Below are 55,856 nucleotides of genomic sequence, written 5' to 3'. Positions count from 1 at the left end.
GAGTATGGCAATGATTGAGCTTCGCCGCCTGCGCGCCTTCGTCGTGCTGGCCGAGGAAGGCCACGTCACCCGTGCCGCCGAGCGCCTGGGCATGCAACAGCCGCCGCTCACGCGCCTGTTGCGCGGGCTGGAGGAGGAGCTGGGTGTTTTGCTGATGCGCCGCCTGCCGCGCGGCGTGCGTCCGACGGAGGCCGGCCTGGCATTGCTGGAAGAGGCCCGCGCCGTGCTGGCCCGGGCCGAAGGCGTGGCCGACGTGGTCCGCCGCGCCGCGGCCGGGGAGCAAGGGCGGCTGGCGGTGGGCTTTACCAGCTCCGCCGCCCTGCACCCGTTTGTGCCCGCCGTGCTGCGCCGGTTTCGCGAGAGCGTGCCGGGTGTTGCCGTGACGCTGGAGGAAGCCGGCACCAGCGAGCTGGTGGACGCGATCCTGCACGAGCGGCTGGACGCCGCGTTCGTGCGCTCGCCGGTGGGCGGCACCGCCGGGCTGGTGCTCGATGCCGTGCTGGAGGAGCCGATGCTGGCGGCGTTGCCGGCCGGGCATCCGCTGGCGGCGCAGGCTGGCGCGCTGCCGCTGTCGGCGCTGGCGCGCGAGCCTTTCATCCTCTATCGCCGCCCCGCCGGGCCCGGCTTGTATGACGCGATCCTGACCGCTTGCCGTGCCGCGGGCTTCAGCCCGCTGGTGGCACAGGAAGCGCCGCGCCTGCCGGCCACGCTGAGCCTGGTGGCAGCAGGCCTTGGCGTGTCCGTGGTGCCCGCGTCCATGCACCGCCTGGGTGGCGAGGACATCGTCTATCGCCCGCTAGGCGATAGCCCGGTGCTGAGCGCGCCCCTGCACCTCGCGATGCGCCAAGGCGCGCTGCCGGCCGCCGTGATGCGCTTTCGCGCCATGGTGCGCGAGATGGTGGCGGCTGCGCCAATCGCGCCAACGCGCGCGATTGGCAATTGAAGGCACGCATCGTTGCCAGTGCGTGCTTCCTCGGGACTAGTGGCTGATCATCCAGGGCCGCGTGCCGGGAAAGGACTTGGCCGCACCCGGCTTGCCGGCCAGGCCGGCGCTGCCGCCCGAACAGCCACAGCCTGGCCCATGGCGATGTCCCTGGGAACTCAAAGGCGCGTGGGCGCTGCGCTCGTTGCCCGCATGCGCGACGCGGCGGGCCGAGGGCATCAGGGCCAGCATGGTCGCGGTGACCTGGCGCCGGGCTGCGTGGCCGCAGCCGGGGCATGGCTGCGGCGCGTCGCGCTCGTCGATGCGGCGCACCGCGGTGAAGCTGCCGCACGCCTCGCAGGCGTATTCATACATGGGCATACAGGTCTCTCCGCTTGGTGGAAGGTGGCAAGCGCGGCCCCCCTTGGGGAAGGAGGAGGAAGGCGGGAGCCCGCGCTCGCCGGGACTTCACATCTCTGGCTGGCGCTCAGATTGGCATTCAGGCCACATCCTGCGAAAGCAGGACGTCGGCACCTCCCTTGATGTGCACGGTGGGTCCGTTGGCCTGCGGCCGGATATCGAAGTCGAAGATCTGCGTCGGTATCCAGAGCGTGGCGCAGGAGTTGGGGATGTCCACGACGCCGCTGATATGCCCCTGCACCGGCGCCGTGCCCAGGATGGCGTAGGCCTGCGCGCGCGAGTAGCCGAACTTGGTCAGGTATTCGATCGCGTTCAGGCAGGCCTGCCGGTAGGCGACGTTGACATCCAGGTAGTGCTGCTTGCCTTGTTCATCCACCGAGATGCCTTCGAAGATCAGGTAGTCGTTGTAGGTCGGCGTGATCGGGCTGGGCTTGAAGATGGGGTTCTTGATGCCGTACTTCGCCATGCCGTCCTTGATCACGTTGACCCGCATGTGCACCCACCCCGCCATCTCGATGGCGCCGCAGAAGGTAATCTCGCCATCGCCCTGGCTGAAGTGCAGATCGCCGACCGACAGCCCCGCCCCATCCACATACACCGGGAAGTACACCTTGGAGCCACGCGACAGGTCCTTGATGTCGCAGTTGCCGCCATGCTCGCGCGGCGGCACGGTACGCGCGCCCTCGGCTGCCGCCCGCCTGCCGGCGTCCCCGACGAGCTTGCCCATATGGGCGGTCGCGGCAAACGGCGGGTTGGCCAGCGGCGGCACCCGATTGGGGTCGGTCTTGATCAGCCCTGTCTCGCGTTCGTTCCAGGTATGGAGCAGCTTGGGATCGGGCAGGCAGCCGATCAGCCCGGGATGGATCAGCCCGGCGAACTCCACGCCGGGCACATGGCGCGACGTGGTGTAGACACCGTGGAAGTCCCAGATGGATTTCTGCGCCAGCGGGAAATGGTCCGTCAGGAACCCGCCGCCGTTCTGCTTCGAGAAGAAGCCGTTGAAGCCCCACTGGCTTTCGGGCTTGGCGCCTACGTCCAGCAGGTCGACCACCAGCAGGTCGCCCGGCTTGACGCCGCGTACACCCACCGGCCCGGAGAGAAAGTGGACGATGGACAGGTCGATGTCCCGCACGTCATCCGCCGACTCGTTGTTCTTGATGAAGCCGCCGGTCCAGTCATAGGTCTCCAGGATGAACTCGTCGCCGGGATTGACCCAGCAGGCCATGGGAATGTCCGGGTGCCAGCGGTTGTGGACCTGTTCGTTCTCGTACGCCGATTGCGCGAGATCGACCTTGATCAGGGTATCTGCCATGTGCCTGTCTCCTTGGTGTGTGTCCGGTCAGTCGCCGGATTGCGGCCGTGAAACAATGCAGCCGTCCTGGCTGCATGCCTGGATCCGTGTTGGTCGCGCGCGGCTGCCCGCCGCCGCGCCGGGGTCGACCTTTGCGGTCTGTCTTTGGGGTCTGTCCTTGCGGTCTATCTGAACGATTCGCTCAGCAGCAGATAGCCTGGCAGCCAGCCGGTGGCGATACCTGCCAGGACAGTGGCAACGCCGGTGAATTTCAGGATCGGACGCTGCATCGCCAGCAACAGGAAGTACAGGAACCACAGCACGCCCCAGCCGACCCAGCACCAGGCGAACCAGGTATCCCAGACGGAGTTGGCATGGCGCAGCGCATCAATGGCGACGGGAATCACCGTGATCGACACGAACAGGCTGAACCAGCCCAGGCCACGCCCGTCCGCGCCGTTGAAGCGGTTGAGCGCAACCCACAGGTAGGTGAAGGTGAACAACAGCGTCAGCGCGCCGGCCTTGATGGATGCGCTGTCCGCCTCGCCGCCGAAGATCAGGCGCAGCGACACCAGCATCGTCACCCCGCCGGCAAAGATGTTGACGACCCAGATCTCGCGGTCGCCAATCTTGCCCAGCAGCCACAAGCCGTTCAGGCACAGCACGGCACCTACGTAAAGCAACGTCAGGCCTAGCATGGCGTATCTCCTCCGTGACGGATTCTGGTTGTTCTTTTTCTGTTGGCGCCGGCTGACTCGCGGCGGCCGCGTGGCGACGGGTCAACTATAAGCAGGCCCGCGAAGATGCGAATCCTTCACGACGAGGATTCCGCGCGTCATGTGGCTGGGTGAGGCGGCCTCACCCAATTGAATGAGGCAACCGATAAGGCAGTGGATACGGCAGCGGCGCGATGGCCGGGCGAGGGACGTTCAGGCCGGCGGGCAATGCTGCGCGTGCAGGCGCACCAGTTCCATCTGGCCATGAGTGTTGGTCTTCTGGAAGATCTGCTTGAGGTGGCTGCGCACCGTGTTTTCGGACACGTGCAGTACCTGCGCCAGGCTGGCGATGGAGTGGCCGGCGAAGACCAGCGCGTTGACCCGCGCCTGGGCCTCGCTCAGCTTGAACTGGCGCGCGAACAGGCAATCGTGGTGCGCATGCTCCGCACCCTGCCGGCGCGCGCTGACCACCACCAGCGCGCGCTCCTCGCCCAGCCCGTTGCGCATGGATGCGCCGGCGGGCTGCAACGTGAGCGTCGTGGGCAAGGCAAAGCCGGGCGCGGACACCGCCAGCACCTGCGTGGGCGCCTGCGTGGCCTGGCCCGGGTGGGCGTCGCGCGTGTCACCGGCCTTGGAGGGAAGTCCTTGGGAAGCCCCGGCCAGCGTGCCCAGCATCTCGTGCAAGGTGCGGTGGTCGGTCGGCATCACCGCGGCAAGATAGTCGCCATCCTGGTACAGGCCGCTGCCCTGCCCGCACAGCGCCTGCGCGCTGCGGTTGCAGTAGACGATGCGGCCATCCCGCTCCACCAGGAAGGTGGCGTTAGGATGGCCGTCGATGACGCGCATCAGCGCCTGGCTCAGGTCCGCGGCGCTGTGGCGGTGCCAGCGGTTTTCCAGCGACAGCGCCATATGCGCCAGCAGGCCGCGGAACTCCGCCTTCTCCTTGCTGGCAAAGCGCCGCTGGTCTTCGCGCCGGTACAACTCAAGGTAGTAGACGACATCCGCCTCGCGCGCCACCACCCCGCACAAGCGATGCAGATAGCGATGGGGCCGCAGCAACGCCTGGTAGTAGTCCGTGCGGACCAGGTCGCCGCTGCCCAGCATGTCGTCGCCGCTGATCACCTGCAGGGGCTGGTAGGCCGTGCTGGAGAGGAACCACGGGTTGCGCGCGGAGTACTGCGCGAAGGTGCGAAAGAACGCCGGGTCGTCCGGGGCGCCGTGCAGCACCGCGCCCTGGCCGCCGGCCAGGTGCCGCCGCGCCAGCACGGCCATGCCCGCGGCAAACTGATCGCGCACCAGCGCAACCACGCCGCGCCAGCCATCATCATCGCGCGCGGCGTGGATACGGTAGATCAGCTCCCCGGCATGGGGATCGGCGCTATCGGCGCTATCGACGCTATCGGCCTTATAGGCGCTATCGGCATTCTGGGCGGGCAACCGCGCTTTCTCCATGGCATCGGGCACAGCGAATTCGGGCAACGGCGAGCGCCATACGGCGCTGCCCGCGGCCTCTTCGATATGAGGACTGCCGGCCAGTGTTTGCGCTGGCACCCTAAATGTCAAGGCGCTGCGCCATGCTGCCGCGCAGCATCCATACGGCATGCCGCAGCGCGTTCCGGCCCCTTCCCGCGCAGCGCGCATGTCATTGCGCGAGGGGCGGATTCAGACAATAATCGGAGCGCCCGCTGCCAGCCATCGGTCCCGACCCGGATCGCACACACCCCTCCCGGAGCCGCATCGCACCCGACGCCGCCACGCCATGCGCATCAAACGAGAATATCAATCCTGGGTCGCGAACGAAACGCTGGAGGATTACGCGCTGCGCTATGCGGCACGCTCTTACCGGCGCTGGTCGCCGTTCACGCTGGCCAACACGGCTATCGGCGGCGTGTCCTTCCTGGCGCTGGAAGCCATCGGCGCCAGCGTCACGCTCAGCTTTGGCTTCCAGAACGCGTTCCCGGCCATCCTGCTGGTGTGCGCACTGATCTTCCTGATCGGGCTGCCGGTGGCGTACCACGCCAGCGTGGCCAACGTGGACATCGACCTGCTCACGCGCGGCGCGGGTTTCGGCTATGCCGGGTCCACCATCACCTCGCTGATCTACGCATCCTTCACCTTTATCTTCTTCGCGCTGGAGTCGGCCATCCTGGCCCAGGCGCTCGCCATTGCCACCGGCCTGAACCTGACCGTGGGCTACCTGGTCTGCTCGCTGGTGATCGTGCCGATGGTGTTCTTCGGCGTCACGCTGATCAACAAGCTGCAGATGTGGACACAGCCGCTGTGGGCGGTGCTGCTGGTGCTGCCCTTTGCCTACATCCTGCGCCACGATCCCGGCGTGCTGGCGCAATGGGCGGCATTCACCGGGCGCGACGCGGCCTCGCCTGCATTCAATGTGCTCGCGTTTGGCGCCGCCACTGGCGTGCTGTTCTCGCTGATGGGCCAGATTGGCGAGCAGGTGGACTACCTGCGCTTCCTGCCCGACCGCACGCCGCGCAACCGCTGGAGCTGGTGGAGCGCACTGCTGCTGGCGGGCCCGGGCTGGATCGTGATCGGCGGCCTCAAGGTGCTGGCGGGCAGCCTGCTGGCGGTGCTCGCGCTGCAAGCAGGCGTGCCCGCCAGTCACGCGATGGAACCGATCCACATGTACGTGTGGGCATACGGGCAGGTATTCGACCGGCCCGAGGTGGTGCTCGCGGTGGCGATGCTGTTCGTGCTCGTGTCGCAGATCAAGATCAACGTGACCAATGCCTATGCGGGCTCACTGGCCTGGTCCAATGTGTTCGTGCGGCTGGCGCACTACCATCCGGGCCGCGTGGTCTGGCTGGTGTTCAACGTGCTGATCGCGCTGTTGCTCACCCTGCTGGGCATCTTCAGCACGCTGGAGGCCGTGCTGAGCGTGTATTCCAACCTGGTGATCGCCTGGCTCGGCGCCCTGGTGGCCGACCTTGTCGTGCTCAAGCCGCTGGGCATCAGCCCGCGCCGCATCGAGTTCCGCCGGGCCTACCTGCATGCGTTCAACCCGGTGGGCTGCGGCGCCATGCTGATTGCCTCGCTCACCGGCATCGGCGCTTATTCCGGCTTCTTTGGCGCGCTGGCGCAAGCCTATTGCGCCTTTATCGCGCTGGGCGCTTCGTTCGCCAGCGCCATCCTGATCGCCTGTGCAACACGCGGCCGGTACTACATCGCGCGGGAAGACCCGGCCCCCCTCGACAAGCACACCGACGAGCCGATCCGCTGCTGCATCTGCGAGCGCGACTACGAAGCACCGGACATGGCGCACTGCCCCTTCTATGCGGGGCCGATCTGCTCGCTGTGCTGCGGCCTGGACAACCATTGCCACGATGCCTGCAAGACGCCCGGCACCGCCGCGCAAATGCCGGCGGCGCCGTGGCAAGGCAGTTTCCTGCGGATACTGCCGCCGCATTTCCTGCGGCGGCTGGCGCGTTTCCTGGGCCTGTTCGTGATTGCCGCGGCGGCCATGGGCGCCGTGTTCCTGCTCGCCTACCGGCTGATCGGCGAAGGCCATGCCGCGCACGCCGACGGGATCGGCGGCCTGCTGCTGCGCGTGTACTCGGCCACCCTGCCGCTGCTGGCTTTCGGCGCGTGGTGGATCGTGCTGTCACACGAAAGCCGCGAGCTGGCACAGGCGGAACTGATGGAGTCGCTGCGCCATCTCGAGTCCGCGCGCAAGCACCTGGTGGACGCGGAAAAGATGGCCTCTCTCGGCGGACTGGTCGCGGGCGTGGCGCACGAGATCAACACGCCGGTGGGCATCGCCGTGAGCGCCGCCTCCTACCTGCAGGACCGCACCAGCGCCACGCAGGCACTGGTGGCGAGCAACGGGCTGGCACCCGAGGCGCTGCAACGCTACCTGTCGGACGCCGCGCAATCCGCCCGTTTGCTGTTGTCCAACGCCAATCGCGCAGCGGAGCTGGTGCAGAGCTTCAAGCAGATGGCGGTCGACCAGACCAGCGAAAAACGGCGCACCTTCGACCTGGGCGACTATATCCGCGAGACCGTGGTCAGCCTCGACCCGCGCCTGCGCGACACGCACGTGCAATTGCTGATCGACTGCCCGGCGGGCATCACCATGAACGGCTACCCCGGCGCAATCGCGCAGATCCTCACCAACCTGGTCATGAACTCGCTGGTGCACGCATTCGGCAGCGGCGACACTGGCCCTGTGCGCGGCACCATCCGCATCGCAGCCCGGCTCGCGGCCGGTGACGAAGTCGTGATCCGCTACGCCGACGACGGCAGCGGCATTCCCGATGCCCTGCATGAGAAGATCTTCGAGCCCTTCTTTACCTCGCGCCGCGGCAAGGGTGGCAGCGGCCTGGGCCTGCATCTGGTCTACAACCTGGTGACTCAGCGCCTGGGCGGCACCATCGCCGTGGGCCATGCGGGGCATGCCAATGGCGGCGGCACCGTCTTCACCCTGCGCATGCCGCGCATCACGCCCTCGGCGAAGGCCACCATTCCGATCGTATCCGCCAGGACTTTGCCATGAACCCCTCTTTGTCCATGCCCGCGTGGCAGGTCCTGCTGGTCGACGACGACCCCGACGTGCACGAGATCACGCGCCTGGTGCTGACGGACCTGACCTTCTCCGGGCGCAAGATCCAGTTCCACAGCGTATATTCCGGCCAAGCCTGCAGAGCCCACCTCGCCGCTCACCCCGATACCGCGCTCGTGCTGCTCGATGTCGTGATGGAAACCGACGATGCCGGCCTGGCCACGGTGCGCTATATCCGCGAGCAACTGCGCAACCCCGACCTCCAGATCGTGCTGCGCACCGGGCATCCCGGCATGGCGCCGGAGCGCGAGGTGGTGACCGGCTACGAGATCAATGGCTACTTCCTCAAGACGGAGATGACCGCGCAAAAGCTGACCTCCGTCGTCATCGGCGGCCTGCGTGCCTACCAGTACGTAAAGGCCTTGCAGCAATCCCATGGCCTGCCCCAGCCGGTACCGCGGGCGCCCGAGCTACCCACCTCCGAGGCAGGTAGCGACGCGCAGGTCGAAGCTGCCATAGAACAAGCGCTGTACAGCGGGCAGTACCGGCTGCAAGCCGTCTCCCAGTTCGACCTGGGCTGCGCCGCCATCGCGGCCATCGCACTGCTGCCGGCGTGGCCGGGCCCCACCGGCTGGATGCCGCATGCCGAGATCGCCAACCACGTGCGCAGCCCAAGCCTCATTGGCGCGATCAACGCCGCGCTGCTGCGCCGCGCCTGTGAACTCGCGCTAGCCTGGCACACGGATCCGCAAGCCGCCCTATCCAGCCCGGCCCGCGTCAGCGTGCCCATCCTGCTGCCGCTCATGGCCGGCGCCGAGGAGTCCGAGCTGCTGGCATTGCCGGAACTGCTGCGCCAATACCTGCGCGAGACCGCCCAGGCCGGCAACGTGCTCGACCTGCAGTTGCCAGGCAGCCTGCTGGGCACCGCCACGGAAGCCGCCCGCCTGGCCTGCGCCCGCATCCAGGAGCAAGGCGCGTCCGTCACGCTGGCCGACGTTGGCGACACGCCCATCTCGCTGGCCAACCTGCAGCGTTTGCTGCCCGACCGGCTGCAGATTCCCCAGGGCTACGTGCGTAACGTGGCAACCGATGCCAAGCGCGCCGCCATCGCGCGCGCCGTGATCGCGCTGGCGCACACGCTCGGCATGCAGGTGCTGGCCAATGGCCTGGCCAGCTCGGAAGAACTGCAGTTCTTCAAATGGGAGGGTTGCGACATTGGGCAGGGGGACGTGCTGGGCGGCGTCTGGGAGGCCACGGGTCGCGGCTCGCCAGGCGCCTAGCGTGCCGCCGCACCCGGCTCGGTGATGGCGCTGTAGACCAGCGTGCGCAGCTGGCGGCGCACCGGGTAGGCGGACGACGGCAGGAGCTGGGTCAGGAACAGTCCGATCAGGTCCTCCTGCGGATCGACCCAGAAGAAGGTGCTGGCCGCGCCGCCCCAGAAGAAGTCGCCGGCGCTGCCGGGAATCAACGTGGTCGCCGGCGTCACCGTGGTGGCGAAACCGAGCCCGAAGCCAACGCCATCATAGGTGGCTTCGCTGAACATGGAGCGCGACATGCGCGGCAGGTCCACGCCGCCCGGCAAATGGTTGGCGGTCATCAGCGCCAGGGTCTTCGGCCCCAGCAGGCGCACCCCATCCAGCTCACCGCCTTGCAACAGCATGCGTGCGAAGCGCATGTAGTCAGCCGCGGTGGACACCAGGCCGCCACCGCCGGAGATGAAGCTTGGCGGCTTCAGGTAGGGGCTGGTGAGGGGATCGTCCTGCAGGACCGGCGCGCGCGCGGACACCACCTTAGAGCCGAGCGAGCCGACGGCGTAGCAGGCGCAAAAGCGCGAGGCCTTGTCTTGCGGCACGTGGAAGGCGGTGTCAACCATGCCCAGCGGATCGAATATGCGTTCCTTCAGGAAGGTCTCGAAAGGAATTCCGCTGATCTTGCCGACAAGGTAGCCCAGCACGTCGGTGGCAACCGAGTAGTTCCAGGCCTCGCCCGGCGAGAACTCGAGCGGCAGCCTGGCCAGCTTCCCGATCATGTCGTCCAGCGTGCCGCCGGTGGCGAGCTCGCCCAGCATCTGCTTGCGGTAAGCGGCGTCGACGTTGGTGTTTTGCTGGAAACCATAGGTCAGGCCGGACGTGTGGCGCAGCAGGTCGACCACCAGCATCGGGCGCGCGGCCGGGCGCGTCTGGAAGCTCTCCATGAACCCCCCGGCGTAGACGCCCAGGTTTTCCCATGCCGGGATGTACTTGCTGACCGGATCGTCCAGGGCAATCTTGCATTCCTCGACCAGCATCATGACCGCCACCGAGGTGACGGGCTTGCTCATCGAGTAGATGCGGAAGATCGAATCCTCGGCCAACGGAACCTGTCGCTCGCGGTCGGCCAGGCCCAGCACAGAGTTCAGCACCAACTCGCCGCGCCGCCACACCTGGGTGAGGGTGCCGGGCAACTTGCCGGTCGCGATATAGGCGTCATCGATGAACCGCTCGACCCGCCCAAGCCGCTCGCGGGACATCCCCTGCGTTTGCCTGCCTTGCATATCCGTGTCTCCTCATTGATGCCGTAGGTGAAATGCCGGCTCGCTGGCTGGAAATGCCGCTCGCTCGCACTTCGCCATCATGACATCGGCGCCTCCCTACGCCAAGCGGGCCGCGCGGGCAGCGGCAACATGCAATGAAACCGGAGAAGCGGTGAATGCCACGGCGTGGGCCGGCGTCTGCCGCACGGGTCGCATCGACTCACCGAACGATGCGATGCGATGCGATACGCTAAGCGGCCGCCACCCTTACTCCAGGGTCACATTGGCCTTCTTGACCAGGGCCGCATAGCGCGCCGCTTCGCTCTGGAAGAACCTGGCGGCGGCCTCCGGCGTGCTGGGACTGATCACATTGCCCTGCTTCTTCATCGCTTCCAGCACGTCCGGGCTGGTGAATGCCTTGGCGAACGACATGTTGAGGCGCTTGACCTCGGCAGGCGGCAGCCCCGCCGGGCCTACCACCGCAAACCAGCCCTCGACGGCGTAGTTGGGCAAGCCTTGTTCCGCGATGGTGGGAAGATCCGGTGCGGCCGGCGAGCGCGTTGCGCCGCACAGGCCGATCGCGCGCAGGGTGCCGCTCCTCAGGTGCGGCGCCACGGCATTCAACGCCACCACGCCCATCTCCACCTGGCCCGCGATCAGGTCGGTCATCATCGGTCCGGTGCCTTTGTAGGGCACATGGCGAGCCTTGGCATGCGCCTCATCGAGGAACATCTCGGCGGCGAGCTGGATGATGGTGCCGTTGCCCGACGAGGCATAGTTGAGCGAATCGGGCTTGGCCTTGAGCAAGGCAATGAGTTCCTGCACGTTCTTTGCGGGAACCTTGGGGTTGACCACCAGGACCAGCGGCGTGGAGCCTATCACGCTGATGGGCGTGAAGTCCTTGATCGCGTCGAACGGCATCTTCTTGTACACGCTCGGGTTGATCACGTGGTTGTTGGAGAACAGGCCCAGCGTGGTGCCGTCGGGTGGCGCCTTGGCCACCGCCGCAGCGCCAGTGATGCCGCCGGCGCCGGGAAGATTCTCGATCACCACCGGCTGGCCCAGGCTCTTGCCCAGCGCAGGCCCGGCAGCGCGTGCGATCGCGTCCACGCCCGAGCCTGCGCTGATCGGCAGGATCAGGCGCACCGGCCGGCCCGAGCCCTGGGCCAGCGCGGTGCCGGCCGGCAAGGCAAGCGTAAGTGCGATCGCCGAAGCGGCCATGCCGAGTGCTGCCCGGCGCGAAAGGGGGAATGCCATGTCTGTCTCCGTATGTTTATCTTTCTGGTCCGCGTGGCCGTCCGAAACCACGCGGCAATGCGGGAAGCGTCAGTCCGGGGCATGCACGCCCAGGCCGGACAGGATTTCGTCGTTGTGCTCGCCGATGCCCGGCAGCGGCATGCGCACGCCGGGCCGGCGTCCACCCATCAGCAGCGGCAGCAGTACCACATCGGTGGTGCCGCCGTCCTCGGTCTGCATCGGCACCAGGCCACCGCTTGCTCTCAGGTGCGGGTCATCGAGCAGTTGCTCCGGACGCATGATGGGCGCGTAAGGAATGCCCGCGGCTTCGAGCTTCGGCGCAAGCGCTTCCACGCGATGGTCCTTGAGAATCTCGCCAAGCCGCTCCAGCAAGGCCGGGCGTACCGCCACCCGCATCGCGTTAGTGGCCAGCGCCGGGTCGGCGGCCAGGTCGGGACGTTGCAGCACATCGCACAAGGTGTTGAACTGCTTGTCGCTGACGGCCCCGATGAACAGCTGCTCGCCTTCGGCCAGCGTGAACACGTCGTAGACGCTCCAGGCGGACACGCGCGACGGCATCGGCGGCGGCGGCTCGCGGGTCATCGAGAACTGCTGCATATGCTGGGACGACAGGAACACGCAATTCTCGAACAGCGCGCTCTGCACTTCCTGCCCCTTACCGGTGCGGTCGCGCTCCCGCAAGGCCGCCATCACGCCGATGGCGCCGAACATGCCGCCCATGATGTCGTTGACCGAGGTGCCGGCGCGCAGCGGGCGGCCCTTGGGCCCGGTCATGTAGGACAGGCCGCCCATCATCTGCACGACTTCGTCGAGCGCCAGGCGGTTTTCATAGGGACCGGGCAGGAAGCCCTTGTGCGAGACGTAGATCAGTCCGGGAAACCTGGCGGACAGCGTAGCGTAATCCAGCCCGCATTTCGCCATCAGCCCCGGGCGGAAGTTCTCCAGCAACACGTCGCACTGGCCAACCAGCTCCGCTGCCGTGGCCTGCCCTTGCGGGGTGGTGATATCGATGACCACGCTCTTCTTGTTGCGGTTGAACGAGCGGAAGAAGCCAATGCCGAGGCCGGGCAGGTTGCGGGTCTTGTCGCCACCGGGCGGCTCGACCTTGATGACTTCGGCGCCCAGGTCCGCGAGGATCATGCCGCAGGTCGGGCCCATCACCATATGGGTGAACTCCACCACGCGGACGCCGGCGAGCGGCAGGCAGGCGTGTTCAGCGGGCATGGTTCTCTCTCAGGCGGAAAGCCGCATCGGCAACCGACGCGGGAAATGTCTTGGGCAGGCCGGCGCGCCACAACGTGCCGTGCAGGGTTTCATTGGTCAGCCAGCCGGCCACGCGCTCGCGCAGCGCCAGCAGCCGGCCGATATCGATGCCGGTATCGAAGCCCATGCTGCCCAGCAGGTAGGCCAGGTCTTCAGTGGCGACATTGCCGCTGGCGCCGGGCGCGTGCGGGCAGCCGCCGATGCCGGCGAGACAGGCATCGAAGCGGGTCACCCCGGCTTCCAGCGCGGCATGGACGTTGGCCAGGCCAAGCCCGCGCGTGTCGTGGAAATGGCCGCACCAGAAGCGGTCGCCGGCCAGTGCCGTGGCGCGTTCGAACAGGCGGCGAACCATGCCGGGATCGGCGTAGCCCACCGTGTCGGCCAGGCTCACGCGATCGGCGCCCGCGTCCAGCAGGGCCTGCATCAGCCGCAGCACCTCCTCTGGATCCACATGGCCCTGGATCGTGCAGCCAAAGGCCGTGCCCACGCCACCTTCGATCAGCGTGCGGGAGCCGGCCGCGTCACGCTCGGCGCGGATCCTGGCGACCTCGGCCACGACTTCGTCGGGCGTCTTGCGCAGGTTGGCCAGGCTATGGGCATGGCTGGCGGACAGCGGCACCAGCATCAGGTCCGCGCCGCTGGCGATGGCGTTCTGCGCGCCCCGCAGGTTCGGCACCAGGACCGAGACGAACAGCCCCGGCAGCGATCTGGCAAAGTCCACAAGTTCCGCGGTATCGGCAAGTTGCGGCAGCAGCTTCGCCGGGACGAACGAGCCGACTTCGATCTCCCGCTGGCCCGCCGCGTAGGCCGCCTGGATCCACTCGCGCTTGGCGGAAGTCGGCAGGATGGTGGCGATGCTTTGCAGCCCGTCACGCAGCCCGACCTCGCGGATCACGGCCTGGCGCGGTGCCGATGGAATGTGCGTTGTCATTGGATCAGTGTCTCCTCGGAGGTTCGTGCTTTGATCTGGCCTATGCACTCTATGTTGTTCCGGCCCACGCCAGAAGCGGTAATCAAGAAGCACTAACATTCCGAATTGGAACATCTAAGCGGATCACGCCGATGCATCCCCAGGCCAGCGGCCCGCCGACTGCGGCGCCCCCGGTGCCGCCGCTTGCGTCCAGCCCGAGGAATTTCCGGTTGTGACAAAAAACGTTAAGATGACCGCGCTTGATTTCCAGATTGGAAATCCTCAAATCCTCCGTTGAAGGCTTTCGATGCGTGATCTAGACCTCACCTCCCTGCGCCTGTTTGCTGCGGTTTGCGAGACCCGCAACATGGCGCGCGCCGGCGAGCAGCAGCACATCGTGGCTTCGGCCATCAGCAAGCGGCTGGCGCAGCTGGAAGACACGGTGGGCGTCACGCTGTTCGAGCGGCGCCGGCGCGGCGTGATCCCGACCGCGGCGGGTGAGATCCTGCTGGAGCACGCTCGCGCCATGCTGGCCGCGGCCGATCGCGTGGAGCGCGACATGGCCGACTACGGGACCGGCATCAAGGGCCAAGTCCGCTTGCTGGCCACGGTATCGTGCATGGCCGAGTCGCTGCCCGACGATATCGCGAGCTTCCTGCAGGTGGCTGAGCATCGGGACATCCGCGTCACCGTCGAGGAAAGCCTCAGCCGCGACCTCGTCCGCTCATTGCGTGAGGGATCCGCACCGTTGGGTATCTGCTGGGATGCCGCAGATCTGGAAGGATTCCAGACCCGCCCCTATCGCAGCGATGCCCTGGCGGCCATCGTGCATCCCGAGCATCCGCTCGCTAGCCAGCCGGATTGCACGTTTGAGCAAACGCTGGAATTCGACCACATCGGGCTGCCCGGGCAGACGGCTGTGCACACCATGCTCGCGCGCGCCGCGGCCATCATCGGCAAGCCGATGGCGTACCGCGTGGTGGTTTCCTCGTTCGATGCGTCCCTGCGCTGCGTGCGCGCGCATCTGGGTCTTGCCATCGTGCCGCGCGAGGTGGTCGAGCCCATTTACGCCAGCGTTGGCGTACGGGTGATCCCGCTCACCGATAGCTGGGCGCAGCGCCGCTTTGCGATCTGCATGCGCGACGAGGCAAGCCTTTCGCCGGCGGCAAGGCTGCTGGTGGACTACCTGGAACAAAAGGCGGCAGGCTGAAGGCACGCCTGCGCGCGTCGCCCTGCGCAGTCGGCGCAGACCCGTTTCACGATGACAAGGCGTACAACAAACCGAGGGCCAGCAGGCATCCGGTCAGTTTCAGGTAGTACCCGCCACCGTGATGAGGTTGGCCTGTGCGTAGTGCATTGCGGCTGTGCGGCATCATGTTGCTCACCGGATCGGACAGCCCACAGGTTAAGAACTCGCCCATGCAAATGGCGTAGAAAGCTATCGCCCAGGCATAAACAGCCCGTAAATGTCCATCTGCTGCCGCATGATTCCCCACCTACAATGAATTGTCGGGCCGGGCCAGCTCGGACCTTCGCCTTGTTGCGGGCAGCCGCAGGCCACGGATGACGGTCCGGCAAAGGAGCATGATCGATGCGCTCGCCAGGGATATCCGGCCCGCGCCTGAGGCGCATTGCCGCCAGGGTTGCGGCTGGCATCATCGGCTTGATCGTCATCGGCCGCCTCACCGGCATGCTGGTTGACTGGCTGTGGTTTTCTTCCATTGGCTATGTCAACGTCTTCTGGACGGTCCTTGTCACCAAGGCGCTTCTGTTCGCCGCTGTCTTCGCTGCGTCGGCGGGCGCGATCTGGGTATCGGGATTGCTGGCGCACCGCTATGCGAGCCCGCCTGGCTCCTGGAAGGCGGAGGTCTTGAGCGAGCTGGTGGGCGAAGTCGCGCCGCACCTGCCCTGGCATGCCGCCATCGCCGGTGCCGCCGTCCTCCTGGGCCTGCTGCTCGCCACCAGCGAAATCCCGGACTGGGAGCTCGTGCTTCGCTACTTCAACCAGGTGCCCTTTGGCAAGGCCGATCCGATCTTTGGCAAGGACATCGGCTTCTATCTCTTCTCGCTGCCCGCCTATCTTGCGCTGAGGAACTGGCTGCTACTGCTGTTGTGCTGCGGCGCGGCGGCGACGGCCGCGGTGTACGGGATGCGCGGCGACATCGCCTGCATGCGCTCGCCGCGCGGGCTTTCACCTGCGGCCGCCGCCCACGGCTCGGCCCTGCTGGGCTTGTTCTTCCTGCTGCAGGCCTGGTCCTACTGGCTCGACCGCTTTCTGCTGCTCTATGGGGACAACGGCGTGGTGGTGGGTGCCAGCTATACCGATATCCATGTGGGGCTGCCAGCCCTGTGGCCGCTGATCGGCCTGGCCGGCGCGGCCCATGACGCGCCCGCGGCCGCGTCATGGGCCAATATGCGCTGGCGGGGCTATCGCATTCCTGCCGCCTCGGCGCTGGCCGTGTTCGGCAGCGCATTGGTGCTGGTGCTGATCTACCCGGCGCTGTTCCAGCGCTTCTATGTCAAGCCGAACGAACTGCAGCTGGAGACGCCCTATATCGCCCACAACATTGCGCTGACGCGCGACGCCTATGGCCTGGCGCAGATCGCGGTAAAGCCGTTTCCCGCCGAGCAGAACCTCGATCTCGCCGCGCTGCAGGCCAATCGCCCGACCATCGACAACATCCGCCTGTGGGATCTGCAGCCGTTGCGCGATACCTACGCGCAGTTGCAGGAGATCAGGACCTACTACAAATTCCTGGCGACAGACATCGACCGCTACCGGTTCGACGCCCGTTACCAGCAGGTGATGCTCTCGGCGCGGGAGCTGGAGCCGTCGCTGCTTCCCGCCAATGCCCAGACCTGGGTCAACCTGCATCTCCTGTTTACCCACGGCAATGGCGTCGTGATGTCGCCGGTCACGGAGAAATCCGCGGAAGGCCTGCCTACGCTTTACCTGAAGGATATTCCGCCTGTCTCCCGCGGCGGCCCGCCCATCGGTGAACCGCGCCTGTACTTTGGTGAAGGCGGCAAGGGCTATGTGATCGTCAACGGCAACGCGCCCGAATTCGATTACCCCAAGGGCGATGAGAACGTCTATGCGACCTACCACGGGCGCGACGGCGTCGCCATCGGCAGCATGGCGCTGCAGGCCCTCTTCGCCTGGCAATTCGACGATCCCAACATCCTGGTGACCAGCTACATCACGCCCGCGAGCCGGATCCTGCTCCATCGCAATATCCAGGACCGGGTGCGCACGATCGCCCCGTTCCTCAGCCTCGACCATGACCCCTACATCGTCGTGAGCGGCGGGCGGCTTTTCTGGATCCAGGATGCCTATACCACCAGCCGCTGGTTCCCATACTCCCAGCCGGGCACCGGTGACGGCGACAATTACATCCGCAACGCGGTCAAGGTGGTGATCGATGCGTACAACGGGACTGCCGACTTCTACATCAGCGATCCCGCCGATCCCGTCGTGCGGACGTACCAGCGCATTTTCCCGGGCCTGTTCAAGCCGCTGGGCGCGATGCCGCAAGACCTGCAGCAACATATTCGCTACCCCGAAGACCTGTTCCTGATCCAGGCGCAGGTCTACCGCGCCTATCACATGGAAACGCCGGAAGTCTTCTACAACCGCGAGGATCTCTGGCAGTTCCCGCGCAAACAGGCCGACATCGACGCCGGCACCGGCCCTGGCACCCCCATGACGCCCTACTACATGATCGTGCGGCTACCCGCGCAGCCGCGCGCCGAATTCGTGCTGATGCTGCCGATGGTGCCCAGCCAGCGCGAGAACATGATCGCGTGGCTGGCGGCGCGTTGCGATCCGCCTGACTACGGCAAGCTCGTCGTCTATGCCTTTCCCAAGGACAAGCTGGTCTATGGGCCATTCCAGATCGAGGCGCGCATCCAGCAAAACACCGAGATCTCGCAGCAGATTTCGCTGTGGAACCAGATGGGCTCGCGCGTCATCCGCGGCCACCTCCAGGTCGTGCCCATCGACAACTCGATTCTCTACGTCTCGCCGCTCTACTTGCGCGCGGAGTCCGGTCAGCTGCCCGAGCTGAAACGGGTGATCGCCGCCTATGGCGACCATGTGGTGATGGAGGAAACCTTGGGCGCGGCCCTGGCGGCGCTCTTCAAGGAAGCGGCCCCGCTGGCGGCCGCGCCCGGTGGCCCACCAGACGGCCGCGCCCGCGAGGCACTCGCCCACTATGACCGCGCCATGGAGCGATTGAAGGCGGGCGACTGGGGCGGCTTTGGCGCGGAACTCGATGCGCTGAAGCCACTGCTCGAAGCGCTCGGCGCCGGGCGCGCCGATACGCAGAAATGACGAACGATCATGCAAGCGACCGCGCCTGCCGCCGAGCCGGCGAAAAAGCCGACGCTCGCTTGCAACGGCTAGAATGATCGCCAACGACCGCCGCACATTGTTCGCTCGCCCTGGAGGAAGACCCATGAAAGCCTGGATCGCAATGGCCATTGGCGCGCTTGGCTGCGCCATGGCGTTCCTGGCGGGTCCGGCTTGCGCCGCGGACACGGCGACGCTGACCATTGCCGCCGGTGCGCAACAGCGCAGCTGGACGCTGGATGCGCTGCTGAAAGACCGCCGCCTGACCGACGTGACGGTGGACGACGACAACCTGAAACGCCGCCTGACGTTCAAGGCCATCCCCTTGGCCGCCCTGCTGCGCGGCATGCCGGTGACGGCCGACGCGAGCGCGACGACCGCGGCCAGCGATGGCTATGTCTCTCACCTGCCGACGCGCCTGTTGCTGGCCGATAGCGCCGACGAGCCGCGCGCCTGGCTGGCGGTGGAAAATCCTGCCGCGCCGTGGCCAACGCTCAAGGGCCAGGACATCGGGCCGTTCCGCCTGATCTGGACAGTGCCGGCGGGCCGCGCTGCTTCCCTTGTCAACGAGAGTCTCTGGACGTACGGCATCGTGCGCATCGACATCACCGCGCCGCCGGCGGAGCGCTTTGCGGCCATCCGGCCCGCCCCCGGCCTGCCGGCGGACGGCGCGGTCATGCGCGGCTTCGCGACGTTCCAGCGCGTTTGCTTCTCGTGCCACTCCCTCAACCGGGTCGGCGACGCGCACCTTGGCCCCGACCTGAATGTGCCGCACAGCGCGGTCGACTACCTGGGCGACGACAAGCTGGCCACGCTGATCCGCGACCCGCAATCGTTGCGCTGGTGGCCCAACGCGCGCATGTCGGCGATCGACGAGAAAACGCTGTCCGACGCGGATCTGAAGGACTTGCTGGCGTATCTGCATCATATGGCTGGACGCAAGGTGGCGGCGCCTGCCGCGGGTTCCTGACCCCCAGCCCTGATGCACCCGTGCCGGATGGCACGGTCCGGCATCCGGTTCAATTGGCGATGTGATAGGTGACCGAGTGCGCCTCGACCGGCGACACCAGCTATAAATTCACTCAGTTGCGAAATCGCGCGTTGCTCGTTTTCCACTTTTCCACACGACGTGCGCCCGGAACCGCCGCCAGATTGGCGCTTTGCAGCGTGGCACGGGCGGGCCGTGCGCGCCCGATCCCGGCATAATCCGCAAGAGATACCCAGACGAGCCGGCGCAGAACATGAACGACTGTCCCCGATGCGCTCACCCAGGGCTTGCCGCCTTCCTTGGCAAGGTTACCCATGACATTGCGGCCCCAATACCGATTGGGAAGCCGATCGGGAAGCCGATCGGGAAGTCACCGATCCTGCCGGCGATACTTCTGGCAGCCACACTGGCGCTCGGCCACAGCCGCGACGGCTGGGCGGCGCCCCAGGCCGAGCAACCCACGCTAAGCATCGAAGAGCGTCCGGCAGAGCCGCCCCAATTGTTCCCCCCGAATTACGATGAAGCGGTCACGGCGCTGATCCGTGCGTTTGACGTCGGCGCCATCCTTGCCGCTGGCCTGGACCAGGCCTTTGCCAGGCTGCCGGCGAAAATCGGGCCCATCCCCAAAGCGCGCTACGCGCAATGCACCCGCGCGAAGCTCTCGCCCGAGGTGGTCGAAGCAGCCGTGCGGCCCGCGCTAGCACCCGAGATCCAGGATGCAGGGCTGGCGATGCAGCTGGCGCGCTTGCTGGGCTCGCCGGTCGGGCGCAAGACCAGGGAGGCGGCGCTGTCGGGCAAGGAGTTGGCCGAGGCCGGCATTACGGGTGCCGACCGGCTCGAATTCAACCGCTTCATGGAGAACCCCGCGTTGAAGGCCTTCCTTGAGCAGGGCGGGCTGCGCCGGGTCAAGGATGCCGTGACCCGTGCAATCAGGGTGGAAAGCAAATCGGCCTCGGACGCTTGCGTCCGGGAACTGATGCCCCTGTATCGCCTCACCAACGAGCGCTCGGCCTGATCCCCCGCCGGCGCCCTGCGCGCCGTGAAATATCGTTACAGTTGAAATCCCCGGCAGTGCGATGGCATGGCTAGAGTCAGCTTATTGCGACTGCGAGATGAGGATCGACATGCAGCAAGGGAACGTCTACGCGCTGGGGCTTGGCGCATTTGTCCTGGCGCTCGCCCAGCCCGCATTGGCACGCGTTGATGTGGACCTGAACATCGGCGTGCCTGCGCCGGTGGTGGTGGCGCCGGCCTACCCCGCGCCCGTGTATCAGGCGCCGCCCGCCTATCCCGCACCCCCGCCGCCCGTGGCCTATCCTGCGCCGGCTCCGGTCTATGGGCCGCCTCCCGGGTATGTCGGGTATGGGCCGCCGGTGGTGGTGGCGCCGGCGGTGGTGATCGGGTGGCACGGCGAGCGCTACTGGGATGGACGGCGCTGGTGGGGCCGCCGCGACTGGTATGCCTACCATCACGCTTACCCGTACCGGCGCTAACGATCGGATCTCCGGGAGGCCTGCATCAGCCTGCATCACATGTGGCACATGTGATGCAGGCATTACCCGGGAGCAGCGCGGGAGTGGCGCGGATGCAACGGCCCGGACCGCATTTGATTAACGTTGATTACAAAGAAAAACCGCCCCGGCAAAGGGGCGGTTTTTCGTTCTGGCGTACTGCCGTCGTACTGCCGTGGTAATGCCGTGCCTCAGTGGCCCTTCGGGCCGAAGGTGTACTCCCCGTCCTGGTAATCCACCGCCACCACATCCTTGGCGGCGAACTTGCCTTCGAGGATGAGACGCGCCACCGGGTTCTCGATCTGCTGCTGGATCGCGCGCTTGAGCGGACGCGCCCCGAACACCGGATCGTAGCCAGCGCTGGCGATCTTGGCCAGCGCGGCTTCGCTCACCGCCAGCGTCATGTCCATGCGTGCCAGCCGCGCAGTCAGCCGCTCCAGCTGGATGCGGGCGATCGACTCGATATGCTGCTGGTCGAGCGAATGGAACACCACCACCTCGTCGATACGGTTCAGGAACTCGGGCCGGAAATGTGTCTTCACTTCCTGCCATACCGCGCCCTTGACCGCTTCGTGCGGCTCGCCGGTCATTGCCTGGATGATGTGCGATCCCAGGTTCGAGGTCATCACGATCACCGTGTTCTTGAAGTCCACCGTGCGGCCCTGGCCATCGGTCAGGCGGCCATCGTCCAGCACCTGCAGCAGCACGTTGAAGACGTCCGGGTGGGCCTTCTCGACTTCGTCGAGCAGGATCACGCTGTACGGCTTGCGGCGCACGGCCTCCGTCAGGTAACCGCCCTCTTCATAGCCCACGTATCCCGGCGGCGCGCCGATCAGCCGGCTCACGCTGTGCTTCTCCATGAACTCGCTCATGTCGATACGGATCAGGTGGTCCTGCGAATCGAACAGGAACTCGGCCAGCGCCTTGCACAGCTCGGTCTTGCCCACCCCGGTGGGGCCGAGGAACAGGAACGAGCCGTAGGGCTTGTTCTCGTCCGACAAGCCGGCACGCGAGCGGCGGATGGCGTCCGACACCAGGCGCACGGCCTCGTCCTGGCCTACCACGCGGCGGTGCAGGTAGTCCTCCATCTGGATCAGCTTCTCGCGCTCGCCCTGCATCATCCGGGACACCGGAATGCCGGTCGCGCGGCTCACCACTTCGGCGATCTCCTCGGCGCCCACCTGCGTGCGCAGCAGCTTGTTGGGCTGCTTCTGCTCGCTGGCTTCGGCGGCCGCGGCGGCCTTGAGCTTGCCTTCCAGTTCAGGCAGCTTGCCGTACTGCAGCTCCGCCACCTTGTCGAGCTTGCCTTCGCGCTGCAGGCGCGTGATCTCCAGGCGGATCTTGTCGATCTCTTCCTTGAGCGCGGCTGCGCCCTGGGCGGCACCCTTCTCGGCCTTCCAGATCTCTTCGAGGTCAGCGTATTCCTTCTCCAGGCGGCCGATTTCCTGCTCGATCAGTTCGAGCCGCTTCTTCGACGCCTCATCGGTTTCCCGCTTGACGGCCTCACGCTCGATCTTGAGCTGGATGGTGCGGCGCTCGAGCTTGTCCATCACCTCCGGCTTGGAGTCGATTTCCATCTTGATGCGCGCGCCGGCTTCGTCGATCAGGTCGATGGCCTTGTCGGGCAGGAAGCGGTCGGTGATATAGCGATGCGACAACTCCGCCGCCGCGACGATGGCCGGGTCGGTGATCTCCACGCCGTGGTGCAGCTCGTACTTCTCTTGCAAGCCGCGCAGGATGGCGATGGTGGCCTCCACGCTGGGTTCGTCGACCAGCACCTTCTGGAAGCGGCGCTCCAGCGCGGCGTCCTTCTCGATGTACTTGCGGTACTCGTCCAGCGTGGTGGCGCCGATGCAATGCAACTCACCGCGCGCGAGAGCCGGCTTGAGCATGTTGCCAGCGTCGATCGCGCCCTCGGCCTTGCCGGCGCCGACCATGGTGTGCAGTTCATCGATAAAGACGATGGTCTGCCCTTCGTCCTTGGCGATGTCCGACAGCACGGCCTTGAGCCGTTCCTCGAACTCGCCGCGGTACTTGGCGCCGGCCAGCAGCCCTGCCATGTCGAGCACCAGCACGCGCTTGCTCTTGAGGCTTTCCGGCACTTCGCCGTTGACGATGCGCTGGGCCAGACCTTCCACGATGGCGGTCTTGCCCACGCCCGGCTCGCCAATCAGCACGGGATTGTTCTTGGTGCGGCGCTGCAGGATCTGGATGGCGCGGCGGATTTCGTCGTCGCGGCCGATCACGGGGTCGAGCTTGCCGATACGGGCGCGCTCAGTGAGGTCCACGGTGTACTTTTTCAGCGCTTCGCGCTGGGTTTCGGCGTCGGCGCTGTTGACCGAATCGCCGCCACGCACGGCTTCGATGGCGGTCTCGAGCGATTTGCGCGAGAGGCCGTTTTCACGCGCGATGCGGCCGGCCTCACCCTTGTCATCGGCCACCGCGAGCAGGAACAGCTCGCTGGCAATGAACTGGTCGCCGCGCTTGATGGCCTCTTTCTCGGTGGCGTTGAACAGCGCGCCGAGTTCGCGCCCGACCTGGACCTCGCTGGTGCCTTGCACCTGCGGCAGGCGCTTGATGGCGGCATCCAGCGCGGTGGTCAGGCCGCCGACGTTGACGCCGGCGCGCGCCAGCAGCGCGCGGGCGGCGCCGTCATTCTGCGCCAGCAAGGCGCGCAGCACGTGCAGCGGGTCGATGTATTGGTTGTCGTTGCCGATCGCCAGGCTCTGGGCATCGGCCAGCGCTTCCTGGAATCGGGTGGTCAGTTTGTCAAGTCGCATTTAGGAGCCCTCTTTTTTCGGATGAGTGTCCTGATGCGGAAGGCGGGGCGCCTGCGCCCCGGCCTGCCGATCCCGCCACGCGGGCCGGACACTGGTGTCTGATCGAAAGATAAGGCTTTGCGCCTGCATTTCAAGGCCTGACTGCACGGCCCTTGATGTGGCGCAGGAAATACGTTGCGCTTTGCCCCCCGCGGTCTCAGGCGGCCTCCAGCGGCCGCTTGTCTTCCAGGTTGCGCACCAGCACCAGCGCCTCCCCGGCCAGCACCACCCGGCCATCGTCGCCTGTGACCACCGTCGCCAGGTTGACCAGGTCCTTGTCTGCGCGCAGGCGCACGATGCGCACCGATGCGCTCAGCAGCTCGCCCAGCCGCGCCGGCGAGCGCAGTCGCAGCGACTGCTTCATCCAGCCGGTGCCACGGCCCGGCAAGCGGGTGCCCAGCAGATCCGAGAACATGCCGGCCAGCAACGGCAGCGGCACGATGGTGCCCTCGAAGCCACGGCTGTGGGCGAACACCGGGTCGGTATAGAAGGCATTGCCATCGTCGGTCAACGACACGTATTCATCGATATCGCCCGCGCTGAAGCTGCGTACCGCCGAAGCCTCCTGGCCCACGCTCAGGTGATAGAGCGTACGGTCGCCGGCCGGCTGCCCCGCAAGGTGCCCGGCCGATTGCGCAACTTCGCCGGCATCCTGGCGCTGGGCCTCGGCCAGCGATTGCGCGCTGGCATCGACCAGCAGCACCGCGTCGCCTTGTGCCGTAATCTGCTCATCGGTAACGGCCATGCGGTTGCGGCCGCGCTGCACGCAGCGCACCGAAGTGTCCAGCGCGATCCGGTCCCGCCCGGGCGTTTCGTTCAACACCAGCACGGCGGCCACACCGTCGCCGACAAAGGTGGGGCGCGGGAACATCAGCGTTTGCGCGATGGGCAGCACCGGCCGGGGGTTGCTGCGCTGCATCTGCGCGCACAGCAGCGAGAACAGGAACATGCCATGCGCGACCGTGGCGCCAAAATGCGTCGTGCGGGCAAACGCCGGATCGCAGTGGATGGGATTGTCATCGCGCGAGAGCGAGGCGAAGCGGTCGAAATCTTCTTGCGTCAGAACGCGTGGGCGGGATGCCTTCATCAGTTGGGTACCTCTACGGTGCTGCCGTTGACCGTGATCCGGTCCGCATCAGCGGGCGTTGCGGCGAACGGCGGCAGATTGGTGGGCAAGATGGTGGGTGCCGGCGACGCGGTGCCGCCGCGCGCAACCGTGCGCACTACCTGCGAGGGTGGCAGCGCGCGGCCGTTGGCGAGGTTGTCGTAGACCGCGTCGAGCGCCCGGTTCAGGTAGACGTGGAGCGGGATGAAGCGGTTGTCGTAGCCCGCTACCGCGCCGATGAAACTGTCGAAATGCTGGCCATTGGTGACTTCCATGTAGGACAGCTGGCTGGCGCTGCCCTCCTGGAGCCGGTTGTAGCCGAGATACGGCCGCGACGTGTGGTTGACCGGCAGCAGCGCATCGCTGCGGCCATGCACGATGACGGCGGGCTTGCCGTGCAGGTTGCCCGAGCGCAGCGTCTGGGCCAGGCCCGCTTGCAGCGCCTGGGCCTGCGCGCCGGTGCCGGTGAGCAGCCCGCGCAGGCAGCGCGCGCCGTCGAGGTTGGCGTCGGCCACATTGTTGCTTGGCGACTGGGAGTAGATGTCGCGCAGCGGGCCGCCGGGATTGTTGTCGTTGATCAGCTGCACGCCGGCCGCCGGCGGCACGCCATTGCCAGTCGCGTACAGCACGTTGAGCGTAGCCGGCGCAATCGCCGCCGGCGTCAGGACCGCCGTGCCGGTCGCGGCAAAGCTCAAGCCGCACAAGCGATCCGCCACGCCGGCCCGCGCGAGCGCGTTGGCAAAGGTCACCGAGACCGCATTGGCCACCTCGAACAGGGCCAGCGACGGATGGAGCGCATCGGATTCGGCTTCCCAGCCAAAGGCGTGCAGCGCCTGCAGCGCGCTGGCGGCCTGACTGGCGGCATCCGGCCCCGTCACCAGGCCCGCGTTGGCCAGCGACTGGCAACGGTTGAGCGCCGGCTGCGCCAGCCCGACGGTGGGCAGCGCGTAGAGCGCCACACCCGGCGCATTCACCAGCGCGGTCGCCTGCGAGGTGCACAGCTGCAGCAAGTTGGCCGTGGTGGTGTAGTCATACAGCGGGCGCCCGGACAGGCTCACCGGCACGCCGCCGCGGGTGACGGTGACACCCGTGTTGCTGGGCAGGTTGAGGTTCGGCTCGGCCACCGCCACGCCGTCGATCAGGCCCTGGGTGTCCTGTTCCGCCGCCGCAATCGCCGCGCCGCCGCCGTTGGACACGCTGGACGCGATCACCACGACCTTGTCCGGGCCCACGCTGCGCTGGCGCGTGCCATCGGTGGCCACGTTGCCAAAGCGGTCGTTGATGGCCCAGATGGCGAAACTGGCGGCCTGCAGCGTGAACGTGCCCCAGTCCTTCTCGGGGTTGCGCTGCGAGTGCGCGTGCTTGAACGCCAGCCGGTGCGGCGCCAGCGCATTGAACGCGGCCAGGCTGGTGTTGGGAAACGGCGCGGCAAACTGCGCGTTGGCGCCGGCCGCGGCGCGGCTGGCGCGGGTGCCGTCGATCAGCGCAACAGTGTCGGTGTCCAGGTCGTGCGGCGCGGCGCCGGTGCCTTTGTCCGTGTAAGCGACGGCGCAGCCGCGCTTGAGTGCCCATTCGCCGGTGGAGATCGCGCCATAGACGCCGCGCGAGCCGGACGATGTGGCGGTGATCAGGCACGGCTTGGCCACATTGAAGCTGTCGGGGATCTGCACCAGCATGGTTACGTTCTGCTGGCCGCTGCCATCGTCGGAGAAAGCCAGGTACTCGCGCCCCGCGACCTTGCCCTGCCCCGTCGTGATGCTGCCTTGCGCGTCCACATTGGGGCCGTACAGCGAGCCATAGCCACCGCCTGCCGTGGTGTCCACCAGCGCGCGGTAGTTGGTGTAGATGGCGTAGCGGCGCAGCTCGGCCGCGGTGGGCGCGGCCGGGTTCAGCGGCAACGGCGCGGTAGCGGAGCCCAGGCCGTCCTTGCCGAGGCCAGCGGTGAGCAGGTCGTCCGTGTTGCCGTCGTAGGTCTTGATCGTGACCGTGCCGATATTGGCCGGCTTGGTATTGGGATTGGTGTTGCCGCTGCTGGTGTTGTTATCGCTCGAACCGCACGCCGCCAGCAACAAGCCCGCCGCCCCGGCCAGCGCCAGGCGCGCCCCGTATCCGGTCAAACCGCTGTGCCCTGCAAGTCCGCGCAACATGTTGTGCCCCCTTGTTGCATGCCGGCCCGGCATGCTGGATCGATCGGAACGCAATACAGAAACGACAGAAACGAGAATCTCACGAGACCAACACTGCATGACTTCACACTGCGCGCCGCCCTCACTGCGACTGGAAGCGCGCGCGCAGCTTGTGCTTTTCCACCTTGCCCGACGGCGTGCGCGGCAGCGCCTCGATCATCCGCACGTGGCGCGGCACCTTGTAGCTTGCCAGCGCGGCGCGGCAATGCGCGAGCACGCCTTCGGCATCGAGCGCCATGCCGGGCTTTGCCACCACCAGCGCCATGCCGACCTCGCCCCAGCGCGCATCGGGCACGCCGATGACGGCGGCCTCGGACACGGCAGCAAGCTGAAACAGCACATTCTCCACTTCGGCCGGGTAGACGTTCTCACCGCCTGAGATAAACATGTCCTTGGCGCGGTCGACGATGTAGTAGTCGCCCTCCTCATCCATGTACGCGATGTCGCCCGAGTACAGCCAGCCGCCACGGATGGCGGCGCCGGTGGCCTGCGGCAGGTTCCAGTAGCCGGGCGTGACGCCCGGCCCCTTGATCAGCAGCTCGCCACGCTCGCCCGGCGCCACGTCGCGGCCCTGCGGATCCACCACCCGCGTCAGCATGGAGCCGACCGGCTTGCCGATGGTGCCGATCTTGCGGCGCGCCGTGGCTTCGTCGCACACGAACACAGTTGGCCCGGTCTCGGTCATGCCAAAGCCGAAGCAGATCGTCACGCCCTTGGCCAGGTAGGCTTCCAGCAGGGGCCGCGGCACCGCGGAGCCGCCCGCGGACATATTGCGCACACGGGAAAAATTCGCCGCCGCGAAGCCGGCATGCTGGCTCAGGAACAGGTAGACCGCGGGCACGGCGAAGAACATGGTGATGCCCTCCCCGGCGCTGGCATCAAGCTTGCGCAACGTCACCTCGGCGTCGAACTGCCGCATGATGTGCACAGTGCCGCCCGCATGCAGCACGGGATTGGCGTACAGGTTCAGCCCGCCGGTATGGAAGAACGGCAGCACGTTCAGGAACACGTCGTCGCGCGTGATCTTGTTGGCCAGCATGGCGTTGACGGCGTTGAAGAACACCATGCCGTAGGTCTGGATCACGCCCTTGGGGCGTCCCGTGGTGCCCGAGGTGTAAAGCAGGTGCCAGACCTCGTGCTCGTCGCGGCACGGCATCTCGATGACGCGCCCGGAGCTACCCGCCAACATCGCTTCGTACTCGGTCCAGCCGCCCGGCACGTCCGCGCTCTCGTCGTCGGCCAGGTGCAATACCGCGCGCAGCGGCAAGGTGTCGGCAAGCGCGGCGGCGGTGGCAAGAAAGCCATCACCGGCCACCAGCACGTCGGGCGAGCAATCGCGCAGGATCGGCAGCAGCTCCGCGGCCGCCAGCCGCCAGTTCAGGCAGACCATCACCATGCCGGCCTTGGCGCAGCCATAGAGCATCTCGAAATAGTCCGAGCTGTTGTGGGCCAGCACGGCCACGCGGGCCCCGGGCGCCAGCCCCAAGCGCTCGCCCAGGTATTCCGCGAAGCGGCTGGCGCGCTCGTCGAACTGCCGGTAGGTCACCGTGCGGCCGCTCTCCACGTCGACCAGGGCGACTTTGTCCGGCGTATGCAGGGCATTCTTGTGCAGCCAGTCGACTACGTACATGGTCCGGGATCTCCGCTCGTGGATGTTCTTGTTATCTTGCTAGCCTTTTATTGCATGCAGATCTACGACGCCACCTCGTGCTCGGCGCGATCGCCGCGCAGCCGCCCGACGATGCCTTGCGGGAAGTAATACACGCTGAGGATAAACAACAGGCCGAGCCACAGCAGCCAGCGGTCCGGATGCAGCAGCCCCGACAGCAGCGGGATCGCCGCGGTGGCATCGCTCGCCAGCTTCATCACGTCCTGCAGGTAGGTCTGCGCCACCAGGAACAGCGTGGTGCCGATCAGCGCGCCGTACAGCGTGCCCATGCCACCGATCACCACGATCAGCAGGATGTCGACCATGATCTCGAAGGACAACGAGGTATCCGGGCCGTTGTAGCGCAGCCAGAGCGCCATCAGCACCCCGGCCAGCGTGGCAAACCCGGCCGACAGCACGGTGGACACGGTACGGTACACCACGGTGCGGTAGCCAATGGCCTCGGCCCGGAAATCGTTCTCGCGGATCGCCTGCAGCACCCGGCCGAACGGCGAGTTCACCACGCGCAGCAGCAACAGGAACAACACCAGCGCGCTCGCGAACACGAAGTAATACGAAAACAGCTTGCCGTTGAGCGGCACGCCAAGCCATTCGGCGTCGCCCAGCGAAAAGCCCGGCGCGAACACCTCCGGCACCTTGAAGCTGATGCCATCCTCGCCGCCGGTCCACTCGGAGAGCTGCGACACCAGCGTGGCAAAGGCGGTGGCCACCGCCAGCGTGATCATGGCAAAGAAGATCGCCCTGACCCGCAGCGAAAACAGCCCGATCAGGAAAGCCAGCAGCATCGACACCAGCAGCGCGCCCAGCGTGCCGAGCGCCAGCGCGCCCCACCCCGGCTCCAGCCGTGACATGGCGATCGCCACGCCATAGCCGCCGATGCCGAAAAACATGGTGTGGGCAAAGGAGACGATGCCGGTATAGCCGAGCAACAGGTCGTAGCTGGCCACCAGCACCACGAAGATGCAGATCTTGGCCGCCATATTGAGCGCGCGCGCACCGGGAAACAGGAAGGGCGCGCACGCCAGCGCCAGCAGCATGGCCACCAGGATCACGGTCAGCACGCGGCTTCGTGGCAGGTCGCCGGAAAGCAGTCGGGTCATGGTTTTTTCCTGGGCGCTCAGCGCTTGGCTACCGGGTAAAGGCCCTGCGGACGCCACAGCAGGATCATCACCATCAGCAGGATGTTCGAGAACAGCGCCACCTTGGGAAACAGGAAGCCGGTGTAGTTGGCCATCAGGCCGACCAGCAAGGCGCCGACAAAGCAGCCGGTGGTGGAGCCAAGCCCGCCGATGATGATCACGATAAAGATCAGCACATTGACCTGGGCACCGATGGACGCGGTAATGTTCTGCTGGTACAGCCCCCACAGCACGCCGCCCATGCCGGCCAGCCCCGCCCCCACCACGAACACGCCGATGAACAAGAGCCGGATGCGGTAGCCGAGCGACTCCACCATCTCGCGGTTCTCCACGCCGGCCCGGATCAGCAGGCCGATGCGCGTGCGGTTGAGCACCAGCACCATGGAGATAAAAATAACCAGTCCGAGCACCACGGCGATAAGCCGGTACTTCTCGATGGCCGCGTCGCCCAGCAGCACCGCGCCGCGGAAGGTGGTGGGCACCTGCAGCGCGATGGTCTCGGCCCCCCAGATCGCCTTGATCAGCTGCTCGGCCACGATCATGCCGCCCATGGTGATCAGGATCTGCTTGAGGTGCTGGCCGTAGACCGGGCGCACCACGATGCGCTCGAACAGGAAACCGATGACGCCCGCCGCCGCCATCGCCGCCAGGATGGCCAGGCCAAACACCGCCAGGTTGAGCCACAGGCTGTCTGCCTCGACCCAGGCGCCCAGCGGCAGCAGCACGGATGCCGCCACATAGGCTCCCAACGCGATAAACGCGCCGTGTCCAAAGTTGAGCACGTCCATCAGCCCAAACACGAGCGTCAGGCCCGACGACACCACGAACACGATCATGCCCATGGCAAGGCCGGCGATGGTCAGCGTAAGCCAGGTCGAACCGCTGCCGATCAGGGGATAGGCCAGCAGCATCAGCAGCGGCGCCAGCGCCAGCGGGGTCCAGTCGAGCCGGACCTTGGGCAGATTGGCCGGTGTCGCCGGGTTGGTGGGTAAGGAGCTTGTACTCGCCATTGTCTCGGTCCTGACGATATCTTGTTATGTGTCTTGTCTGCCTTGTCTTGCTGGCCACAACCGGTGACGCGCTACTGGTGCGCCGCCAGCGACAAACCGAGCAGCCGCTGCTGCAGGCTCTCGTCGCCCGCCAGCGCCGCCATCGTTCCCGTATGCACCACGCGCCCGTCATCCATCACGGCAACGGCGTCCCCCACCGACTTCGCCATGTGGAAGTTCTGCTCCACCAGCAGGATCGCTACGTCCGTCTGCTTGAGCTCGCGGAACACCGTGATCATGTTCTGGATGATGGCCGGCGCCAGGCCCTTGGTCGGCTCGTCCACGATCAGCAGCCTGCGCGGCTCGATGATGGCGCGCGCCACCGACAGCATCTGCTTCTGCCCGCCGGACAGCACGCCGGCACGCTGGTGCCAGAAGATCTTCAGCGCGGGGAACATGCGGAACACCCAGTCAAGCCGCTGCCCGTCGATCGCGCCGCTGCGCGCGGCCAGCCGCATGTTCTCGGCCACCGTCAGCTCGGAGAACACGCTCATGTTCTCCGGCACATAGGCGATGCCGGCCTGCGCGATGGCAGGCGTGCCGCGGCGCGTGATGTCGGCCCCGTCGAACACGATCCGCCCTTCGCTCGCCTGCCACAGGTTCATGATGGTGCGCAGCGTGGTGGTCTTGCCCGCGCCGTTGCGCCCCAGCAGCATGGTCACGCCGCCGCGCGGCACGGCAAAGCTCACGCCGTGCAGGATATGATACGGCCCGATATGCGTCTGCACGCCGTCCAGGCTCAGGATGGGTGCTGCAGTTAATGCGGGTGCTGCGGGTGCTGCGGGTGCTGCGGGTGCTGCCGGTGCTTCAGCCATGACTGCCCTCCTGCTGCGCGCTCTCGTCGCCGGCGGCGATGCCCAGGTACGCCTGCTGCACGATCGGCGAGGCGATCACCTCGGCCGGATCGCCGTCGGCCATCAGGTTACCGTTATGCAGCACGATGATGCGGTCGGCCAGCGAGCGCACCACATCCATCTTGTGTTCCACCAGCAGCACCGTCTTGCTCTTGTCGCGCTTGATCTCCTGGATCAGGCCAAGGATCACCGGCACCTCGTCCACGCTCATGCCGGCGGTCGGCTCGTCGAACATGAAGATGCGCGGCTGCAGCGCCAGCAGGATGCCCACCTCCAGCTTGCGCTGGTCGCCGTGCGGCAAAGAGGCCACCGGCAGGTGGCGCTTGTCGGCCAGGGCCACCCGTTCCAGACAGTCCTCGGCCTGCTCGCGGACCGCGCGGTTTGCGCTCCACACGCTCCACAGATCCAGCCCGATGCGCCGGCGCGACTGCACCGCCAGGCGCACGTTCTCGAACACCGACAGATTGGGAAACAGGCTGGTCAGCTGGAAGGCGCGGCCAATGCCGCGCAGCGCCTTGTGCGGCACCGGCAGACGCGTCACGTCCTCGCCGCCGAGCAGGATCTGCCCGGCGCTGGGCGGCAACTGGCCCGAGATCAGGTTGAAGTACGTGGTCTTGCCAGCCCCGTTGGGGCCGACGATGCAGGTCAGCTCGCCGGGACGAAACGCGCAGGAGACCGCATTGACCGCCACGTGCCCGCCAAAGCGGATGGTGAGGTCTCGCGTCTCGAGCGCGGGCGGCCCTGCCACCGCCCGCGAGAGCGCTGCCGTTGTATCGATGGAAGCGGCGCCCACTGTCATCACCGCCTGTTGCGGATCGGCACGTTCATTTCCTCCGGCTTGATCTCGCGGACCAGCTCGGGCACCCCCCAGGCGAACGCAGGATCGACCTTGATCTTGAAGTGGTACATCGACTGCAGCGCCTGGTGGTCTTCCTTGCGGAAGGTCATCTTGCCCTTGGGCGTCTCGAACGACATGCCCTCCATCGCGCCGATCAGCTTCTCGGTGTTGGTGTCGCCATTGGTCTTCTTGAGCGCTTCGACCAGCGCGATGCCAGCCGTCATGCCGCCCGCGGTGAAGAAATCGGGCGGCGACTTGAACTTGGTGTAATGGTTGGACACCAGCCACTCGTTGGCCTTGTTCTTGGGAATGCCGAAGTAGTAATACGTCGCGCCTTCCATGCCGGGGAAGTTCTTGTAGTTGCTCATGGCGGGCAGGATATTGCCGCCGGTGGCGATCTCGATGCCGTAGCGCTTGGGATCGAGGTCGGCAATCTTGAACGGGTTGCCGGCGCCCGCCCAGATGATGAAGATGATCTTGCGGCCCGGCTTGTCCTTGAGCGAATCAAACAAGCGCTGCGCCCCGGCGGTAAAGTCCGTGGTGTTGGTCGGCAGGTATTCCTCGTGCACGATCCTGGCGTTCTTGAGCGCGCCCTTGAAGGCCTTCACGCCGTCACGGCCAAAGGCGTAGTCCTGCGCCAGGGTGGCGATCTGCACGCCGGGCTTGTCCAGCGCCACGGCGTTGGAGATGGCGTCCTGCGACGAATTGCGGCCGGTGCGGAAGATGTAGCGGTTCCACTTCTCGCCGGTGATGGAATCCGCCACGGCGGGCTCGACCAACAGGATCTTCTTGTACTCCTCAGCCACCGGCAGCATCGCCAGCGCCGTGCCGGAGGACGTCGGCCCCACGGCGATATCCGCGCGATCATCACTATACGCCGCGGCAAGCTGGGCCTTGGCCACGTCGGGCTTGCCCTGGGCGTCCTTCTCCATCACCACCAGCTTGTTGCCGTTGACCATCATGGTGCCGTTGGTGGCGTAATCCAGCCCCATCATCAGCCCGGTCTGGGTCTGCTTAGCGTAGGCCTCGAGCGCCCCGGTCTTGTCATAGACGTGGGCGATGCGGATGTCCTTGGCAAGGGCGCCGCCGGCGGCCAGCAGGCTGGCCAGTGCGATGGCGCCAGCGGCTCGGTGCTTGAATTGCATTCTTGTCTCCTCTGAGGGTGTCGCTTGTCGTTGCAAGTGCGGATCCTGCCTGCTTGGTGCTGTTTCGCTTTGCTGTGCTCTTTCCTGCTGTCGTGCCTTTCCGTTTGCTGCCTTATCCTGTGCGCCCATTGCCAAGGAAGCGGCGCATGCCTGCCGCCGCTTCGGCGCTCGTCACCTGCGCCACGAACGCCACGCGCTCGCGCTCAAGCCCGGCGGCCAGCGCATCGGCATCCCAGCGCAGCAGCGCGCGCGTATGCGCCACGCTGCCGGGTACCTTGTCCTTCAGGCCGGCCGCCAGGGACAGCGCCATCGCCTCGGCCTCGCGGGCCGGCGCGAGATGCGTCGCCAGGCCCAGTGCCACGGCCTGGCTGGCCGTCAGCGTGGCGTTCTCAAGCTGGATCGCCCGCGAGCGTGCGACGCCGATCAGTCGCGGCAGCATCGCCGTCCAGCCACCGTCCGGGCTGAATCCCACCACGGTGTAGTAAGGCGCAATGCGCGTGCCCTCGCCCAGCACCGTCATGTCGCAGGCCAGCACCAAGCCCAGTGAGCCCCCCGTCAGCCAGCCCTCCACCGCCGCGATCACCGGGCAGCGCAGCGCCGCCAGGCGCAGGATGGCTGCGTTGAGCAGGCCGAGCAGGCGCTGCGCATACTGCGCCAACTCCGCGCTTTGCGGCACAAAGGCGGCAAAAGCACCGACATCGCCGCCCGTGGAAAACGAGCGCCCCGCATGGCTCAGCACCACGGCGCGCACATCCGGGTCCGCCTCCATGCGCTCCAGCGCGGCCAGCAGCGCTTCGAGCAGTTCCGGCACCAGGCTGTTGTGCCGCTCGGCGCGATTGAGCCGAAGCACGGCCGTGCTGCCAACACGTTCGACCAGCACCAACGCGCTCATCGCGCCGCCAGCCCGTGCGAAATCATGTCAAAGGCCGTATCCACCACCTTGTCCATCGACGCCGGCCGCTTCCACAGCGCATAACGCATGCCCAGGAAATTGCTGATGCCGATCAGGCACCACGCCCGCACTTCGGCGTCGCCCGGCGAGATCTCGCCTTGCTCCTCGGCCTTGCCCAGGCGCCGGCTATAGACGTCGGCGAACACCTGGAAGTAACTGCTGTAGATAGTCTCGTCAACCGAATAGGAATCGAGCACGATGCGATACAGATTCTTGTGGCGCGACACAAAGGACAGGAACGCCTTGAGCCCGAGCCGCTCGGCCTCGATCTGTGTCTGCGCCGGCCCAACGTGCTTGCGCAAATGGGCCCGCACCAGTTCCAGCATGTGCTGCACCAGCGCGCGGAAGATGTCTTCCTTGTCCTTGAAATAGAGATAAAAGGTGCCCATGGCCACCTCTGCCTCCTGCGTGATCTCGGAGATCGAAGCCACGTAGTAGCCCTTCTCGCCGAACACTTTCTCGGCGGCGCGCAGCAGCGCTTCGCGGGTCTTCTGGCCGCGCGCGGTCTTGGGCTGGCTGACGCCGGATTCGGTAAGGGACATCGGGGCTCCGCAGTGGCTGGTCAGACCGGAAAACGGCAGTCAGGCAGCGGCATTGCACCGCGGAAACCGCCTGCTCCGGCGACCCTTAAAACATGATAACTGATTCATGTTTCATGATATAAAGTTAGCGATCCGTATGTCAATACATGGCTTACCCGGAGCTTTGGCCACGCACGTGGTGGCCAGGCCAGACACCCAGACTGGAAGTTCGCCATTGGATGCTTCACACGCCATGACTAACGCCGAGCCCGTCCCCGCCTTTGATAGCCACCCGGCTTCCGGCTCGCGGCCCGGCTGGCGGGAGGCCGGCGATGGCCGGGCACTGCTGTTGCTGCACGGCTGGTCGCTATCCGGCGAGGCGTTCGACGGCCAGCGCGCGCTGGCGCGTGATGGCTATCGTGTGATCGCCCCGGACCATGCCGGGCATGGCTTGTCTGCTGCACTGCCGCACGCCGGACAAGCCAGCCTTGCGCAACTTGCCGCCGATGCGGCCGGGTTGATCGGGTACCTGGGACTGCAGGACGTGGTGGTAATTGGGTGGTCGATGGGCGCCATGGTGGCCTGGGAGTTGATGCGCGGTGAGCCCACCCTGCCCTTGGCGGCAATCGGCGCCATCGACATGACACCGCGGCTGGCCAGCGCGGCGGACTGGCCGCATGGCCTGCATGCGCACTACGACACCGCGCAGGCGGCCCACATGGCCGCGCATGTGCGCCAGGACTGGCCGCGCCTGATCGACTCGGTGCGCGCCGGCTTATGGGCCGCCGGCAGCAAACCCGATGCGCTCGAGATGGACCGGATCGCCGGCATCATGCGCCAGTGCGCGCCGGATGCGCTTGCCGCGTTGTGGGAAGACATGGCCCGCCAGGATTACCGCGCGGCGTTGCGCGATGCTCGCCTGCCTTTGTTCCATCTGGTCGGGGAGCGCAGCCGCCTCTACGCGCCAGCAGTGGGGCAGGCCACGCTGGCGCTGCAGCCGGCTGCCCGGCTTGTCACCATCGGCGGCACCGGCCATGCCCCGCACATGGAACGGCCGGCCGCCTTTAACGCCGCGCTGGCGCAGATGCTTGCGTGGCTGGATTCATTGGCGTCGTCAGGCTCATTGGCGTCAACGGACGCTCAGGCCAGCAGCCGATAGGTCCACAGGCCCAGCGCGGTCAGCAGCAGCGAACCGCCAAGGTGTGCCAGCAGGTGGACCGCCGCCCAGCCATAGTCGCCCGCAATCAGGTTGCCCACGACCTCGCTGGAAAACGTGGAAAACGTGGTCAGGCCGCCCAGGAAGCCGGTCACCGCCAGCAAGCGCCATTCGGGCGGCAACTCCGTATGCGCGCCGAAGAATCCCACCGCCAGCCCGATCAGGTAGCCGCCGACCAGGTTGGCCGTCAGTGTCCCATAGGGCAACGCCGGGTTGGCGGCATTCCACAACACTGAGAACGCCCAGCGCAGCCAAGCTCCCACCGCGGCCCCGACCCCGACCGCCACAAAACCGAGCGCGCCCATCAGCGCTTGAGACCCAAGGGTTCCGCCGGCTCCACCTCGCCCTGGCCCTCGCCCTCTGCGCTGGCATTGAGCGAGCGAATGCCCCAGCGCGCCAGCGCGGACGCATCGGTCACGCGCGCGTCGACCCAGCGCGCGCCCTGCGGCGTCTGCTCCTTCTTCCAGAACGGCGCCTCGGACTTGAGGTAATCCATGATGAATTCGCAGGCGGCAAAGGCGTTGCCGCGATGGGCGGAGGCTACCGCCACCAGCACGATCTGGTCCAGCGGCAGCAAGGGGCCGACGCGATGCACGATGGTGACGCCAAGCAGCGCCCAGCGCTCCCGCGCCACCGCTTCGATCCGGGCCAGCGCCTTTTCGGTCATGCCGGGATAGTGCTCCAGCTCCATCGCGCTGACCGCGCTGCCGTCGTTCATGTCGCGCACCGTGCCGACAAAGCTGGCCACCGCGCCCACGCCTGGCTGCTCACGGCGCAGTACCATCACCTCGGCACCCAGGTCGAAATCCTCGCGCTGTACTCTGACGCTCATTTCAGCCTCCGGTCACGGGGGGGAAAAACGCCACTTCGCAGCCCTCGGCCAACACACTATCCGCACTGGCCACCTCATGGTCCACGGCCATGCGCAAGGCACGGCCCTCGGCCAGCACCTCGGCCCAGGCGCCGCCGCGGGCTCCAAGCCAATGGCGCAGGTCCGCCACGGTAGCCACCTCGGCCGGCACCGCGACGCGCTCCTGCCCCAGGCCCAACTGCTCGCGCACGCTGGCAAAAAAACGGAGTTCGATGTTCATGGCGGTCTCGCTCCTTATGCCAGCAGGCCGTCGAAGCCGATGAACTGCACAGTATCTCCCCGCGCGATCGGCTGGTTGGGCGGGTTGTCGACCAGGCCTTCGCCCCACACCGTGGAAGTGAGCACGCCCGAGCTCTGGTTGGGGAACAGGTCGAGCCCGCCGGCCTGGTTGAGGCGCACGCGCAGGAACTCGTTGCGGCGGTCGCCCTTGGGCAGGTCGAAATCGGCACGCAGCGGCAGCCGGCGCGGCATCACGTCCTGCACGCCTTGCAGCCGCAGGATGAAAGGCCGCACAAACAGCAGGAAGGTAACGAAGCTCGAGACCGGATTACCCGGCAGCCCCAGGAAAAACGCCGGCGCCTGCCCGGCGCGCGCCACCTCGCCGAACGCCAGCGGCTTGCCCGGCTTGATGGCGATCTGCCACAGGTTGAGCCGCCCTTCGGCCTCGACTGCCGGCTTGATATGGTCTTCCTCGCCCACGGAGACGCCACCCGACGTGATGATCAGGTCATGCCCCTCGGCTGCCCGGCGCAGGGTGTCGCGCGTCGCGGCCAGGGTGTCAGGCACGATGCCGAAATCGCTGACCTCGCAGCCGAGGTTTTCCAGCAGCCCGCGCAGCGTGAATCGGTTGGAGTTGTAGATGGCGCCCGGCTTGAGCGGCTCGCCCGGCATGGCGAGCTCGTCGCCGGTAAAGAACACGGCCACCTTGACGCGCCGCACCACGTCCAGCGACGCCTGCCCCACCGAGGCCGCCAGGCCCAGCGCCTGCGGCGTCAGGCGCGTGCCGGCCGGCAGGATCACGCTGCCGGCGCGGATGTCCTCGCCGGCCCGGCGGATCCACTCGCCCGGCTGCGGCGTGTGATTGACGATCACATCCTCACCCTGCGCCACGCACTGCTCCTGCATGACCACTGCGTCGGCCCCCGGCGGAATCAGCCCACCGGTAAAGATGCGCGCCGCCGTGCCGGCCGCCAGTGCCGTGCCGACATGGCCGGCGGGGATGCGCTGGGCCACCCGCAGGCGCGTGCCGGGCGCCGCCAGGTCGGCGCTGCGTACCGCGTAGCCATCCATCGAGGTGTTGTCGGCCGGCGGCACGTCCAGCGTGCTCGACACCGGCGCGGCCAGCACGCGGCCATTGGCGTCGAGCGTGGCGATGCGCTCTGCCTCGGCGAGCGGGCGGGCGCCGGCCAGCAAGGCTTCGAGGGCCTGAGCCATGGTCAACATGGGGGGGCGTGCGGGCGCGGCGGCTTGGGTCATGAGGAAAACGGGTAAGTGAGACAGCGTAGTCAGCGTAAGCAGTGTCAGACCGCAAACCCATGGCCATTCGGCGCCCATGGGAAACGGCCCGCGTACCGCCCCCGATACATCCGGAGCAATGCGAGGGCCGTGCGATTTCTGCTCGGCAAGTCTGATTGTAGCGAGTTGGCGCGCTGCCGGCAGGAACACCGCCGGCAGCGGCCGGGGCTACAGGCCGGTGTGGCCGGCGATGTAAGCCTTGATCCGGTCGGCATCCGCCGGCATCACCTCGAAGCGCTGCGGCAGGTTTTCGATGCCTTCGAAGGCTGCCGGACGCTCCGGCTCATGGCCAAGCGCCGCGCGGATGGTGTCGGCGAACTTGGCCGGCAGCGCGGTTTCCAGCACCAGCATCGGCACGCCGGGCGTGAGATGCTCGCGCGCGACCTTGATGCCATCGGCGGTGTGGGTGTCGATGGTGATGCCGTAGCGCTCGGACAGGTCGCGGATGGTGGCGAGGCGATCTTCGTGCGTGCTGCGGCCCGAGACGAAGCCGAAGGCGCGGATGCGCTCGAATTCCGGTGTGCCGGACAGATCGAAGCCGCCCTTGGTGTCGACGTCTTCGCGGAACATCTTGGCCAGCTTGTCGCCATCGCGGCCCAGCAGGTCGAAGACAAAGCGCTCGAAGTTCGACGCCTTCGAGATGTCCATGCTCGGGCTGGAGGTGTGATACGTCTCGGCCGACTTACGCACGCGGTAGGTACCGGTGCGGAAGAACTCATCGAGCACGTCGTTCTCGTTGGTGGCAACCACCAGCTTGTCGATCGGCAGGCCCATCATGCGCGCGATATGGCCCGCGCAGACGTTGCCGAAATTGCCCGACGGCACGCAGAACGAGACCTTCTGGCCCGGACCGTCGGTAGCCAGCAGCCAGCCCTTGAAGTAGTACACCACCTGGGCCACCACGCGCGCCCAGTTGATCGAGTTGACCGTGCCGATCTTCTGGCGAGCCTTGTAGCCGAGGTCGTTCGAGACCGCCTTGACAATGTCCTGGCAGTCGTCGAACACCCCTTCCACCGCCAGGTTGAAGATGTTCGGGTCCTGCAGGCTGAACATCTGCGCGGTCTGGAACGCGCTCATCTTGCGGTGCGGGCTGAGCATGAACACGCGGATGCCGCGCTTGCCGCGCATGGCGTATTCCGCCGCGCTGCCGGTATCCCCGGAGGTAGCGCCCAGGATGTTCAGCTCCTGTCCGGCCCGCGCCAGCGCGTACTCGAACAGGTTGCCGAGCAGCTGCATGGCCATGTCCTTGAAGGCCAGCGTGGGGCCATTGGACAGGCCCAGCAGCTGCAGCTGCGTGCCGCCCTCTTCGCCCAGCGTGCGCAACGGGGTGATGTCGGCGGTGTTGTCGCCGGGGCGGGCGTTGCAGTACACCTCGGCGGTGTAGGTCTTGCGCGTCAGGGCGCGCAGGTCCTCGGCCGGGATGTCGTCGCAGAAGCGGGACAGGACTTCAAAGGCGAGATCGGCGTACGACAGCTTGCGCCAGGCCTCCAGCTCGTCGGCCGTGACCTGCGGGTACTCCCGGGGCAGGTACAGGCCGCCGTCCGGCGCCAGGCCGCCCAGCAGGATCTCGGAGAAGGTTTGCGGCATCTCATGGCCGCGCGTCGACTGGTATTTCATCGGTGCGTTCAGTTCAGTTCTTCCATGCGCAGGCGCGTGACGGCCGACAGCACGGTCGGCAGCGCCTCGATCTTGGCGATGGCGGCGTTGACCTGCTTCTCGAGGGTGAGGTGCGAGAGCATGATGATGTCGGTCTGCGGCTCGCCTTCACGCGACTCCTTCTGCAGCATGGCATCGATGGAGATGCCGGCGTCAGCCAGGATACGGGTGATGTCGGCCAGCACGCCGGCCTCGTCCGCCACACGCATGCGCAGGTAGTACGAGCTGGTGACTTCTTCGATCGGCAGCACCGGCACGCTGGACAGTTCGTCTGGCTGGAAGGCCAGGTGCGGCACGCGGTGCTCGGGGTCGGCAGTGTGGAGGCGGGTCACGTCGACCAGGTCGGCGATCACGGCCGAAGCGGTCGGCTCGGCGCCGGCACCCTTGCCGTAGTACAGCGTGGCGCCCACGGCGTCACCTTGCACCAGCACGGCGTTCATGGCGCCTTCCACGTTGGCGATCAGGCGCTTGGCCGGCACCAGCGTCGGGTGCACGCGCAGCTCGATGCCGTTCTCGCGGCGACGCGTGAGACCCAGCAGCTTGATGCGGTAGCCCAGCTCTTCGGCGTAGCGGATATCCACGGCCGATAGCTTGGTGATGCCTTCCACGTAGGCCTTGTCGAACTGCACCGGCATGCCAAAGGCGATCGAGCTCATCAACGTGATCTTGTGCGCCGCGTCGATGCCTTCGATGTCGAAGGTGGGATCGGCCTCGGCATAGCCCAGCGCTTGCGCTTGCTTGAGCACGGTGCCGAAGTCCAGGCCCTTGTCGCGCATTTCCGACAAGATGAAGTTGGTGGTGCCGTTGATGATGCCGGCGATCCACTCGATGCGGTTGGCGGTCAGGCCTTCGCGCAGCGCCTTGATGATGGGGATGCCACCGGCGACCGCGGCTTCGAAGGCGACGATCACGCCCTTCTTGCGCGCGGCTTCGAAGATCTCGTTGCCATGCACGGCCAGCAGCGCCTTGTTGGCGGTGACCACGTGCTTGCCATTCTCGATGGCCTTGAGCACCAGTTCGCGGGCGATGCCGTATCCGCCGATCAGCTCGATCACGATGTCGATCTCGGGACGGGTGACGACCTCGTTGGCATCGGCCACCACCTCGACCTGCCCACCGGTCAGCTCGCGGGCGCGTTCGGTGTTGAGGTCGGCCACCATGGCAATCTCGATGCCGCGCCCGGCGCGGCGGCGGATTTCTTCCTGGTTACGTTGCAGCACATTGAACGTGCCGCTACCGACGGTACCGATGCCAAGCAGGCCTACTTTGATGGGATTCATGGACGATCTGACTCTGAGTTGCTGAAAAATGGATTGCGCCGCAAGCGTGCCGGTTCAGGCCGCGCGGCCGTGGCGTTTGCGGTAGGTCTCGAGGAAGCGCCCGACGCGGCTGATGGCCTCGCGCAGGTCTTCCTCGTGGGGCAGGAACACGATACGGAAATGGTCGGGCTTGCCCCAGTTGAAGCCAGTGCCCTGCACCAGCAGCACCTTGGACTCCTGCAGCAGCTCATAAATGAACTCCTGGTCGTCCTGGATCGGGTACATCGACAGGTCGAGCTTGGGGAACAGGTACAGCGCCGCCTTGGGCTTGACGCAGGTCACACCCGGGATCTGCGTGATCAGCTCATGGGCTAGATCGCGCTGGCGGCGCAGGCGCCCGCCTTCGCCCACCAGGTCGTTGATGCTCTGGTAGCCGCCCAGCGCGGTCTGGATGGCCCACTGGGCCGGCACGTTGGCGCAAAGGCGCATCGAGGACAGCATGTTCAGCCCCTCGATATAGTCCAGCGCGGGCCGCTTGTCGCCCGACACCACCATCCAGCCGGCGCGGTAGCCGCACGAGCGGTAGTTCTTGGACAGGCCGTTGAAGGTCACGGTCAGCACATCGGTCGACAACGCGGCGATGGACGTGTGGCTATGGCCGTCGTACAGCACCTTGTCGTAGATCTCGTCGGCAAAGATGATCAGGCCGTGTTCGCGCGCGATCGCCACAATGGACTTGAGCAACGCGTCCGAATACAGCGCGCCTGTGGGGTTGTTCGGGTTGATGACGACGATGGCCTTGGTATTCGGCGTGATCTTGGCGCGGATATCGTCCAGGTCGGGCATCCACTCATTGGCCTCGTCGCACACATAGTGCACCGGGGTGCCGCCCGACAGGCTCACCGCCGCGGTCCACAACGGATAGTCCGGCGCCGGGACCAGCACTTCGTCGCCGCTGTTGAGCAGCGCGTTCATGGACATCACGATCAGCTCGGAGGCACCGTTGCCAACGTAGATGTCGTCCAGCCCCACACCCTCGATATTCTTCTGCTGCGTGTAGTGCATGATCGCCTTGCGCGCGGCGAAGATGCCCTTGGAGTCCGAATAGCCAGCCGAATTGGGCAGGTTGCGCATCATGTCCTGCTGGATCTCTTCCGGCGCATCGAAGCCGAAGACGGCCAGGTTGCCGATGTTCAGCTTGATGATCTTGTGGCCTTCCTCCTCCATCTGCTTGGCCTTCTCCAGCACCGGGCCGCGGATGTCATAGCAAACATTGTTGAGCTTGTTGGATTTCTGGATCGGTTTCACGGCGATGTTGGCAGGAGGCAAGCGCCACCGGGTAGCGGCGGCTATCTAGGGAATCTGGGTGGAAATGGAGCGGCCCGGGTAGCCTGTGCGCTGCGTTGCAACGCAAAACGTGGCAGGCAGGGAGGCAAAAGCTATAATTTATCGGATTATGACAGACTTCGGCAGGGATTCTTGCATTGCAGCGTACGCCGCCGGTACCACGGGGCTGCGGCAAAGCCGCCCGGCCCGCCTGCCCCAAAATGCTATCAACCCGCCCTGCGCTGCCCCGGCCGAGTCGCCGCGCGCGCCGCGCAGGGCAGCGCCAGATAAGGTTCGCCCTTGAAACTCCACGCTGACCAGCCCAATGCCCTCAATACGGTAACGTCGTACGGCCCGGGCTATATCGAAATCAATATGGTGCGCCACACCCAATCCGTGCTGGTCATGCCCGAAGGCGAGATCCAGCCCTGGCCGGTGCAACGCTTCGAAGACCTGGAACCCGCGCATTTCGAGGGCCTGCTGGCGCACTCGCCCGAGGTGGTGCTGCTGGGCACCGGCAGCCGCCTGCGCTTCCCGCATCCCCGGCTGACCGCCTCACTGGCGCGCCTGCATGTCGGGGTGGACGCCATGGATCTGCAAGCCGCCTGCCGCACATACAACATCCTGATGGCTGAAGGCCGCAAAGTGGCGGCCATCCTGCTGCTGGAGGAGCCTGCCTGAGCCCGCCCGGCGGCCCGGAAGGCCGGTTCTCGCAAGTTAGGCACACGCCACGCTTGAAGTTAGCCGCCCTGCCCCCATCTGCCGCCACCATGGTGGCCGCACTCACGCAGCCACCCCCTTCCTGTCCCTCCCAGGAGCCATAAGAATGACAACAGCCAGTCTCAGCCAGCCCGTACCCGATTTCAGCGCGCCCGCCACCGGCGGCACGTTCAGCCTTGCCGCCCAGCGTGGCAAGACCGTCGTCCTGTATTTCTATCCCAAGGACAACACCCCGGGCTGCACCACCGAAGCCATGAACTTCCGCGACCAGCATGACGCCTTCGTCAAGGCAGGCACGGTGGTCTTCGGCATCTCGCGCGACAGCCTGAAGTCACACGAGAACTTCAAGGCCAAGCTGGAACTGCCCTTCGAGTTGATCTCCGATGGCGATGAAGCTGTGTGCCATCTGTTCGATGTCATCAAGATGAAGAAAATGTATGGCAAGGAAGTGCGCGGCATCGAGCGCAGCACCTTCATCATCGACGGCAAGGGCATCCTGCGCCATGCGCTGCGCGGCATCAAGGTGCCCAACCACGTCGACGAGGTACTGGAAATCGTGCGCGGGCTCTGATCCGGGGCTTGATCCACGATGGCTCGGCCCGGCGCTTTAATGCGGCGCAGCAACACCTTCAAAAGTCCTCTCGGCAAGCGATTGCAAAAGAGAAAACCTTCGGATACATTGACCTTTAATGAGTTCAAGATCCGGATGCCACGCTGCTTCATCGTCCCGGCCCAGGCGCACCCTGCCACAGGCCGGTAGCGGACCTGCCGTGTCTCCGGTCCGAAAGAAAGCCGCCAAACCTGCCACCCAGGTTGGCGGCTTTTTTGTTTGTGTGTTTTGCACGCAGGACACGATCCCCGAGTACGCGGCGCCATGCGGCCGCGCCAGTGTCCTGCGCCGTTTTCCAGCCGTCTTCTCCCCCTGAAAGGAAAGCCTAGCATGCCGCTGCCGACCATGCCCGCCAAGCCTGCCCAATTGCTTGACCCGAGCGAATTCGCCCCGGTGACCAAGCTGACTAAGGCCAAATCAGCGTCGCAGGGAAAGAAACCTGTGCCGGCGCTGGAGCGTGTGGCCTTGCTGGAAACCGGAACTAGCAAAGCGGAAAATGCGCCGGCCGTGGTGGCCAGCGCCAGCGGTTCGACGCGAGCGCGCACCAAGGATGCGCCGCCGTCCGCGCTGAAGTCCGTGCCATCGCTGGCCGCCGTGCCCAAGGCTCCCGCCAAGGCCCCCGGCACGACCAACCGTCGCATGCAGAAACACACCGGCCCCAGCAAGCTGTTCGTGTTGGACACCAATGTGCTGATGCACGACCCGTCCTCGCTGTTCCGTTTCGAAGAGCACGACGTCTATCTGCCGATGATGACGCTCGAGGAACTGGACAACCACAAGAAGGGCATGAGCGAAGTCGCGCGCAACGCCCGCACCGTCAGCCGCACGCTCGACGCGCTGGTGGGCGGCACCGACGGCGTGCTCGACGACGGCTTGCCGCTCGCCAAGCTGGGCAACCGCGACGCGCAGGGCAAGCTGTTCCTGCAAACCAAGCTCAATGAGATCAAGCTGCCCGACGGCCTGCCGCAGGGCAAGGCTGACAACCAGATCCTGGGCGTGGTCAGCGCCCTGCAGCAGCAGTTCCCGGAGCGCCAGGTCGTGCTGGTGTCGAAAGACATCAACATGCGCATCAAGGCGCGCGCGCTCGGCCTGCCCGCCGAGGATTACTTCAATGACCAGGTCCTCGAGGACAAGGACCTGCTGTACTCGGGCGTGATGCTGCTGCCCAACGACTTCTGGGCCAAGCATGGCAAGGGGGTGGAAAGCTGGCAGGATCCGAAGTCCGGCGCGATGTTCTATCGCCTGACGGGGCCGCTGGTGCCCTCTTTCCTGGTCAACCAGTTTGTCTTCCTGGAACCCAGCGACGGTAGCCTGCCGCTGTACGCCCAGGTCAAGGAAATCAACGGCAAGACTGCGCTGCTGCAAACGCTCAAGGACTACACGCACCACAAGAACAATGTGTGGAGCGTGACCGCCCGCAACCGCGAGCAGAACTTCGCGCTCAACCTTCTGATGCATCCGGAGATCGACTTCGTCACCCTGCTGGGCCAGGCCGGTACCGGCAAGACCCTGCTGGCGCTGGCGGCGGGCCTGGAGCAGGTGCTCGACCAGAAGCTCTACAACGAGATCATCGTCACCCGCGCCACCGTGCCGGTCGGCGAGGACATCGGCTTCCTGCCGGGCACCGAGGAAGAAAAGATGCAGCCCTGGATGGGCGCCTTCGACGACAACCTTGAAGTGCTGCAAAAGAGCGACGACAGCGCCGGCGAGTGGGGCCGCGCGGCGACTCAGGAACTGATCCGCTCGCGCATCAAGGTCAAGAGCATGAACTTCATGCGCGGACGCACCTTCGTCAACAAGTTCGTCATCATCGACGAGGCCCAGAACCTGACGCCCAAGCAGATGAAGACGCTGGTAACGCGTGCCGGCCCCGGCACCAAGATCATCTGCCTGGGCAACATCGCGCAGATCGACACGCCTTACCTGACCGAAGGATCGTCCGGTCTTACCTACGTGGTCGACCGGTTCAAAGGCTGGAGCCACAGTGGCCATGTGACGCTGGCGCGCGGCGAACGCTCGCGCCTGGCCGACCATGCCGCGGATGTCCTCTAAGGGGCGGGGGCGCATCATCGCTGAAGACTAAGCTTTCGCAACTTCTGGCACCATCGGATGCCTTGTAGGACCGCGACCGGCAGATTTGCCTGCCGGCGTGGCCTAGCATCAAAGCATCCGGAGCGCCCGCCATTTCGGCATTTCGCGTGCCGGCGCCTGGCGGGCGCTTTTTTTGCCCCTCCCGGCTTGTTGGATCGATGGAGACATTGATGGACAACCACCTGCACCACACACCGCTGCGGCTCGCGCTGGCCAGCAGCGCCGCGATTGCCGCGGCCTCGTTGCTTGCGGGTCCCGCGCTCGCCGCTGACGAAATGGTAATCCGCACCATGGGCCCCGTCAGCTATGTCTGCGGCGGCATTGCCGCGGACGAGCAACAGCAACTGGCCGCGCAGCAAAAGAACTTCAACATGGGCCTGCTGTTTACCCAGGGTGAGCGCGGCGAATTCCTCGCGGACGTGGCCGTCAAGATGACGCGCGACGGCCACGAAGTGGCCAGCTTTACCGCTTCCGGACCCAAGTGCCTGATCAAGGCCCCGCAAGGCAGCTACAATATCGAAGCGACTTATAAGGGACAGGCCAGGTCGGTCAACGTGAGTACGGGCACCTACAACGCGCAATTGCGCTGGTAAGGCGCCAGGGGAGGCACCCTCACCGGGCGGTACCCCTCACGCCACGGCTCCTGGCCCGGGATCGGACCAAGAAGGATGCCTCTGCGCCAGATAGCCCCTGCCGGAAGACGTGTGCCCAGCCAGGCCGACGTGTTCCACACTGCCCGCCTGCCCCTGCTTTGCGCGGCGGCATTGCTGCTCGCTGCCTGCGCTTCGACGCCGCCTGGGCGCTATAGCGCCCAGCCGCGTCCGGCAGGCACCCCCATGGTGGATCCCAGCGCCGGGCTGGAAGAAGTCTCCATCCAGGCGATGTCGCTGGTTGGCACGCCCTATCGCTATGGCGGAAATACGCCTGACTCGGGCTTCGACTGCAGCGGCCTGGTCCGCTATGTGGTGCTGCGCGCCGCCAACGTCAACCTGCCACGCACCACCGACGCCATGGGCGAGCGCGGCGTCTCGCTGGAGCGCGGCCAAGTGGCCTCGGGCGACCTGGTTTTCTTCAATACCACCGGCCGGGCCAATTCGCATGTCGGCATCTATGTCGGGCAGAACCGCTTTGTCCACGCGCCATCCACCGGCGGCACGGTTCGGCTCGAAGACATGACCAAGTCGTACTGGGCCTCCCGGTACAACGGCGCGCGGCGGGTTGCATCGGGCATCAACCAGGCACCGGCATCGGCCGCGCCCCCGGCCGCACCAGCATCGCCGCCGCCTTCCGTTGCGCCCCCGGCCCCCGTGGATGACGATCCGATTGCCGCGTTCGCCAATCGTTAGCCATCTCGGCTCCGGCCTTCCCGACAAACAAAAAGCCAGGCATTGCGCCTGGCTTTTTGTTTGCTTGTGTCGAGCGAGAATCCGATGACCCGAAGGCTTAGAGGATATGCCGGCCAATCCACCATGCGATGGCGGCCATGAAGGCAGATGCGGGAATTGTCAGCACCCAGGCCCAGACGATGTTGCCAGCCACGCCCCAGCGCACCGCCGACATCTTCTGCACCGAGCCCACGCCGACGATGGCGCCGGTGATGGTATGGGTGGTCGACACCGGCACGCCCAGCGCCGAGGCGATGAACAGCGTGATGGCGCCGCCCGTCTCCGCGCAGAAGCCGCCTACCGGCTTGAGCTTGGTGATCTTCTGGCCCATGGTGCGCACGATGCGCCAGCCACCAAACATGGTGCCCATGCCGATCGCCACGTAGCAGGAAACGATGACCCAGATCGGCGGCTCCGCACCGCCCTGCGCCACGTGGCCGCTAGCGATCAGCAGCATCCAGATGATGCCGATGGTCTTCTGCGCGTCATTGCCGCCATGGCCCAGGCTGTACAGCGATGCCGAGACCAGCTGCAGCCTGCGGAACCAGCGATCGACCCGCGACGGCGGCGTACGGAAGAATGTCCAGGCCACGATCACCATCATCAGCGAACCGAGCAGGAAGCCCAGCAGCGGCGAAATGACGATAAAAGCCACGGTCTTGAGAAGACCGCCGCCCACCAGTGCGCTGGTGCCGCTCTTGGCCACCGCGGCCCCGACCAAGCCACCGATCAGCGCGTGCGAGGACGACGAGGGTATGCCGTAGTACCAGGTGATCAGGTTCCAGGCAATGGCACCCATCAGGGCACCGAAGATCACGTAGTGATCGACGATATTGACATCGATCGTGCCAGTCCCGACGGTTGCCGCCACCTTCAGGTGGAAGATGAAAATCGCCACCACATTGCACATGGCCGCCATGGCCACCGCGTGGTGCGGCTTGAGCACGCCCGTCGACACCACCGTGGCAATCGAGTTGGCGGCATCGTGAAAGCCGTTCATGAAATCGAACAGCAGGGCGAGAGCCACCAGCAGGCCAATGACCCACAGGCTCATTTGTATTGTTTGCATGCCGATTTGTGCCTCAGGCGTTTTCCAGGACGATGCCTTCGAGAATGTTGGCGACGTCCTCGCACTTGTCGGTAATGGTTTCGAGCTGCTCGTAGATCGCCTTCAGCTTGATCAGGCGCTTGACGTCCGTTTCGTCGCGGAACAGCTTGGACATGGCGGCGCGCATCACGCGATCAGCCTCGGACTCGAGCTGGTCGATCTGCTGCGCCGTCTTCAGGATGGCGCCGGCATTGCTCATGTCCTCGAGCAGGCCTACCGCGATCTTGACCTGGTCGCAACACTGCACGCAGATGGAGGCCAGCTTGCGTGCCTCATCGGTCAGGCTGGTCACGTCGTACAGCGAAATGGTCTCCGCCACGTCTTCCATCAGGTCGAGGATGTCGTCCATCGTGGTGATGAGCTTGTGGATCTCATCGCGGTCCAGCGGCGTGATGAAGGTCTTGTGCAGCAGGTCGATCGTGTCATGCGTGATGCGATCGGCTTTCTTTTCCGTGGCCTGCACGCGGCGGGCGTGGGCCTCGGCATTGGGCAGGTCGTTGACCAGCACTTCCAGCTCGCGGGCGGCTGTCACCGCGCAATCAGCATGCTGGTTGAAGTATTCGAAGAACTTGCCCTCAGTGGGCATGAATCGGCCGAACATGGAATGTTCCTTGTCGAAGCGCGGGGGCGCCGCGGGTAGTTACTGAATCAGGCGGATACGCATTAAACGACAGCCGCCCGAGGGCGGCTGTCATCAAAACGCAATATTTTACAGGTTTGTGCCGCGATGCCGGGGGACTTTGACACGCGGCAGGCACGATCGACTGTGGCCACCGAGCCACGATGCCCGGCAAGCCGCGCCACGACTGGCTTCAGTTGTCGTTGTCGAAGAAGGCGGGGCCGCCGCTGAAGTTGTCGAACTTGGTGAACTGCCCCAGGAACGTCAGCCGCACGGTGCCAATTGGGCCATTACGCTGCTTGCCGATGATAATCTCGGACGTACCCTTGTCCTGCGAATCGGGGTTGTAGACCTCGTCGCGGTAAATAAACAGGATCACGTCGGCATCCTGCTCGATAGCGCCGGATTCACGCAGGTCGGACATCACCGGGCGCTTGTTCGGGCGCTGTTCCAGGCTTCGATTCAGCTGCGACAGTGCGATCACCGGGCAGTTGAGTTCCTTGGCCAGGCCCTTGAGCGAGCGCGAGATTTCCGAGATTTCGGTGGCGCGGTTTTCCCCGCCGCCCGAGCCCGACATCAGCTGCAGGTAATCGATGACGATCAGTCCGAGCTGGCCGCATTGTCGTGCCAGCCGCCGCGAACGGGCGCGCAGCTCCATCGAGCTCAGTGCCGGTGTTTCGTCGATGAACAATTGCGCATCGTTCATGCGCTGGATGGCATGCGTGAGCCGCGGCCAGTCTTCGTCAAGCAGGCGGCCGGTACGCAAGCGGTGCTGATCAAGCCGGCCGACCGAGCCCAGCATACGCATGGCCAGCTGCGTACCCGCCATTTCCATCGAGAACACGGCCACCGGCAGGCCCTGCTCCACCGCCACGTGCTCGCCGATATTCAGCGAGAAAGCGGTCTTACCCATGGAGGGGCGCCCCGCCACGATGATCAGGTCGCCCGCTTGCATGCCACTGGTCATGCGGTCCAGGTCGATAAAACCGGTAGGCACGCCAGTGACGTCGGTGCTCGAGTCCCGGTGGTACAGCTCGTCGATGCGCTCGACCACCTGGGTCAGCAGCGGCTGGATTTCCTGGAACCCCTTCTGCCCGCGCGAGCCCTCCTCGGCGATGGCGAACACCTTGGATTCCGCCTCGTCGAGCAACTCCCGCACCTCGCGCCCTTTGGGGGCGAAGGCCGCGGTAGCGATATCGTCGGCCACGGTCACCAGCTTGCGCAGCACCGAGCGCTCGCGCACGATCTCCGCATAGCGGCGGATATTGGCCGCGCTGGGCGTGTTCTGCGCCAGGGAATTCAAATAGGCCAGGCCGCCCACCTCTTCCGCCTTGCCAGCGCCTTGCAGCGACTCGTAGACGGTGATGACGTCGGCGGGCTTGGTCGCGGCGATCAACCGGGAGATGCTCTGGAAGATCATCCGGTGATCGAAGCGATAGAAATCGGCTTCGTTCAGGAAGTCGGCGATACGGTCCCAGGCGGCATTGTCCAGCAGCAGGCCACCCAGCACCGATTGCTCGGCCTCGATGGAATGCGGCGGTACCTTGAGATTGTCTAGTTGGGGGTCTGCGACAGGCGCGTTCATAGGGGGGGATTATAACGGTCGGCGCCAGCGCGCCGGCGGAGAATTCGCAGCCAGCCGTTGGGGCATCCTGCCGTGTGACGGCGGGACAACCGGCCCCGCCTTGTAGCGATCGGGCAATCGGGCAATCGGGCAAGCAAGGGGTGCGGCCAAACAAAAAGGCAGGAGCATCGCGCTCCTGCCTTTTTGTTTGGTCAAGCAAGTGGCGCTGGCATCCGGCTCCCACCTGCCCGAAGGACAAGCAGGAACCGGCAGCAACACCGAAGCTTAGACGTGTTCGCCCAGGACGGAAACCGTCACGTCGACCAGCACGTCGGTGTGCAGCGAGACGCTGACCGGGTGGTCGCCAACAACCTTCAGCGGACCATTCGGCAGGCGCACTTGCGCCTTCTCGACCTTGAAGCCTTGGCCAGCCAGGGCTTCAGCGATGTCGGCGTTGGTCACCGAACCGAACAGGCGGCCGTCCACACCCGACTTCTGGGTGATTTGCACGGTCAGGCCGTTCAGCTTTTCGCCTTCGGCTTGCGAAGCTGCCAGCTTTTCAGCGGCTGCCTTTTCCAGTTCGGCGCGCTTGACTTCGAACTCGCTGATAGCGGTCTGGGTAGCGCGGCGGGCCTTCTTGTTCGGGATCAGGAAGTTACGGGCGTAGCCGTCCTTCACGCGAACGATGTCACCCAGGTTGCCCAGGTTGATGACTTTTTCAAGCAGAATAATTTGCATCGTGTTTTCTCCTTAACGGACCTAGGGCCGATCAGTTCTTGTGCAGGTCGGTGTAGGGCATCAGCGCGAGGAAACGCGCGCGCTTGATGGCCGTGTCGAGCTGACGCTGATAGTGCGCCTTGGTGCCGGTCAGGCGGGCCGGCGTGATCTTGCCGTTGTCGCCGATGAAATCCTTCAGGGTGTCCAGATCCTTGTAGTCGATCTGTTCCACGCCAGCCACGGTGAAGCGGCAGAAGCGCTTGCGCTTGAACAGCGGGTTTTGCTGTTGGAAGCGCTTCTTGTTCTTGTTGTCACGTTTGACGAATGCCATGATTCAATCCTTTTCGAATGCTTTACATCCAGTGATGTGAAAGACGAGAGCCTTGCTGTTGCGGTGCCTGCGGGCCAGGAATCCTTCGCAGTCGAGCATCGCGCCGAGCGGGGTACGCTCAAGCCGCTGGCCGATCTGACCGATTCCCATGGCGGCGATGGCGAACTCCACCTGCCTGGGCGTTTGCGCCTCGACCGTCTCGCCCGCGTACTGCAAGATGCAGTTGACCACGGGGACCCCGGCCGGGGTGTAACGCAAGGCATCGCGTTCCGCGAGCGTTGCGCAGAGCCTTAACTGGTTCAACGCACTCTCCCGCACCGATGCCCGCACTTGCCGCTGCGGCGATCAACGCCGGCGGCAACCACAACAGTCCGCACTTAGGCGGCCTGGACTTCGCTGGTCTGTTGCGCGGCCTTGCGAGCTTCTTCGCGCTGCACTTCCTTCATCATCGGGGACGGTGCGGTTTCAGCCTTCTTGGTCTGAACGATGAGGTGGCGCAGCACTGCATCGTTGAACTTGAACGCGTGTTCGAGTTCAGCCAGGGTTTCCTTGCCGCATTCGATGTTCAGGCAAACGTAGTGAGCCTTGGCCAGCTTCTGGATCATGTAGGCCATCTGACGGCGACCCCAGTCTTCCACGCGGTGGATCTGGCCTTCCTGGGACGTGACCAGCGTCTTGTAACGCTCGATCATGGCCGGGACTTGTTCGCTCTGGTCCGGATGGACGATAAATACGATTTCGTAATGACGCATTGACGCTCCTTTTGGATAAGCTGCCCGAGCGCCATGTCCGGTGCAGCAAGGTTGAATAGCCTTAAAGTATAGCGTGCTTTTGCTATCGGGAGCAAGACGCCTCAGTTTTCGGTGAATAGTGCCTGCAGCGCCGCCGGGTCCTTTGCCAGCCCTGGCTCAGCAGCCAGAGCCAGCGCCAGGAGCACGCGCGCCTTATAAGGATTGAGGTCGCCGGCCGAAACAAAAACGCCCGCCGCAGGCCGGGGAGGCGCAGGAATCGCCACATGCCCCGCTCCTGTGCGCGAACTGCGCACCACTGCCACGCCCGCGCCAGCAGCATCAGTCAGCGCCTCCACCAGCGACTGGTGGACCGACCCGTTGCCAGCCGCCGCCACGACCAAGCCCGACACGCCCGCCTGCGCCAAGGCATCCACCACGATCCGGCCCGGCTCCGCATAGCTAGCCACGATCTCGACCTGCGGCCATGCGCCAGGAACCGGCCAGGCCTTGGCCGGCAAGCGGCTGGGGGTGCGCACAAAGCGCACGAGGTTGTCCTGAACAAAACCAATCGGCCCGGATACCGGAGACACAAACGCATTCACCGCCGATGTGTGCGCCTTCATCACATCGCGCCCTGCGTGGATCTCCTGATTGATCACCAGCAGCACGCCCTTCGCCGTCGCGCCAGCATCCGCCGCCACGCGCACCGCATCCAGCAGGTTCAACGGGCCATCCGCCGACAACGAGGTCGACGGCCGCATCGCAGCCGTCAGCACAACTGGCACCGTACCCACGCAAGCCAGGTGCAGCAGCATGGCCGTTTCTTCCAGGGTATCGGTGCCGTGCGTAATGACAATGCCCGACACATCGGGCTGCGCGGACCAGAACGCCACGCGCTCCACCAGCCTTGACCAGAGCGCGAACGACATGTCCTTGCTATCTACCTGTGCGAGCTGCTCAGCTTCGATCCGCGCCACCGCGCCCAGCGCCGGCACCGCGTCAAGCAGCGCCGTCACCGGCACCGTCGCCGCCTGGTATTTCGCACTGCTAGCTGGATTGGAAGAAGAACCGGCAATGGTGCCGCCAGTAGCGAGCACGACGACACGAGGCAGGAGAGACATGGCGGGAAAGTGGCCGGGAGCCAGAAAAGTTGAACAGCAAGCAGCGCAAGACGCTTCGGGTGCCGCGGATTGTAACCCTCCGCACGCCCGTCACGGCACGCGCCAAGACCCGTGGGACGCACCTGTCAATGCGCAAACTCCCAAAAATTCCGCTTGCACTTCACTCGATACTGTATAAAATCACAGCATACTGTTTAAACATACAGTGCTCACAAACACCGGCGACCATGGCGACCCTGACACCGCGACAGCAGCAGATTTTCGACTTGATCCGCAGCAGCCTCCAGCACACGGGCTTCCCGCCCACGCGCGCCGAGATCGCCGCCAAGTTCGGCTTCTCCTCACCCAATGCAGCCGAGGAACACCTACGTGCCCTGGCCCGCAAAGGCGTGATCGAGCTCACCCCCGGCGCCTCCCGCGGCATCCGCCTCAAGGTCTCCCGCAGCGACTCGGAGCTGCCCGACCAGTTCTCCCTGCCTATGGCCGGCGTCATGCAGCTAACCCTGCCACTGGTCGGGCGCGTCGCAGCCGGCAGCCCGATACTCGCCGCCGAACACATCGACCGTCAATACCAGGTCGACGCCTCGGTGTTCGACGTGCAGCCCGATTACCTCCTCCGGGTGCGTGGTCTCAGCATGCGCGACGCCGGCATCCTCGATGGCGACCTGCTCGCCGTCAAGCGCGCCAGCGAAGCCGCCAACGGCAAGATCGTTGTAGCGCGCCTGGGCGACGACGTCACCGTCAAACGCCTCAACCGCCGCGGCGACATCATCGAGCTGATAGCCGAGAACCCCGACTTCCCCAGCATCATCGTGCAAGCCGGCCGCGAAGAGTTCTCACTAGAAGGCATCGCTGTCGGCCTCATCCGACCCAGCGCGTTCTGACGAGTGCGGCTGAGGCGGGCGAACCCCGAACAAGCCGACACCCGATTGTGCCAACGCACCCGCATAGCGGGTACCGCTAACTGTTGTTGCAAGTCACCAGGTGTAGCCATGCTGCCAGCCAACCGCCTCTCCGCCCGCCGCCCCGTCAAGCCCGTGCCCTTCCGCCAATCCAAAGGCGTGCGCATCTACCAGGGCGCACAACGACGCACCATGGTTGGCAGCATGGCCGCTATCTGCCGAATGCTCGAGTTGGAGGAATCGTCCAAGCTGGCTGGTTAATGGAAGGCACCAAAAAAATTTGTGCCGAGTACTAGCCATCCGTCTCTTGGCATTGTATGATCTTGTTCTTCGTCGTTCGGCACCAAGCAAAACGACATCGACGGTGGCTGTAGCTCAGTTGGTAGAGTCCAGGATTGTGATTCCTGTCGTCGTGGGTTCGAGTCCCATCAGCCACCCCAGAATTCTCTTTACAAAACAGCGCCTTAGCTAAGGCGCTGTTTTTGTTTGCGCGTCCCAAAGCGATGTTCTATTCCCGCCATATCCCGCCATATTCCCACGGTGGGAATACTCGGCACCCTCATCCCCACCCCCGCCCCCTAACAGCCAGCTCGATCACCACGCAAGGCATCGAGACTCGCCACATCGAGAAGATTGCGTGGACCGCCAATTCCCTGTCATTCGGGCATGATGCCCTTGAAGTCGCGTGCCGGCACGAAGGCCTTAGCATCCAGCCAGCCGTAGCGCACGTCACCCGCACTCAGTTGCCCATCTGCCATAGCCGCACCGGCGACGCGCAGCAGGCGCTCGCGCGCCTCGCCGGACACCGATAGCAGCCACGCCGTTCAGGCTCTCCCCGATCAGCTCTTCTGCGCCGGCGCGGACGGCAAGCAGCAGCACGCTACCAAGGGCAAGAAAGTCGCGACGATCCATGGTTGCCTCCTGGCCACGAGTTGGCGGGTGTAGATGTCGGCAGCTTAGCGGATCTGGAACCAACCGCCTTCCCGGGCCATCGCGCTAAACTCGACGGTGGACGCCATCACGATGAATCGTCGCATGGGCGAAAGTGAACAACCAACTAATCGGCAAGAGGGAAGCCGAAGACATCCAGCATTTCGATCGTGCAAAAGCAAAACCCCCCAGTACTTTCGTACTGGGGGGTTTCAAGGGAGAGCCTGGCGATTACCTACTTTCACACGGG

52 protein-coding genes and 1 tRNA gene are annotated in these 55,856 nt (G+C 65.7%); 17 read left to right on the top strand and 36 right to left on the bottom strand.

What is annotated here, in order from left to right:
* Window positions 1–10: 10 nt before the first annotated feature.
* Complete coding sequence (locus AC1RWI_RS14245) at window positions 11–943, top strand: LysR family transcriptional regulator (RefSeq protein WP_043347150.1); 933 nt, start codon at window positions 11–13, stop codon at window positions 941–943.
* A 36-nt stretch (window positions 944–979) separates the two neighbouring features.
* Here AC1RWI_RS14245 and AC1RWI_RS14240 read toward each other — a convergent pair whose 3' ends face one another.
* From AC1RWI_RS14240 to AC1RWI_RS14225, 4 genes are all read right to left on the bottom strand, one after another.
* Window positions 980–1,303, bottom strand: coding sequence for an FmdB family zinc ribbon protein (locus AC1RWI_RS14240; protein ID WP_043347153.1), 324 nt, complete (start codon window positions 1,301–1,303; stop codon window positions 980–982).
* 118 nt (window positions 1,304–1,421) lie between these two features.
* A complete protein-coding gene (gene fmdA / locus AC1RWI_RS14235; RefSeq protein ID WP_043347157.1) occupies window positions 1,422–2,654 on the bottom strand; it encodes a formamidase in 1,233 nt (410 codons plus the stop codon).
* A gap of 164 nt (window positions 2,655–2,818) precedes the next feature.
* The gene (locus AC1RWI_RS14230) at window positions 2,819–3,331 is read right to left on the bottom strand and encodes an AmiS/UreI family transporter (RefSeq protein WP_043347161.1); all 513 of its coding nucleotides are present in this window, start codon (window positions 3,329–3,331) and stop codon (window positions 2,819–2,821) included.
* A gap of 231 nt (window positions 3,332–3,562) precedes the next feature.
* The gene (locus AC1RWI_RS14225) at window positions 3,563–4,900 is read right to left on the bottom strand and encodes a LuxR C-terminal-related transcriptional regulator (protein WP_492867064.1); all 1,338 of its coding nucleotides are present in this window, start codon (window positions 4,898–4,900) and stop codon (window positions 3,563–3,565) included.
* Between the two features lie 208 nt (window positions 4,901–5,108).
* Between AC1RWI_RS14225 and AC1RWI_RS14220 the strand changes: the two genes are divergently transcribed.
* Together AC1RWI_RS14220 and AC1RWI_RS14215 are read left to right on the top strand one after the other, a co-directional pair.
* Window positions 5,109–7,859 (top strand): ATP-binding protein, encoded by a 2,751-nt coding sequence (locus AC1RWI_RS14220; RefSeq protein ID WP_492867062.1) that lies wholly within the window; start codon window positions 5,109–5,111, stop codon window positions 7,857–7,859.
* Window positions 7,856–9,145 (top strand): EAL domain-containing response regulator, encoded by a 1,290-nt coding sequence (locus AC1RWI_RS14215; protein WP_492867060.1) that lies wholly within the window; start codon window positions 7,856–7,858, stop codon window positions 9,143–9,145. The genes AC1RWI_RS14220 and AC1RWI_RS14215 overlap by 4 nt, the downstream gene beginning before the upstream one ends.
* On the opposite strand, the gene AC1RWI_RS14210 is transcribed toward AC1RWI_RS14215, so the two are convergent.
* The 4 genes from AC1RWI_RS14210 to AC1RWI_RS14195 form a co-directional block, all read right to left on the bottom strand.
* A complete protein-coding gene (locus AC1RWI_RS14210) occupies window positions 9,142–10,398 on the bottom strand; it encodes a serine hydrolase domain-containing protein (RefSeq protein ID WP_043347164.1) in 1,257 nt (418 codons plus the stop codon). The genes AC1RWI_RS14215 and AC1RWI_RS14210 overlap by 4 nt on opposite strands.
* A 246-nt stretch (window positions 10,399–10,644) precedes the next feature.
* Window positions 10,645–11,634 carry a Bug family tripartite tricarboxylate transporter substrate binding protein gene (locus AC1RWI_RS14205; protein WP_492867057.1) on the bottom strand — a complete coding sequence of 330 codons (990 nt, stop codon included), beginning with the start codon at window positions 11,632–11,634 and terminating at the stop codon, window positions 10,645–10,647.
* A gap of 69 nt (window positions 11,635–11,703) precedes the next feature.
* The gene (locus AC1RWI_RS14200; RefSeq protein WP_492867055.1) at window positions 11,704–12,858 is read right to left on the bottom strand and encodes a CaiB/BaiF CoA transferase family protein; all 1,155 of its coding nucleotides are present in this window, start codon (window positions 12,856–12,858) and stop codon (window positions 11,704–11,706) included.
* A complete protein-coding gene (locus tag AC1RWI_RS14195) occupies window positions 12,848–13,828 on the bottom strand; it encodes a hydroxymethylglutaryl-CoA lyase (protein ID WP_492867053.1) in 981 nt (326 codons plus the stop codon). The genes AC1RWI_RS14200 and AC1RWI_RS14195 overlap by 11 nt, the downstream gene beginning before the upstream one ends.
* 286 nt (window positions 13,829–14,114) lie before the next feature.
* Here AC1RWI_RS14195 and AC1RWI_RS14190 point away from each other — a divergent pair, with 286 nt between their 5' ends.
* The 3 genes from AC1RWI_RS14190 to AC1RWI_RS14180 all read left to right on the top strand — a co-directional run bounded on the left by AC1RWI_RS14190 (window position 14,115) and on the right by AC1RWI_RS14180 (window position 19,128).
* A complete protein-coding gene (locus tag AC1RWI_RS14190) occupies window positions 14,115–15,017 on the top strand; it encodes a LysR family transcriptional regulator (protein ID WP_043347175.1) in 903 nt (300 codons plus the stop codon).
* 381 nt (window positions 15,018–15,398) lie between these two features.
* Window positions 15,399–18,140: a UPF0182 family membrane protein gene (locus AC1RWI_RS14185; RefSeq protein WP_492867051.1), complete on the top strand. Its 2,742-nt coding sequence runs from the start codon at window positions 15,399–15,401 to the stop codon at window positions 18,138–18,140.
* 124 nt (window positions 18,141–18,264) lie between these two features.
* A complete protein-coding gene (locus tag AC1RWI_RS14180; RefSeq protein WP_492867049.1) occupies window positions 18,265–19,128 on the top strand; it encodes a cytochrome c in 864 nt (287 codons plus the stop codon).
* Between the two features lie 112 nt (window positions 19,129–19,240).
* On the opposite strand, the gene AC1RWI_RS14175 is transcribed toward AC1RWI_RS14180, so the two are convergent.
* Complete coding sequence (locus tag AC1RWI_RS14175) at window positions 19,241–19,462, bottom strand: hypothetical protein (RefSeq protein ID WP_492867047.1); 222 nt, start codon at window positions 19,460–19,462, stop codon at window positions 19,241–19,243.
* 183 nt (window positions 19,463–19,645) lie between these two features.
* On the opposite strand from AC1RWI_RS14175, the gene AC1RWI_RS14170 reads away from it, so the two are divergent.
* Together AC1RWI_RS14170 and AC1RWI_RS14165 are read left to right on the top strand one after the other, a co-directional pair.
* Complete coding sequence (locus AC1RWI_RS14170; protein WP_492867045.1) at window positions 19,646–20,161, top strand: hypothetical protein; 516 nt, start codon at window positions 19,646–19,648, stop codon at window positions 20,159–20,161.
* Window positions 20,162–20,270: 109 nt separating this feature from the next.
* On the top strand, window positions 20,271–20,639 hold the full coding sequence (locus AC1RWI_RS14165; protein WP_492867043.1) for a hypothetical protein: 369 nt from the start codon (window positions 20,271–20,273) through the stop codon (window positions 20,637–20,639).
* Between the two features lie 209 nt (window positions 20,640–20,848).
* Here AC1RWI_RS14165 and clpB read toward each other — a convergent pair whose 3' ends face one another.
* The 11 genes from clpB to AC1RWI_RS14110 form a co-directional block, all read right to left on the bottom strand.
* Window positions 20,849–23,437, bottom strand: coding sequence for an ATP-dependent chaperone ClpB (gene clpB, locus AC1RWI_RS14160; RefSeq protein ID WP_492867041.1), 2,589 nt, complete (start codon window positions 23,435–23,437; stop codon window positions 20,849–20,851).
* A gap of 196 nt (window positions 23,438–23,633) precedes the next feature.
* Window positions 23,634–24,563: a MaoC/PaaZ C-terminal domain-containing protein gene (locus AC1RWI_RS14155; RefSeq protein WP_043347185.1), complete on the bottom strand. Its 930-nt coding sequence runs from the start codon at window positions 24,561–24,563 to the stop codon at window positions 23,634–23,636.
* A complete protein-coding gene (locus AC1RWI_RS14150) occupies window positions 24,563–26,728 on the bottom strand; it encodes a 3-hydroxybutyrate oligomer hydrolase family protein (RefSeq protein ID WP_492867038.1) in 2,166 nt (721 codons plus the stop codon). The genes AC1RWI_RS14155 and AC1RWI_RS14150 overlap by 1 nt, the downstream gene beginning before the upstream one ends.
* Before the next feature lie 121 nt (window positions 26,729–26,849).
* Window positions 26,850–28,397 carry an acyl-CoA synthetase gene (locus AC1RWI_RS14145; protein WP_492867036.1) on the bottom strand — a complete coding sequence of 516 codons (1,548 nt, stop codon included), beginning with the start codon at window positions 28,395–28,397 and terminating at the stop codon, window positions 26,850–26,852.
* A gap of 62 nt (window positions 28,398–28,459) precedes the next feature.
* Complete coding sequence (locus AC1RWI_RS14140; RefSeq protein ID WP_492867034.1) at window positions 28,460–29,536, bottom strand: branched-chain amino acid ABC transporter permease; 1,077 nt, start codon at window positions 29,534–29,536, stop codon at window positions 28,460–28,462.
* Window positions 29,537–29,553: 17 nt separating this feature from the next.
* The gene (locus AC1RWI_RS14135) at window positions 29,554–30,585 is read right to left on the bottom strand and encodes a branched-chain amino acid ABC transporter permease (protein WP_492867032.1); all 1,032 of its coding nucleotides are present in this window, start codon (window positions 30,583–30,585) and stop codon (window positions 29,554–29,556) included.
* A 71-nt stretch (window positions 30,586–30,656) separates the two neighbouring features.
* Window positions 30,657–31,439: an ABC transporter ATP-binding protein gene (locus tag AC1RWI_RS14130; protein ID WP_492867030.1), complete on the bottom strand. Its 783-nt coding sequence runs from the start codon at window positions 31,437–31,439 to the stop codon at window positions 30,657–30,659.
* Window positions 31,432–32,277, bottom strand: a complete 846-nt coding sequence (locus AC1RWI_RS14125; RefSeq protein WP_492867028.1) for an ABC transporter ATP-binding protein — start codon at window positions 32,275–32,277, stop codon at window positions 31,432–31,434. The genes AC1RWI_RS14130 and AC1RWI_RS14125 overlap by 8 nt, the downstream gene beginning before the upstream one ends.
* Complete coding sequence (locus AC1RWI_RS14120; protein WP_492867026.1) at window positions 32,277–33,461, bottom strand: substrate-binding domain-containing protein; 1,185 nt, start codon at window positions 33,459–33,461, stop codon at window positions 32,277–32,279. The genes AC1RWI_RS14125 and AC1RWI_RS14120 overlap by 1 nt, the downstream gene beginning before the upstream one ends.
* 112 nt (window positions 33,462–33,573) lie before the next feature.
* On the bottom strand, window positions 33,574–34,353 hold the full coding sequence (locus AC1RWI_RS14115; RefSeq protein WP_043347204.1) for an enoyl-CoA hydratase/isomerase family protein: 780 nt from the start codon (window positions 34,351–34,353) through the stop codon (window positions 33,574–33,576).
* Complete coding sequence (locus AC1RWI_RS14110; RefSeq protein ID WP_006161576.1) at window positions 34,350–34,955, bottom strand: TetR/AcrR family transcriptional regulator; 606 nt, start codon at window positions 34,953–34,955, stop codon at window positions 34,350–34,352. Before AC1RWI_RS14110 ends, AC1RWI_RS14115 begins: the two co-directional genes overlap by 4 nt.
* 232 nt (window positions 34,956–35,187) lie before the next feature.
* Between AC1RWI_RS14110 and AC1RWI_RS14105 the strand changes: the two genes are divergently transcribed.
* On the top strand, window positions 35,188–36,093 hold the full coding sequence (locus AC1RWI_RS14105) for an alpha/beta fold hydrolase (protein ID WP_492867024.1): 906 nt from the start codon (window positions 35,188–35,190) through the stop codon (window positions 36,091–36,093).
* Here AC1RWI_RS14105 and crcB read toward each other — a convergent pair.
* The 7 genes from crcB to AC1RWI_RS14070 form a co-directional block, all read right to left on the bottom strand.
* A complete protein-coding gene (crcB, locus tag AC1RWI_RS14100; RefSeq protein WP_043347207.1) occupies window positions 36,075–36,455 on the bottom strand; it encodes a fluoride efflux transporter CrcB in 381 nt (126 codons plus the stop codon). The genes AC1RWI_RS14105 and crcB overlap by 19 nt on opposite strands.
* Entirely contained in the window at window positions 36,455–36,982 is a 528-nt protein-coding gene (gene moaE / locus AC1RWI_RS14095) for a molybdopterin synthase catalytic subunit MoaE (RefSeq protein ID WP_492867022.1), read from the bottom strand. Before moaE ends, crcB begins: the two co-directional genes overlap by 1 nt.
* Window position 36,983: 1 nt before the next feature.
* On the bottom strand, window positions 36,984–37,241 hold the full coding sequence (moaD, locus tag AC1RWI_RS14090) for a molybdopterin converting factor subunit 1 (RefSeq protein WP_043347211.1): 258 nt from the start codon (window positions 37,239–37,241) through the stop codon (window positions 36,984–36,986).
* A gap of 14 nt (window positions 37,242–37,255) precedes the next feature.
* Window positions 37,256–38,497: a molybdopterin molybdotransferase MoeA gene (locus AC1RWI_RS14085; RefSeq protein ID WP_043347214.1), complete on the bottom strand. Its 1,242-nt coding sequence runs from the start codon at window positions 38,495–38,497 to the stop codon at window positions 37,256–37,258.
* Window positions 38,498–38,704: 207 nt separating this feature from the next.
* Window positions 38,705–40,153 carry a threonine synthase gene (gene thrC / locus AC1RWI_RS14080; RefSeq protein ID WP_043347216.1) on the bottom strand — a complete coding sequence of 483 codons (1,449 nt, stop codon included), beginning with the start codon at window positions 40,151–40,153 and terminating at the stop codon, window positions 38,705–38,707.
* Between the two features lie 8 nt (window positions 40,154–40,161).
* Window positions 40,162–41,472, bottom strand: a complete 1,311-nt coding sequence (locus tag AC1RWI_RS14075; RefSeq protein WP_043347219.1) for a homoserine dehydrogenase — start codon at window positions 41,470–41,472, stop codon at window positions 40,162–40,164.
* A gap of 54 nt (window positions 41,473–41,526) precedes the next feature.
* A complete protein-coding gene (locus tag AC1RWI_RS14070) occupies window positions 41,527–42,759 on the bottom strand; it encodes a pyridoxal phosphate-dependent aminotransferase (RefSeq protein ID WP_043352029.1) in 1,233 nt (410 codons plus the stop codon).
* Between the two features lie 318 nt (window positions 42,760–43,077).
* Here AC1RWI_RS14070 and AC1RWI_RS14065 point away from each other — a divergent pair, with 318 nt between their 5' ends.
* The 5 genes from AC1RWI_RS14065 to AC1RWI_RS14045 all read left to right on the top strand — a co-directional run bounded on the left by AC1RWI_RS14065 (window position 43,078) and on the right by AC1RWI_RS14045 (window position 47,544).
* Complete coding sequence (locus tag AC1RWI_RS14065) at window positions 43,078–43,458, top strand: Mth938-like domain-containing protein (RefSeq protein WP_043347222.1); 381 nt, start codon at window positions 43,078–43,080, stop codon at window positions 43,456–43,458.
* 145 nt (window positions 43,459–43,603) lie between these two features.
* Entirely contained in the window at window positions 43,604–44,068 is a 465-nt protein-coding gene (locus AC1RWI_RS14060) for a peroxiredoxin (RefSeq protein ID WP_492867019.1), read from the top strand.
* A 369-nt stretch (window positions 44,069–44,437) separates the two neighbouring features.
* Window positions 44,438–46,159 (top strand): PhoH family protein, encoded by a 1,722-nt coding sequence (locus AC1RWI_RS14055; protein ID WP_043347227.1) that lies wholly within the window; start codon window positions 44,438–44,440, stop codon window positions 46,157–46,159.
* A gap of 209 nt (window positions 46,160–46,368) precedes the next feature.
* Window positions 46,369–46,791, top strand: coding sequence for a hypothetical protein (locus AC1RWI_RS14050; protein WP_492867017.1), 423 nt, complete (start codon window positions 46,369–46,371; stop codon window positions 46,789–46,791).
* A gap of 75 nt (window positions 46,792–46,866) precedes the next feature.
* Window positions 46,867–47,544, top strand: a complete 678-nt coding sequence (locus AC1RWI_RS14045) for a C40 family peptidase (RefSeq protein ID WP_043347234.1) — start codon at window positions 46,867–46,869, stop codon at window positions 47,542–47,544.
* A 97-nt stretch (window positions 47,545–47,641) separates the two neighbouring features.
* On the opposite strand, the gene AC1RWI_RS14040 is transcribed toward AC1RWI_RS14045, so the two are convergent.
* The 8 genes from AC1RWI_RS14040 to AC1RWI_RS14005 all read right to left on the bottom strand — a co-directional run bounded on the left by AC1RWI_RS14040 (window position 47,642) and on the right by AC1RWI_RS14005 (window position 53,774).
* A complete protein-coding gene (locus AC1RWI_RS14040; RefSeq protein WP_043347237.1) occupies window positions 47,642–48,652 on the bottom strand; it encodes an inorganic phosphate transporter in 1,011 nt (336 codons plus the stop codon).
* A gap of 13 nt (window positions 48,653–48,665) precedes the next feature.
* Window positions 48,666–49,292 carry a DUF47 domain-containing protein gene (locus tag AC1RWI_RS14035; protein ID WP_043347240.1) on the bottom strand — a complete coding sequence of 209 codons (627 nt, stop codon included), beginning with the start codon at window positions 49,290–49,292 and terminating at the stop codon, window positions 48,666–48,668.
* A gap of 211 nt (window positions 49,293–49,503) precedes the next feature.
* A complete protein-coding gene (locus AC1RWI_RS14030) occupies window positions 49,504–50,895 on the bottom strand; it encodes a replicative DNA helicase (protein ID WP_043347242.1) in 1,392 nt (463 codons plus the stop codon).
* Between the two features lie 264 nt (window positions 50,896–51,159).
* The gene (rplI, locus tag AC1RWI_RS14025; RefSeq protein WP_043347244.1) at window positions 51,160–51,612 is read right to left on the bottom strand and encodes a 50S ribosomal protein L9; all 453 of its coding nucleotides are present in this window, start codon (window positions 51,610–51,612) and stop codon (window positions 51,160–51,162) included.
* Window positions 51,613–51,643: 31 nt separating this feature from the next.
* Entirely contained in the window at window positions 51,644–51,922 is a 279-nt protein-coding gene (gene rpsR, locus AC1RWI_RS14020) for a 30S ribosomal protein S18 (protein WP_006163606.1), read from the bottom strand.
* A gap of 3 nt (window positions 51,923–51,925) precedes the next feature.
* Complete coding sequence (gene priB, locus AC1RWI_RS14015; RefSeq protein ID WP_043352030.1) at window positions 51,926–52,225, bottom strand: primosomal replication protein N; 300 nt, start codon at window positions 52,223–52,225, stop codon at window positions 51,926–51,928.
* A gap of 74 nt (window positions 52,226–52,299) precedes the next feature.
* On the bottom strand, window positions 52,300–52,674 hold the full coding sequence (rpsF, locus tag AC1RWI_RS14010; RefSeq protein WP_006163598.1) for a 30S ribosomal protein S6: 375 nt from the start codon (window positions 52,672–52,674) through the stop codon (window positions 52,300–52,302).
* A 101-nt stretch (window positions 52,675–52,775) separates the two neighbouring features.
* Window positions 52,776–53,774: an asparaginase gene (locus AC1RWI_RS14005; RefSeq protein WP_043347249.1), complete on the bottom strand. Its 999-nt coding sequence runs from the start codon at window positions 53,772–53,774 to the stop codon at window positions 52,776–52,778.
* Between the two features lie 227 nt (window positions 53,775–54,001).
* On the opposite strand from AC1RWI_RS14005, the gene lexA reads away from it, so the two are divergent.
* The 3 genes from lexA (at window position 54,002) to AC1RWI_RS13990 (ending at window position 55,116) form a co-directional block, all read left to right on the top strand.
* A complete protein-coding gene (lexA, locus tag AC1RWI_RS14000; RefSeq protein WP_043347250.1) occupies window positions 54,002–54,658 on the top strand; it encodes a transcriptional repressor LexA in 657 nt (218 codons plus the stop codon).
* 108 nt (window positions 54,659–54,766) lie between these two features.
* Window positions 54,767–54,937 carry a hypothetical protein gene (locus tag AC1RWI_RS13995; protein ID WP_170301734.1) on the top strand — a complete coding sequence of 57 codons (171 nt, stop codon included), beginning with the start codon at window positions 54,767–54,769 and terminating at the stop codon, window positions 54,935–54,937.
* Between the two features lie 103 nt (window positions 54,938–55,040).
* A tRNA-His gene (locus AC1RWI_RS13990) sits at window positions 55,041–55,116 on the top strand.
* A 216-nt stretch (window positions 55,117–55,332) separates the two neighbouring features.
* Here the strand turns inward: AC1RWI_RS13990 and AC1RWI_RS13985 are convergent.
* Complete coding sequence (locus tag AC1RWI_RS13985; RefSeq protein WP_492867013.1) at window positions 55,333–55,482, bottom strand: hypothetical protein; 150 nt, start codon at window positions 55,480–55,482, stop codon at window positions 55,333–55,335.
* Window positions 55,483–55,856 lie beyond the last annotated feature (374 nt).

The organism is Cupriavidus sp. MPR-AND1C (assembly GCF_058809705.1).
This window is presented reverse-complemented; position numbering and strand designations above follow the sequence as displayed.

Coding starts and splice junctions, on each gene's coding strand:
- AC1RWI_RS14245 (WP_043347150.1), top strand. CDS start 11: ATGATTGAGCTTCGCCGCCTGCGCGCCTTCGTCGTGCTGGCCGAGGAA.
- AC1RWI_RS14240 (WP_043347153.1), bottom strand. CDS start 1,303: ATGCCCATGTATGAATACGCCTGCGAGGCGTGCGGCAGCTTCACCGCG.
- fmdA (WP_043347157.1), bottom strand. CDS start 2,654: ATGGCAGATACCCTGATCAAGGTCGATCTCGCGCAATCGGCGTACGAG.
- AC1RWI_RS14230 (WP_043347161.1), bottom strand. CDS start 3,331: ATGCTAGGCCTGACGTTGCTTTACGTAGGTGCCGTGCTGTGCCTGAAC.
- AC1RWI_RS14220 (WP_492867062.1), top strand. CDS start 5,109: ATGCGCATCAAACGAGAATATCAATCCTGGGTCGCGAACGAAACGCTG.
- AC1RWI_RS14215 (WP_492867060.1), top strand. CDS start 7,856: ATGAACCCCTCTTTGTCCATGCCCGCGTGGCAGGTCCTGCTGGTCGAC.
- AC1RWI_RS14210 (WP_043347164.1), bottom strand. CDS start 10,398: ATGCAAGGCAGGCAAACGCAGGGGATGTCCCGCGAGCGGCTTGGGCGG.
- AC1RWI_RS14205 (WP_492867057.1), bottom strand. CDS start 11,634: ATGGCATTCCCCCTTTCGCGCCGGGCAGCACTCGGCATGGCCGCTTCG.
- AC1RWI_RS14200 (WP_492867055.1), bottom strand. CDS start 12,858: ATGCCCGCTGAACACGCCTGCCTGCCGCTCGCCGGCGTCCGCGTGGTG.
- AC1RWI_RS14195 (WP_492867053.1), bottom strand. CDS start 13,828: ATGACAACGCACATTCCATCGGCACCGCGCCAGGCCGTGATCCGCGAG.
- AC1RWI_RS14190 (WP_043347175.1), top strand. CDS start 14,115: ATGCGTGATCTAGACCTCACCTCCCTGCGCCTGTTTGCTGCGGTTTGC.
- AC1RWI_RS14185 (WP_492867051.1), top strand. CDS start 15,399: ATGCGCTCGCCAGGGATATCCGGCCCGCGCCTGAGGCGCATTGCCGCC.
- AC1RWI_RS14180 (WP_492867049.1), top strand. CDS start 18,265: ATGAAAGCCTGGATCGCAATGGCCATTGGCGCGCTTGGCTGCGCCATG.
- AC1RWI_RS14175 (WP_492867047.1), bottom strand. CDS start 19,462: ATGGGTAACCTTGCCAAGGAAGGCGGCAAGCCCTGGGTGAGCGCATCG.
- AC1RWI_RS14165 (WP_492867043.1), top strand. CDS start 20,271: ATGCAGCAAGGGAACGTCTACGCGCTGGGGCTTGGCGCATTTGTCCTG.
- clpB (WP_492867041.1), bottom strand. CDS start 23,437: ATGCGACTTGACAAACTGACCACCCGATTCCAGGAAGCGCTGGCCGAT.
- AC1RWI_RS14155 (WP_043347185.1), bottom strand. CDS start 24,563: ATGAAGGCATCCCGCCCACGCGTTCTGACGCAAGAAGATTTCGACCGC.
- AC1RWI_RS14150 (WP_492867038.1), bottom strand. CDS start 26,728: ATGTTGCGCGGACTTGCAGGGCACAGCGGTTTGACCGGATACGGGGCG.
- AC1RWI_RS14145 (WP_492867036.1), bottom strand. CDS start 28,397: ATGTACGTAGTCGACTGGCTGCACAAGAATGCCCTGCATACGCCGGAC.
- AC1RWI_RS14140 (WP_492867034.1), bottom strand. CDS start 29,536: ATGACCCGACTGCTTTCCGGCGACCTGCCACGAAGCCGCGTGCTGACC.
- AC1RWI_RS14135 (WP_492867032.1), bottom strand. CDS start 30,585: ATGGCGAGTACAAGCTCCTTACCCACCAACCCGGCGACACCGGCCAAT.
- AC1RWI_RS14130 (WP_492867030.1), bottom strand. CDS start 31,439: ATGGCTGAAGCACCGGCAGCACCCGCAGCACCCGCAGCACCCGCAGCA.
- AC1RWI_RS14125 (WP_492867028.1), bottom strand. CDS start 32,277: ATGACAGTGGGCGCCGCTTCCATCGATACAACGGCAGCGCTCTCGCGG.
- AC1RWI_RS14120 (WP_492867026.1), bottom strand. CDS start 33,461: ATGCAATTCAAGCACCGAGCCGCTGGCGCCATCGCACTGGCCAGCCTG.
- AC1RWI_RS14115 (WP_043347204.1), bottom strand. CDS start 34,353: ATGAGCGCGTTGGTGCTGGTCGAACGTGTTGGCAGCACGGCCGTGCTT.
- AC1RWI_RS14110 (WP_006161576.1), bottom strand. CDS start 34,955: ATGTCCCTTACCGAATCCGGCGTCAGCCAGCCCAAGACCGCGCGCGGC.
- AC1RWI_RS14105 (WP_492867024.1), top strand. CDS start 35,188: ATGACTAACGCCGAGCCCGTCCCCGCCTTTGATAGCCACCCGGCTTCC.
- crcB (WP_043347207.1), bottom strand. CDS start 36,455: ATGGGCGCGCTCGGTTTTGTGGCGGTCGGGGTCGGGGCCGCGGTGGGA.
- moaE (WP_492867022.1), bottom strand. CDS start 36,982: ATGAGCGTCAGAGTACAGCGCGAGGATTTCGACCTGGGTGCCGAGGTG.
- moaD (WP_043347211.1), bottom strand. CDS start 37,241: ATGAACATCGAACTCCGTTTTTTTGCCAGCGTGCGCGAGCAGTTGGGC.
- AC1RWI_RS14085 (WP_043347214.1), bottom strand. CDS start 38,497: ATGACCCAAGCCGCCGCGCCCGCACGCCCCCCCATGTTGACCATGGCT.
- thrC (WP_043347216.1), bottom strand. CDS start 40,153: ATGAAATACCAGTCGACGCGCGGCCATGAGATGCCGCAAACCTTCTCC.
- AC1RWI_RS14075 (WP_043347219.1), bottom strand. CDS start 41,472: ATGAATCCCATCAAAGTAGGCCTGCTTGGCATCGGTACCGTCGGTAGC.
- AC1RWI_RS14060 (WP_492867019.1), top strand. CDS start 43,604: ATGACAACAGCCAGTCTCAGCCAGCCCGTACCCGATTTCAGCGCGCCC.
- AC1RWI_RS14055 (WP_043347227.1), top strand. CDS start 44,438: ATGCCGCTGCCGACCATGCCCGCCAAGCCTGCCCAATTGCTTGACCCG.
- AC1RWI_RS14050 (WP_492867017.1), top strand. CDS start 46,369: ATGGACAACCACCTGCACCACACACCGCTGCGGCTCGCGCTGGCCAGC.
- AC1RWI_RS14045 (WP_043347234.1), top strand. CDS start 46,867: ATGCCTCTGCGCCAGATAGCCCCTGCCGGAAGACGTGTGCCCAGCCAG.
- AC1RWI_RS14040 (WP_043347237.1), bottom strand. CDS start 48,652: ATGCAAACAATACAAATGAGCCTGTGGGTCATTGGCCTGCTGGTGGCT.
- AC1RWI_RS14035 (WP_043347240.1), bottom strand. CDS start 49,292: ATGTTCGGCCGATTCATGCCCACTGAGGGCAAGTTCTTCGAATACTTC.
- AC1RWI_RS14030 (WP_043347242.1), bottom strand. CDS start 50,895: ATGAACGCGCCTGTCGCAGACCCCCAACTAGACAATCTCAAGGTACCG.
- rplI (WP_043347244.1), bottom strand. CDS start 51,612: ATGCAAATTATTCTGCTTGAAAAAGTCATCAACCTGGGCAACCTGGGT.
- rpsR (WP_006163606.1), bottom strand. CDS start 51,922: ATGGCATTCGTCAAACGTGACAACAAGAACAAGAAGCGCTTCCAACAG.
- rpsF (WP_006163598.1), bottom strand. CDS start 52,674: ATGCGTCATTACGAAATCGTATTTATCGTCCATCCGGACCAGAGCGAA.
- AC1RWI_RS14005 (WP_043347249.1), bottom strand. CDS start 53,774: ATGTCTCTCCTGCCTCGTGTCGTCGTGCTCGCTACTGGCGGCACCATT.
- lexA (WP_043347250.1), top strand. CDS start 54,002: ATGGCGACCCTGACACCGCGACAGCAGCAGATTTTCGACTTGATCCGC.
- AC1RWI_RS13995 (WP_170301734.1), top strand. CDS start 54,767: ATGCTGCCAGCCAACCGCCTCTCCGCCCGCCGCCCCGTCAAGCCCGTG.